Origin of the sequence: Vibrio sp. CDRSL-10 TSBA (assembly GCA_039696685.1) — a bacterium.
Classification (GTDB): domain Bacteria; phylum Pseudomonadota; class Gammaproteobacteria; order Enterobacterales; family Vibrionaceae; genus Vibrio.
Map to the genome: position 1 here is coordinate 1,325,661 of CP155565.1, position 56,317 is coordinate 1,381,977.

The following is a 56,317-nucleotide window of genomic DNA, read 5'->3' on the forward strand; positions in this document are numbered from 1 at the left end:
ACGATTTACCAATCTTCAGACGAGTTTACGTTGGTCAGCTGTGGTGGCTCTTGTTACCTGACTGGCAACCCGGATCTCAAAGCAGAAACGTCGAAAAGCTATGAGTTTGCAGCCAGTTATTCGGGCGATCAGTGGTTTGCTCAAGCAACCACTTTCTTCAATGAAGTTACGGATATGATTGACCGTGATACGTCAACTCGTTCCACGGGCTGGATTACCTATCAAAATATCGATAAAGCGCAAACCAAAGGCGTTGAGCTGGAGGGTGAAGTTGACTTGAGCGAAGAGTTTCGCGTTATCGGCTAATGCGACTTACACGCACGCCAAAGACAAGACCGACGATATTAGCCTGGAAAATGTGCCACGCTGGTTGTCGAATGTGACTTTGAACTGGTATGCCAGCGAACGTGTTTCTCTGTACACCTCGGCAAACTACACCGGTAAGCAGTGGGATGGCGATACCTGGTTGGATCCTTACGTTACTGCCAATATTGGTGGTAGCTATAAGTTCAATCAACAATGGACCATTAAAGCTGGGGTCACGAACCTGTTGGATGAAAATTTGGAATCGGATGATCAGGATTATTCCGAAAGCCTGGTTGGCCGCACTTACTTTGTCACGTTGGATATGGCACTGTAACGAGTATTAACCAAACTTGGTAAATAAAGGCGCACAGTGCTAACTGCTGCGCCTTTTGTTGCTTTTATGCCTATACAGATGTGGACAGAGTAATGCCAAACGTTATTAATCCTAATCCGCAAATCTGATTGATACGGTGGCCAAATTTTTGCAGCCACTCAACCATGCGCGCAGAGGTAATCAGATACGCCACTAAGGCGAACCACGCTGTGTGCAGCAGTGCCAGATAAGCGCCGTAAGCGATGACAAAGGACTGACTGACCGGCGGTTTAGTAATCAGCTGGCCGAATACACTGAGAAAAAACAGCATGGTTTTCGGATTAAGCGCATTGCACAAAAAACCTTGTAATAGGTAGCCACCTGGGTGGTTTTGGCGACGTTGAGCGGGCTCAGAAGGCAATCTTAGTCTGGTACTCATCAGCCCTGATACGCCAAGGTAGATCAGATATGCGGCGCCAGCGTATTTCACAATGCTTAACACCAGTGGATTGTGTGAGACCAGGTGACTGATCCCTATCATCGAGTACGTGATGTGGACACACACTCCCAGCCCGATACCTAATGCGGTTAACAGGCCGGCTTTTCTGCCGGACAGACTGCTGTTTTTAAAGACCAGCACAAAGTCGGCACCAGGGCTGACCACAATTAACAGCCCGAAAATGGCAAGACTGAACCACTCCATGTTTTCTCCTTGAAGGTTGAATAAGACCCGGCAATTGTATCGATCTGACGGCAGGTTATAATCGAAATAAAAGCAGCTAATATGTGAGGAAAATTCACACATGAGACATTTAAAAGCCTTCTATGTGTTCCACGTCGCCGCTGAGTCAGACAATTACAGCCAGGCCGCAGATAAGTTGCACATTACCCATGGCGCAGTGAGTAAACAGATTAAGTCGTTAGAGAGTCATTTAGCGCAAATGCTGTTTTACAAGCATGGGCGGAGTATGCGTCTGACCGCGGAAGGCAAGTTGCTCAAACAGTACACCGATATGGCATTTAGTGCCTTGAATGCCGGAGTGAACAAACTGGCGCGGGACAGTCATCGCTCACTGGAGATCTCATGTGAACCGACTTTAACTATGCGCTGGCTGATGCCGCGCCTGTCGGATTTTTACCAGCACAGCGGGATCGATGTACGGTTGTCTACCGCCGGAGGTCCGGTGATTTTGGAGCAATCGGGGTTGAGTCTGGCTATCCGGCGTAATGATTTTGTCATCAATCCTGATTATACAGGGCATGACTTGGTGGCTGAGTGGGTTGGGCCAGTATTTTCATCGCAATACTGGAGTAAAGTTCAGCATGCACTGGATGATGTCGTGTTGTTGCACAGTGAAACCCGGCCCGCTGCCTGGCAGGAGTGGCTTAGCCAAAGCACGTTGAGGATGGATTTAAGCCAGTCAAAATCGTTCGGGCATTTTTACTTTTGTCTGCAAGCTGCAACGGATGGTCTGGGCGCGGCAATAGGTTCTTATCCGTTGGTCGCTGATGATTTAAAGAGTGGTCGCCTGATAGCGCCGTTTGGTTTTGTCCCTTCAGGATATCGCTATATTTTGCTGAGTTACTCGGCACTGCTGACCCAAAATGAGCAGCAGTTTTTGCAGTGGCTGCATAAGAAAATGGTGGCTTGTCAGCCAGACATTTCAGTTCAGGCTGGTTAGCCAAGCACTGTGCCAGTATAGGTACAGTGCTTGTGAGAAACGTTTAAGTGGGCATTTATTTGGCCACGGTTAACGCTTGAGTATCCTGTTGTGACGCCACTTTAGAGGCTGGTTCATTCTGGCTTTGTGCTGGAGGCTGAGTTTCCCGTTGCTGGCGTGGATGAAGTGGTGGTAATCACTGTTTCTACCGTTTTGCTGTATGACTCGAGAAGTTTAGACAAGCGCTCGCTCAGCTCTTTCTCGTTTTTCAGCGCAGTCTGGCTTGTTTTCAGTTCTGCCTGGACGGTCTGCAGTTTATCCTTGAGTGATTGCAGCTCCTGATCGCGACTGCTGAGTTGCTGCGCCAGATCATCGCTTTGGCTCGAAGCTTCACTTTCACGCGTTTGCAAAGAGGTGAGGATAGCTTTGGCCTGCTTGCCTAGCGATTGATTACGGTAGTCCGCACCATCGATTTGCTGTGAAATCTCCAGCAAAGATTTCTCATAGTTCAGTACTACCGGCTCAAAACTGCGGTTTTTCACCAGAGAAAGTCGGGTTACTTCGTCCGCCACACTGACGGTATGATCCAACTCGAATTCAGCTGTTTGTACCGCTTGTTCGATGGCTTTGAAATCACGCGAATCGGTTTTGATGGTCAGCTCAACTTTAGCGACTTCCGCTTCTGCCCGTTTATAGGTTTGCGGCACCTGGAAATTCAGCTTAGTGGTGCGAAACTCCAGCAGCTTTGCCTTTAACGGTGTCACGTATTTTTTCAGGACGACTTTGATTTCCAGCTGCTTGGCCTTATCCAGAAATTTCACCTGAGCAAACTGAGCCTCGTTCAGCTCATTTTCGTCGATATATCTGAATAGTTTCAGGTAGCTGGCGTGGATTTGGCTGTAATCTGAGGCGTATGCTGTTTTGGCATCCAACTGGTCGAGATAATCCATTTGTGAGATGGAATCGGCAAGTAACTCATCGGCTTGTGCTTTCAGCTGAGTTAACTGTTGGTACAGAGTTTTCGTTTCTCCTAACAGCTCCATGTACTTTTCAGCATACGTCGCAGAGCCGAAGATGGAATAGTCTTCGGTGGTTTCACTCGGATCCTCAACAATGTCGTTGTAAACCTCAGTGGTCTCTTCCCAGGCATCCTGCAGATCACGAACTTTACCTGGTGAGTAAAGCTTAAAGGACTCTAGATCGGCCAGAGTCTCGTGCCACTTACTTTGCTCGGCTTTAATTTGCTCGAACAGCGTGAACGCATCTGTTTGAGTGGCGACTTGCTGATGGTTCGTCGTATCCGGCGCGGAACTCTGCGTATTACCTGTGCTTTGACAACCTGCCAGCGCAGAAACAATCACGCCAGCCACTGCTGCTGTTTTGAATAACTTCATATGAATAGCTCTATTATTGTTAAGTTTATCGGGATAGTAATTATTATTTGATTCATTTCTGAGTCCTTGAGTCTCTCATTTTTAAGACGATTGATCATCCATTTATCATGTTTTTGATGTATCGATGAGATTTTCGCAGCGTGTCTGTGTTTCAGGGGTATTGGTTAAGCGGGACACACGCTTATATCACTCACATTTTTAGGCGTGTGTCCTCGTTGTGAGTGCTTGCTATTAGTAGGGGCTGGAAAGTGTATGTCCTAAATAAATGTGTGCAAATAAATGCGGCTGACCGTTAACGGTTATGGATGCTTAACTCACGGAGATTCTTATTAACGTGACAGCTCAATAATTGACAATTATTCACCAGGTAAATATTATCGCCGCCTTGTATTAATAGTTATGTCATTTATCTGGGTATGGTGCGCGGTTTGAAAAGCATTCGCTTTGGTTTGTTGTCTGTATTGCTGGCGTTACATGCTGTGGGGTATGCCGATGAACCAAGCAAGCAGGAGCGCAGTTTTCGGGCTAAAGGCGAATGGCACAAAGACATTTTGTACAGCGACTCAGATTCAAGCCGTATCTGGCTGCAGTATGCTTATAAAGCCTGGTCATTGATGGGGGAACCGGTCGAGCATTGTATTGTGAAATGGTCCCTGAGTGAGTCTGCACGTTTCAACTTGTATAATCCGTATACTAAGCAGATTGAAACCGTTGCCCCGCCGCGCGATGTACTGATGAAAGCCCGCCTGCATTTTCGTGATATTGAAGTCAGTATCGATAGTGTTAATAAGGTTCGATGTGATGGCGGTGCAGTCGGCAGGCCTGGTTTACGCGGTCTGTTAGGCACAGAAATAACTCCGGCTCCGGCGAGTTTTAATAGCCCGGGCTCACCGAATTGGAACCAGTTTTTTCTTTCCTCTGCACTGATCGGCACCGAGCAGCGTGATGGTCGCCGCTATCTGGACGAATCGCAGGCCAAACAGCTATTTAAGCGCCTGATGGGACAGAACAGAAACCTGACGTTTTGGGACGTAAAGGTGATCGATGCACAGCTCGATATCAGCGGAATCAAACGCTGGTTTCTGGCCGAGGCTAAACAGCGGGCTGAGAAAAATCAATCCAAATCGCCAAGCAAGCCACCATTGAAAGCGGCCGTGCCGGGCAGCGAGAAGAGGCCAAGTCATCCTGCATCCGGCTCAAATACAGTGAGTACTCACTCTTCTGGTGCGGGCAATAATGCATCGCAACCTTCTGCTTTCAACCCGCTCTCTTCTGAGCCACCCGGGCGAGTAACCCATCAGGCCACGATCAGTGGTGCGTCTGTTCCGTCAGAGCCAAGCAGTGCGCAAGCGGCTGCCAGCATGTTACTGCTGATAGATACCTCGGGAAGTATGGGTGGTACGAGACTGAAAGAGGCTAAACACGCCGCCATCGAATTAATCAAAAAGTCAGTGCGCAGCAATACCGAAGTCTCTGTTTCTGGCATTCAGCGGCACCTGTGACGTACCAATAACCAACCATCACCCGTTTAGTGTGGACAGCGCGTCACTCAGCGCCTTTGTCGCCAGTCTGCAGGCGGGCGGGGGCACACCGATGAGCGCTGCGGTGGAATATGCCAACGTGTATCTGGCTAATAACCGCAGCCGGCAATCGGACAGCGAAATGATTCTGTTGCTCGCTGATGGCGATGACGGCTGCAAGATCTTGTCTCCGGTGGTCGATGAGCTGAAAAGCCGCGGCATTTTGTTTCGTCATCAGACGGTCGGGCTGGAGCTGAATAGTGGCTCCGGCGCGGCGCGTGATCTCAAACAGCTGGCAGAGCAAAGTGGTGGTGATTACGCAGCGGCAGCAAAGGCCAGCCAACTGTCACAGACATTTGAAAACGCGGCGATCGCGATGGGCATCCTGTCGTTAATCGGTTCGTATGACGTAACGCCGTCCGCTCCGTCGGCGAGCTCGAATTTGCAACACACAATATGGGATGGATTTGGTGAATAAAATCAGAACTTGGCTGCTGGTGGCAATGCTTTGCTCCGGCAGCAGTGCATGGGCATTAACGAAAGAGCAACAGGTTGATCAGTCTTTACTGGCGGCTCAGACCTTTTATAAAGACGGGCGTTACAGCAAAGCCTTTGAGGAATTTGCCACAGTTGAACAGGTCGGTTTGGCTCTGGACGACAGTTTTCACTTCTTTTATGCCATGTCGGGTTATCACAGCAATCAGTACAGCAAGGCCTGGAGCGAGATAAACCGTTACCTCGCATTGACCGGGCGCAGCGGTACTTACTATCAAAAAGCCCTCGAATTGCACCAGAAGCTGGAGCCTCAGGTCTCGAAAGCGGCCAAAGCAGCGCTGGAAAAATTTGAATCCAGCCGCAGTGACTGGCTTAAACACGAGAAAAAACAACGCCTGACTAACCAAGAGGTGTCGACATGGGCGGCGCAGCAAAGTACGGTCATGCAGCAGATGATCAAAAGCCAGCAGTTTGATGCCGCACAGGCGCGGGCACAAGAGGGTAAAGCTCGGCTGGAACGTTATTCCGGCGCTCTAATCTCGCGTTCAGAAAACTTGTACCGGCTTGAACACGACCTGGCCAGCGTGACCCAGTTATTGCGCTTTAAGTTGATTGAGCAAACGACTATTGATGCTCATCGCGCGCAGTTGGATAAATTGCAGCGCTGGTTCCGCGCGCTGGATTTTGAGCGTTTTGACGCTCTTTATTCCGTGGAAAAACAGCAGCTCGGTGCTGAAACCAAACGTGCTTTCGCTCAAAAGGCCGACATTGATAAAGCGGCTCAGCAGGAGGCTCGCAGCCTGCGGCGCAAAATGGAGTGCTTTAGCTCTAAGTCTCAATTGAAGGCATTTGAGCAATATGGCATTGACGATGTTAACGGGACGACTCGTTTACGCACCACCATCCGTGATAACTGTAACCAGGGCTAAGCAGTATGAAAACATCCGTTATTAAAGCGTCAGTGATCAGTTTGACATTGGCCAGCGTTTCTTGGTTGTAGTAGTCAGTATCGCAGGGTAGAGGAACCGGTTGAAGGGAAGTTCCAGCAGTCACTGGATCAGTATCAAGTCAATAAGCAGGGATGGGAAATCGTATTTCGTCAGCAGGGCCGCTACTACTCTCATCTGGGGATCGCCGAGAGCGTGTCTGCCAAAGTCATGGAACAACAAGGTGTGATGAATTACAGCTACCGTGGCAGTAATCCGGACGACTGTATCCTGTTTACGGTCAGCACGTTTGGCTTACTGTGGGCCATTGACACATTAATGTGGACCGCACAGTTCGGGACGTCGAATACTTCCTGCTGGTCTCAAGTGATAGATACTGATCCGTCTCCATCATGGAGCCGCAGTTACGCAACCGGTCAGTACGCCCATTATTACCGCCTGCAGCAATCTGTTGGCCCGAAAGTGACTTACAAGAATAAACCGTTAAGTGGCCGCTTTGTTGAACCTGGCGTCTGGCGCTTTGAGAATAACCAGTTACCGGCTGATTTCGATATCGCTGACGTTAAGCTACCTTAGCCGAAGTATCAGACGGGGTTTGGGTAGCTGCCCGGGATGTATCGCGGCTACCTTATTCTGTCGCATGGTAACAACGGACTCTTCTTCTGAAGCGTCCGTTTTTTGTATCTGCTTCCTAAGTCGCGCAGTGCAGTGTTTTAATATATTCGCGCGGCGTTAAACCAAATTTGGCTTTAAAGCGCTGACTAAAACGCCCCTCCGATTGATAACCGCATAACTGCGCCAGCAGGGCCACGTTGTGATCACCTTTCTGCATTAACCCCAGCGCATGATTAAGGCGCACTTCAGCCAGAATTTCCCGGTACTGTGTACCTTCCTGCTTTAGTTTGCGCATCAGGGTTGCCCGGCTGACAGCAAACCGCTCGGCCACATTTTCCAGTGGATGATCCTGACTCGGCGTCAGGGCCAGATAGCGGCTTAACTTCTGGCTGAATGACAACTCAGAATCGGGGAACAGACAATGTAGCGCTCCTCTTTCCGCCAGTTGCTGATAAAGCCCCATCAACCAAAAGGTCTGGGTTGCGAGGCTCATCTCGTCCAAATTAAACCCGGCCAGAGCGTGCAAGGTCTCCCGTAGTGCACTATCTAACCCTATAACTTCAGAGCACCCGGTGTCAGCTCGCTGCCTGCTCAGTTCCAGCATGCTGGGCTCAGGCAGGCAGTGAAAACTGAACATGCGTGATGAAAACGCGCCTTTGTGCGGCAGGTTTTCAAAACTCAGTGATGCTCCCGGCTCACAAATCAATAACTGCGCCGCTGATAACTCAACCGCCGTTTCGCGCCAGTAGAGCCGCTTACTGCCGGTCAGGATCTGCACCAGGCAAGGAGAGTGAATACGCACATTACGCAGTTTTTGTGATTGCCGGGCGCTAAATGGCGTCACTTGATAATGATGATTCATCGATCCCCCTGCAAGGAATGTTGCCTGCCGTAACCGTCTTGTGTCGGGGCTGGCTGCTATTTCGTGTAAGTTGCGGTCAGAGTGGCTTTGCCCAGAGCGATTTTGTTGAGGGTAAAGCCAATCGCTGCCGGCGGCGTGGTGGTGGTGACGTCCAGTTTGTCTGTTGGCAGGGCCCAGACGGTAAACTGGTAACGGTGCATGCCATCACCGGCCGGCGGACATGCGCCGCCAAAGCCAGCTTTACCATAATCGATGCGGGCCTCTTTGCCACCCAGTTTTGTAATATCGACGCCGCGTGGCAGCGAGGTGACAGACGCGTTCAGGTCATAAGCCATCCAGTGCCAGAAACCACTGCCGGTAGGCGCATCGGGATCATAAGCCGTGATAGCAAAACTTTTGGTGCCGGCAGGGACGTCTGTCCAGCTTAATTGCGGTGACAGGTTATCTCCATCGCAGCCCCAGCCGGAGAATTCAAACGTCTTAGCCATCGGGTGACCTTCTTGAATGTCCTGACTGGTGATTTGTAATGCCTGAGCGGAAGCGGTTGCCATAAGGCCTGCAACGAAAACGGATTTAGCGAATGAATTCATGATAATGCTCCTTTTGATTTGCAGTTAGTTTAGGAGCCTGATGAATTAGGTTCATGCCTTAAAGTATCACATTTAACGTCTGTGAGACTAAATTTGATACTTATTGGTTTTAGTATCGAAATAAAATGTATGGCGAGTAACGTTTAGTCGCTAAATATGGGTGTGTGTCCCGTTTAAATTTCCGCTAGATGAGGGCGTGTGTCCTCTTTACGCTCTCTTTACGGCCTAACCTGATTCTGATTTGGTAAATCATTCAGGAAATCGTCGCCTTCATGTTAGAATCGCGCGCTAAGGTAGAGTTTGGCTCTACATTTCGGTTACTAATTCAGAGTTCGTCCATGTCATTTTCCAAACTGGGGTTAAGTGATGCCCTGACACAAGCTGTGGCAGCACTTGGTTATCAAAAACCTACTACCATTCAAACCAAAGCCATTCCGGTCATTCTGCAAGGTCAGGATCTGATCGCGGCGGCGCAGACCGGTACTGGTAAAACCGCCAGCTTTGTTTTGCCGATCCTGCACAAACTGCAGGGCCGTCAGACTGAGCGCAAGAAACGCGTGCGCGCTTTAATTCTGGTTCCGACTCGGGAAACTGGCGATTCAGGTGGCGGAAAAAGTAGCCCAATACGGCCAACACACCGGTTTAACGTCGATGGCGATGTTTGGTGGCGTGGATGAAAAAGCGCAAAAACAACGCCTGATTGAAGGTGTGGATGTGCTGGTGGCGACGCCGGGTCGTCTGTTGGATATGTATGGGCAGCGTGCGGTCTATTTTGAAGAGATCGAAATGGTGGTGCTGGATGAAGCCGATCGCATGCTGGACATGGGGTTTATTGAACCGATCAATAAAATCATCGATCGTCTGCCCACTGAGGTACAGTTCCTGCTGTTTTCGGCCACTTTGTCGCACAAAGTGCGTGATCTGGCTAAGACGGCTGTTAATGATCCGTATGAGATTAGTATTGCTGCTAATCAGGCGTCTAAGGCCAATATTGAACAGTGGCTGGTGACGGTGGATAAAGACAAGAAATCCGCGCTGCTCAGCCATCTGATTCAGGAAAATGACTGGGATCAGGCGCTGATCTTTATCGAAACCAAGCATGGCGCAGCCAAGTTGGCATCACAGCTGGAAAAACGTGGTATTCATGCTGAAGCGTTTCACAGTGGCCGCAGCCAGGCGGTGCGTGTTCAGCTACTGGAAGATTTTAAAGCCGGCAAGATTAAATATATGATCGCAACTGGCGTTGGTGCGCGCGGTATCGATATCCATGAATTGTCGCGGGTAGTGAACTACGATTTGCCATTCCCGGCTGATGAATACGTGCACCGTATTGGTCGTACCGGACGGGCGAATGCCAGTGGTGAAGCGATCTCGTTTGTCTCCAAAGACAATTTTAAAAATCTGTGCATGATTGAAAGCCGTCTGGGCCATCTGATCGAGCGTAGAGTAGTGGAAGGCTTTGAACCGAAAAAGCCGGTGCCGATTTCGATTCTCAATTATGTACCAAAAAGTAAACGAGAGCCCAAAGAATAAGCGGCTTTTGCTGCTGAGCATTGAGTAACGGTTTCTATCGGGCCGCGCAGGCACAACTTGCGTGGCCCTTTTTTTTCAATGTTTTATCAGGATTTACTTAATCATCTGTTCAGGCTCCCGGCGATAGGATGCAGAATTACCGAGGGCTCAAACCCGTCAGTTGGCAAGGTAATAACCGGCGAATCGATGGAATCAACCGGTTTGATTCTCTGCTGTTCATGTTCAATACTTGCAGGGAATTCGCCATAAAAAATTGGTAATTTTACTCTAAAAGAGGCGAAATGGTCGTAAATCGTGTTTTAACTTTGATTTTACCTTTTTATACACATGCCCGAGGTTGATACGCTGCGCCGGCAGCAGGATAAATACAATAAACTGCGAGGACTCATCGCATGGACTGGCAACAACGCATTTTTGAGTATCTGTTTACAAAGCAGGTGAAACCATCACAGGCCGTGTTTTACTCCCCACGCTCGCCGCGTGAAGTATTGATCAGGCGGTTACGCGCTCAGATTTCGGCGGGTTATATCGAGAAAGATCTGCTGCAGAAAGTCTTGCCTGATTATCACTGTGAGGTGGGGCAAGATGTTAACGTCAGAAAAATCCTGCGCGCATTGGAAGCGCAAGAAGGCAAGCTGTGAGTCGGTCTGGAGAAACAAAAAGCCAGCGTTTAAGGCTGGCTTCTGAATCAGTTTTGCGCTGCTTTGACGCGAATTTTGCTCTTGGCGACACTGGTCATATTCAGTGCGGCGATGGCTGCTTTGGCTTCTGCCTGTTCAGGCATTTCAACGAACGCAAAGCCCTTCGACTGACCCGTTTCCTGATCAAGCACCAGAGTGCATTCTTTTACAGTACCGTGAACAGAGAAAAGCTGACGAATTTCGTGCTCGGTTGTGGTGCGAGCCAGGTTGCGGACTAGAAGTTTCATGTTGAACCATTAATTGGGTAAAAACGGTCTCCATTGTCGCAGTAATCGCCCGACGCACCAAGTGAATGTTGTCATTTCAGTGAAAATAATCGTGCGCAATAACCGGCGGCAACGCAGAGCAAGGTAGTATAAGCTGACCTTGCTCTGCGGCGCTGATTAAGCTGGCAGCAGGCGCGATAGAGTAGCGATCAGGCGCTCGACTTCGGCTGGCGAACTATTGTGAACCATGGAAAAGCGCACGACACCGGCGGCCGGATTGATATCCATCGCCTCTAGCAGGCGGCAGGAGTAAAAATGGCCGGCGCCACACAAGATACCTTCTTCACCCAACTGCTTCGCCAGGTCAGCCGGCAGAACACCATCAACCGTGATGGATACCGTTGGGGCACGCTGCGCTGCCGTGGCCGGACCGATAATACGGATCGCCGGATGCTGATTGAGAAACTCAAGCAGCGGCTGCAGAGTGGTCAGTTCGGCCTGATGCAGCAACTCGCGTACCGCCTCCGCTTTTTGCGTCGCACTGGCCTCTGGCTGATCGGGAAAGTGATGTTGGTAAATCGCTGCAAAATAATCGGCGACTCCTTTGGCGGCCGCGACTTGCGCGTGATCTGGTCCGGCCGGGTAGAGACGTTTTTCACGAAATTCACCATTAAAATAGTGGCCCTGATTCGCCAGTTTGGCCGCCATCTCTGCTTGAATCACCATCACGCCCAGGTGGGGACCGTACACCTTGTACAGAGAAAACAGATAGATGTCGCAGCCCAGCGCTTTGACATCCGGCAGACCGTGTCCGGCAAAGGAAACGCCATCGACTATGGTTCGAACATCATGCTGACGTGCCAGCGCGCAGATGTCCGCCACCGGATTAATATAACCCAGGATATTGGAGCAGTGCGGAAAGGTAAGTAACTTGGTGGCAGGGGTGAGCAGTGGCTGTAGACTGTCGAGTTCCAACATGCCCGTGGAGGGATTCACGCCCCACTCTTTAATCACAATGCCGCGTTTCTGCCAGTCGGCGCCATGCGCCGCTGTTGGCCTCGTGATCCTGATTGGTGACGATGATTTCATCGCCGGATTGCAGCCATCCCATGACCGCATTGGCCAGGACATAAGTGTTTTGTGAGGTTGACGGACCAAAATAGATCTCGTCTGCCGCTGAGTTTAACCACGGTGCAAGAGCCTGGTAGCTGGCATCCATCCATTGCCCGGCTTGAGCTGAAACCGGGTTGGGGTAATAAGGCTGTACTTTGAGCTGGTGGAAGTAGTGGTCAAATTTCTCCAGTACCTGACGGCATAAATAAGATCCCCCGGCATTTTCAAAGAAGGCTTTATCCAACAGAGAGGGCTCGGCAAACGCCGGAAATTGCTGGCGCACAAAATCCAAATCGAGTGTATTCATGGTTTCCATCCTTGGGTAGGGTAAGGGCACAGACTGTTTACTCACAGCTCAGCGGGCCAAAATTTATTACTATGCAGAGGTTAGTCATAACCAGCAGATAGTAGTAAGTATAAGCTTTGATGGATGCCGCTTTCTGAGCAACCTCAACTTGAAATAACCGGATCAATGCGATAAATCAGTCATATAATGGACTTTATAGGGAAATATCGTGCAATCTATCGCACTGGACCGCCAGGATGTGCGCATTCTGGAATTGTTACTGCAGGACAGCCGGATTCCGCGTCTTGAATTGGCCGAAGCGGTTAACCTTTCGGCATCGCAGTGTTTTCGTCGTCTGAAACGGCTGGAAGAATCGGGGATTATTGAGCGCTACTCTGTGGTGCTCAACGGCAGTAAAGCGGGGTTTGATATCAATGCATTAGTGATGGTGCAGTATCGAAAATCTGAGCCCGATGCCCGCCAGCAGCTACTCGATTTAATTGCCCGGACTGCGATTATTCATGAATGTTATTCTATTACCGGTGACAATGATTTTGCCCTGAAGGTCAGCTGCGCCACCATGACCGAGTTCAATCGTTTGATCAATGAAACGCTGCAAACTCGGTTTATTTCCGGCATGCACTCTTACATGCTGCTGGAATGTTTTAAGCATCAGGTGGCGCTGCCGCAAACGGTGAAAAAATAAAAAGCCCCTTGCGGGGCTTGGTCATCATTTGGCGTGCGGATTAGCGCGCTTCTTTCAGTACTTTTTTCGGCTCTTTGCTTTTCATCCACAGCATCAGAGCGGCCAGCACAACAAACGGTACCACAGGGTCAAGCAATGTACCCTGTTTACCAAAGATCAGGTTGAGGATCATCACGATGCTGGCACCGATTGCCCAGGCAATGGTTGAAGATACCGACCAGATTTTCAGTTGATCCGCCAGCTCGGTGATGCCCAGCGTACGGCTGATAATGTGGAAGTAGGAGTCATTGAGGTGCGAGAAACCTACCGGGCCGACTGCACACGCCAGTGCCACAAAGACCGGATCCAGACCTAAGGTCTCGACCAGTGGCAGAGTCATGGTTGCTGCCACCATCATAGAGGCGGTTGCAGAAACCCTGGATCAGACGCAGCATGGATGCAATCGCAAGTGGTACTAACAGTGGCGGAATACCACTGCTGGCAATTGCTTCTGCAACCTGAGGACCGGCACCAGATGCTTTCAGTACCGCGCCCATCGCGCCACCGCAACCGGTTACAACCAGAATAAGACCAGTGGTCGACAGTGCATCATCCATAGAGCCAATCATGTCAGTGCGTTCGATGTTACGGGTCAGACCGTACAATGCAAGCAGAACACCAATACCGACTGCAACGACAGGGTTACCCAGCAGCGAGATCACAGCGTAGAACAGCGAATCATCTTTCGTGACCAGAGTATTGACCAGGATCAGAACAATAGGCAGCAGAATCGGGCCAAATGACAGGAAGTTACCTGGCAGGTGACGGTCATCGGTTTCCTGTACTTTTTCCAGGTTAGCCCAGTCTGCCTGGCTGGTGATCCAGTTTTCACCGTTTGGTACACGATAGTACTCTTTGCCCACTTTACGGATGTAGATCAGGGACAGCAGCATCATAGGCACGGAAACAATCAGTCCCCACAGCATGTAAACACCCAGATCCACATTCAGGATACCCGCGACGGCGACCGGGCCCGGAGTTGGCGGCACCATAGCGTGGGTGATCAGCAGGCCCAGAGCCAGTGTCACACCAAGGCCAACTGCAGACTTGCCTGTATTGCGCGAAATCGCGCGAACAAGGGAATGAAGAATGATGTAGGCAGAGTCACAGAAAACCGGGATAGCAACCAGTACGCCGGTGAAACCCAGTGCGACATCCTCACGGCCTTTGCCGCACAGTTTCACAAAGGTTTTCGCCATGCGCACCGCCGCACCGGAGCGTTCAAAACAGGCGCCCATGATCACACCAAAGGCGATGATCAGGCCAATCCCTCCCAGCACGCCTCCGAAACCGGATTTGATCGCATTTACCAAATCAGTCGGCGCCATGCCAGCAAACAAGCCCATGATAATACTGGCGATGATCATTGCCAGTGCCACTGGGATACGAGTCTTGATGATCATGACCATCATGGCCAGGATCCCAAGGATAATGCCAATTAAAGCAGCGTCCATCTTTCTGTCCTTTTTATAATTTGTCCGTCTTACGGTTGTGTAGGGCCCTGCCTTTGCCGCCAGGGCAGGCATTAGCAGGGAAGTTGCTCACTAGTTACAGGTAAGGTTTAACCCAATCCAAACCTTGCTCTGTGGTGGTTTTCGGTTTGTACTCACAACCGATCCAGCCGTTATAGCCGGAGTCGTCGAGCACACCGAACAGGTATGGGTAATTGGTTTCGCCATCACACGGTTCGTTGCGGTGTGGCACGGAGGCAATCTGGATGTGGCCGGTAAACGGGGCCAGATCGCGGATCAGTACGTCCAGGTCCCCGTCCATGATTTGGGCATGGTAGAGATCCAGTTGCAGTTTGACGTTCGCACGGTCAACCACCTTGATGAGTTCCACCGCCTCGCGCTGATGGGCAACGAAGTAGTTCGGTACATCACGGCTGTTGAGCGGTTCAATCATCAGTTCAATACCATGCTCGGCGAAGATGTCGGCGGCATAGCGGATATTGGCAATAAACGTGTCGATATGCTGCTGCCTGCTGTAAGCCGGATCGATGATGCCGGACATGGCATGCACTTTCTTACACTGCAGCGCTTTGGCGTACATCAGGGCCGTGGCCACGCTCTGCTTAAACTCCTGCTCCCGTCCTGGCAGGGCTGCCAGACCTTTCTCGCCGCCATCCCAGTCACCCGGAGGCATGTTAAACAGTGCTTGTTCGAAACCATATTTAGCCAGTTCATCGGCCAGTACTTGTGGCTCAAACTGATACGGGAACAAAAATTCAACCGCTTTGAAGCCGGCCTGATGCGCTTTGGCAAAGCGCTCCAGGAACGGAACTTCGGTAAATAGCATGGTGAGGTTTGCTGCAAATTTAGCCATTATTTGCCTCTCCCTTTCAGGTCTTCCACTTCTGCGTCAGTCAGGTAGCGGATCGGGTGTTTATCAAGCAGGAACATCAGACGCGCGGTCTCTTCCAGTTCTTCGGCGTTATCGACGGCATCTTCCAGGTCGGAGCCGGTCACCACCGGCCCGTGGTTGGCCAGCAGAAACGCACGATAATCGGCGGCGCGTTTAGCCAGTTCCTCTGCGATACGTGGTTCACCAGGACGCAGATAAGGGATCACCGGCAGCTGACCGATGCGCATCACGTAGTACGGTGTGAACGGACGGATTGCATTGTCTGAATCCAGGTTATCGAGACACGACAGCGCGGTCAGATACGTGGAATGCAGGTGCACAATCGCATTGCAGTTCGGATTATTGCGGTAAATCGCGAGGTGAAACGCGACTTCTTTCGATGCGCGTTTGCCGGATATCAGGTTTCCTTCAATATCGACCACAGACAGCTCTTCAGCCACCAGGCGGCCAAACGATGAGCCGGTTGGTGTCGCAAGAAAATTGCCATCCGGCAGCTTCAGAGACAGGTTACCCGCCCCGCCGGTTGCGTAGCCGCGTTCAAACATCGAACGCGCAAGACGCACCATTTGTTCTCTCAGTTGTTGTTCGGTCATGAATAAAAATCCTGCGCTGTGGTAAAGAATTGCTCATCGCCAAAATTGCCTGACTTAAGTGCCAGAGACAGTGAGCCATCGATTGATTTCAGCCAAGGCACGCCAGGGGCAATTTGCGGCCCGATATGGAAGCCTTTGACGCCCAGGCTTTGAGTGACGGTGCCGGAGGTTTCTCCGCCCGCGACGATAAAATTGCGTACGCCGAATTCCTGTAGCTGATGGGCCAGGCGGCTGAAGAACAGCTCTACTGCCTCGCTGGATACGACTGAGCCATAGCGGGTCTGAATGGCCTGCAGTTTGTCCGCGTCTGCGGTGGCGTACACCATAGGAGCGCGTGCGCCGTTCAGGTTGGAGGTGACCCACTCAAACACCTGCTGAACGTAATTGTCATCGTTCAGACAAGCCTCAACGTCGACCGCCAATGAAGGGGCTATTGCTTGGTAATGACTGACCTGCTTGTTGGTCATCAGTGAGCAGGATCCGGATAGCACGACACTGGATGCGGCCTGCGGCAGGCCTGCCGCTTTGGCATCACTCTGATCGGCCAGATGTTGCGCCCAGTTCTGGGCAATGCCTGCCGCGAGGCCCGAGCCTCCGGTAATCAGTTTGAGTGATTTGGCTGCCTGACCCAGAGTGGTCAGGTGAGTACTGTTGAAGGCATCGACCACCGCGTAGCGCTTACCGCTCTGCTGCAATGTTGCGAACTGATCAACTACCGCCTGCGCGCCTTGCTCGATCACCTGATAGTTCACCAGGCCGGTTTGACCTTTAGACTGTCTGTCCATCAGGCGAACCACACTGGAGTCGGTCATCGGGGTTACCGGATGGTGACGCATGCCGGATTCATTGAGCGGTTTCGCCCAAGACAAACAGATGACCATTAAATACCGTGCGGCCATTGACCGGCAGAGCAGGACACACAATGGTGAAAGATTCATTAAGAGCGTCGAGCAAAGCATCGGTCACAGGACCAATGTTGCCTTGCTCGGTGCTGTCGAACGTCGAGCAGTATTTGAAGTAGAACTGCTGGCAGCCCTGATCCTGCAGCCAGCGTAGTGCAGTCAGTGACTGGCTGATGGCCTGCTCAGCCGGGCATGAACGGGACTTAAGGCTTACCACAACCGCATCGGCATCTACTTTGGTGTCTGCCGCCGGTACGCCGTTGAGCTGTACAGTGCGCATACCGTTTTCAACCAGAAAACCTGCGATATCAGTGGCGCCGGTAAAATCGTCTGCGATGACTCCGAGTAACATAATTACTTCTCCGTGCCTGGTAGGTTGATGCCATCAAAGATCTTGATCACGGCACTGTCATCCTGCTGGCCGTAACCTGCGTTGCTGGCCGAAGTAAACATGTTGAGTGCGGTGCTGGCCAGCGGCAGCGGGAAGCGCAGATCTTGCGCCGTGTCGGCGACCAGATTGAGATCTTTAACGAAAATATCGACCATGGATTTCGGTGAGTAGTCGCCGTCGACGACGTGTTTCATGCGGTTTTCAAACATCCAGGAATTGCCGGCTGCGTTGGTCACCACGTCGTACATCAGATCGAGTGGAATATTGGCACGCGCGGCCAGCGCCATCGCTTCAGCGCCTGCTGCAATATGCACGCCTGCCAGCAGTTGGTGGATGATCTTGACTGTGGCACCCAGGCCAATTTCAGTGCCGATGTTGTAAACTTTGCCCGCAGTGGCTTCCAGTACCGGTGCCAGTTTGGCAAACGCCTGCTCTGAGCCGGAGGCCATGATGGTCATCTCACCGGCTTCCGCTTTGACCGCACCGCCGGATACCGGCGCATCCAGCATCAACAGGTCGTAGGCATTCAGGCCTGCTTCGATCTCTTTCGCATCCTGGGCTGAGATGGTTGCTGAGACCATCACCGCGGTTTTCGGTTTCAGGTTGGCAGCCAGACCAGAATCAAACAGTACGGCTTTGACTTGTTTGGCGTTGATCACCAGCAGCAGTACCGCATCCAATTCTTGAGCGAACTGCTTGGCATCATTGGCGACGGCTTTGGCACCGTAGTTACCTAATGTTTCCAGTGCCGTCGGGTTGAGGTCGACACCGTATACATCCAGTCCGGCGCGCACACAGGATTTTGCTGCACCCATCCCCATCGAGCCTAAGCCGATAACAGCAACTGATTTAACTGTTTGATTATCCATGTGAATATCTCGCTCTAATCGTTTTAAAAATGTTAATTTGTGTTCTTTGGTGTGATTATATGTGAATTTGTGCGCTTTTTCCTGTGGTGCTACTCACAAAAATTACCATTCAGTAACAATAATGTGAAAACTAACACCTAAATCACAGCGATATGAGCAGAGTAGAGCATGTTTGGGGGGACTTTTTCACAATAGTTAACACAACTTCACAGATGTAAGCTTGGCTGATAAGATGGGGTTATCATTATTTGTCACGTAAGCCACTATGATTCCAGCAGAACGCCACAAAACCATTTTGTCACTCCTTTCACAGCAAGAAGTTATCAGCATCAATGAACTGGTAGAGCAGTTGGCTGTATCACACATGACCATTCGGCGTGATATCGCCAAGCTGGAAAAGCAGGGCAAGGTGCTGTCTGTGTCCGGCGGCGTGCAGTTAAGTACTGTGTTACATCATGAACCTTCCCATGATGCCAAGGCGACCCAGCACGCCGATGAAAAAGCTCAGATTGGTCAGATCGCCAGTCGGCTGGTGCCGCGCAATGCGACCGTCTATTTAGATGCCGGTACCACGACGCTGGAGATTGCGCATCACCTGGCGGCGCGGGATGATTTGTTGTTTATCACTAACGATTTTGTGATTGCGGCTTACCTGATGCACAACAGCGAAAGCAATCTGTATCACACCGGCGGACGAATCGACCGCGAAAACCAATCCTGCGTTGGCAGTAAAGTGGCGGATTTTCTGGCTGGCATGAACGTGGATGTCTCGTTTGTTTCGACCTCATCCTGGAACCTGCGCGGTATTTCCACCCCGAGTGAGCCAAAAGTGATTGTGAAAAAAGCGGTGGCCGCTGCCGGTCAGAAAGTGATTCTGGTCTCTGATTCGTCCAAATATGGCAAAGTCGCCACATTCCACGCACTCGATATCCAGATGTTTGATGTGATTGTGACTGATGCCTCTTTTCCCCTCAGCGTGCGTCAGGAACTGGAAGAAAAAGGTATTCAGGTGCTGATGGAACCAACCCCTGCTATCAGTAGTGCGCTTTCCGCTTAAATTTGTGCCATGCACAAGGTGCTGATTGCATCGCAACCCGATTAACGCTGCCAAAGGCCAGTCATTGCACTGGCCTTTGCTCTATCTGTACTGTCACCGATGCTGCCTCTTTTTGTATACCGATCTGATTTTCCGACATATTCTGCGGTGAATGGCGTGTGAAAATTGACCTCTGTCCATTTGCTATTAAGTTTAATTAAGAGAGCAATTTTAGTTTGGCGCTTGCAGTCGGGAGGCGTCTTTCGCTGGTTGGCTATAAGGAAGACAATATGCTGTTCGGCAGAAAAGTAAAACCACAGAGCAATGATCAACAACTGGCTATGCAAGCAATGCAGGCCGAACTTGCCAGTATCGCCAGTTCGTGTGCAACAATTTATTTTACTCCTGCAGGGGAAGTTTCTTGATGCCAGTGCCCGCTTTCTGAAAGTGGTGGGTTACAGTCTGGAGGAGGTCAAGGGCAAACATCACCGTCTCTTTTGTCCGCCGGAATTTGCCGACAGCCCGGAGTATCGCCAGTTCTGGAGTGAACTCGCAGCAGGGAAAGCCAAGCGGGGCCAGTTTTTGCGGCGTGATAAGCAGGGTCGGGATGTCTGGCTGGAAGCCACCTACATTCCGATTCAGCAGGATGGTAAAGTGGTGCGGGTGATGAAAATTGCCAACAATATCACCGAGATCTACGAAGAGTCAGTCGATGATAAGGCGTTGCTGCAGGCGATTCATCGCTCCAACGCGGTGGTCGAGTTTACCCCGGACGGTAAAGTGGTCGATGCGAATGAAAACTTTCTGCGCACCATGGGCTACCGTAGCTTGGATGAGATTAAGGGGCAGCATCACCAAATCTTTTGTCCGCCGGAGTTTTATCAGGAAAATCCGACATTCTGGCGCGATCTGGCCAGTGGCAAAGTGAAAAAAGGTTTGTTTCGCCGTCTGAGCCGCCATGGCGAAACGATCTGGATTGAAGCGACTTACAATCCGGTCTTTAATCACAATGGTAAAGTCATTAAGGTCACCAAAGTCGCCATCAATATCACCAAACGTATGGAGCGTCAGCTGGCGATCCAAAAGGCGGCCGAAATGGCGCACAGCACGTCGGTTGAAACCGCTCAGGTTTCAGAGCGCGGCGCTGAAATTTTGCAGCAGAACCTCACCAATTCAGAGAAAATCTCCGCAGATATTGAGCAGTCCTCGCGTCTGGTTGAGGAGCTAAATACTCAGTCGGAGGACATTGCGAAAATAGTCACCACCATCAAAGCCATTGCTGATCAGACCAACCTGCTGGCGCTCAATGCTGCAATAGAAGCGGCCCGGGCCGGTGAGCACGGCCGTGGTTTTGCTGTGGTCGCGGATGAAGTCCGCACGCTGGCATCGCGTACTACCAAGTCGACGGAAGAAATCAACAGTATGGTGGATCGCAACAGTCAGCTGGTGGAAGACGTACGTAAAAGTATGTTTGGGGTGACTGATCAGGCGGGGAAAAATGAGGATCTGATTGCGGAAGCATCGGAAATTATTGGTGAAATCCTCAAAGGTGCTGAATACGTTTCTCACACAGTGGGTGATTTGGTCAACAACACCAATGATTAACAGCGGGGCCACCGGAGGTCTTATTAAGCGCAGCAGCTGCCGAAATTACGTGTATTTGCCTCTGATTTTCGGCCGGAGTGCGTCAGTGAGGCAATTTTCATTACTCATCTTTCTCTTGGCACGATAAAGTATAAGGGATTAGCGGCACTGATAGAGAGTGGCCGCCTTGTTCTGTTAAGCGTCAAAGGAGAGGGATTTGAAATACGATGTCGTGGTAGTGGGTGCCGGTTCGATGGGAATGGCCGCAGGCTATTTCCTGGCCAGACAAGGTAAGAAAGTACTGCTGATGGATGCGTTTGATCCGCCACACCATCATGCCAGTCACCACGGAGAGACCCGTATCATTCGTTACGCTTACGGTGAAGGTAAAGAATACGTACCTTTGGCGCTGCGTGCGAAAGCATTGTGGGAAGAGCTGGAACAGCACAGTGGCCAGACACTGTTTTTGCAAACGGGTGTGCTCAATATGGGCGCTGAAAGCTCGCGCTTCATTCAGACTCTGATTGCCAGCGCTGAAAAATATCAATTGCCGCTGGAAATTCTCAATGCAGATCAGGTTCATGCCCGTTTCCCTGGCATCACACTGCCGGAAAATTATATCGGCTGCTTCGAATCGACTTCCGGCGTTTCTGCGCTGCGAGGATTGCATTGCCGCATATCGTGATCTTGCTCTGGCACACGGTGCTGAGCTGCTGACCTACCATCCGCTGCAGGATATCAAAGCAACGGATGAGGGTGTCACGCTGTACAGCGGCGATAAAGTGATTGAAGCCGATAAAGTCATTGTGTCTGCCGGCGCTTGGGCGACCAAACTGATTGCCAAACTTGATTTTGCGCTGCCGATGCAGCCAAACCGCAAAACCTTCGCCTGGTTTGAAGCAGAGGAAGCGGTATATGGCCAGGATGTATTTCCGGCCTTTTCGTTCGACTCGCCACAAGGGATTTACTACGGCTTCCCGAGCATTGATGGTGCCGGCCTGAAAATGGGACGTCATGACGGTGGTGAGCGGCAGGACCCGGACCAGGAGATTGCTGAATATGATACGCTGACCGACAGTGTTGATCTGGAGCGATTCCTGGCCACCGTGATGCCACAGACTCAAGGTCTCAAGTACGGCAAAACCTGTATGTACAGTATGACCGCAGATGAGCACTTCATTATCGACACTCATCCGCAGCACAGCAACGTGATTATCGCCGCCGGATTCTCAGGGCACGGTTTCAAGTTTGCCAGCGTGATTGGTGAGATTCTCAGTGATTTGGCCGCGAAAGGGACAACTGAGCACGATATCTCGCTGTTTTCACTGCAGCGTTTTCGCTGAGACTGAATGACCCACGACAGTACAGAATTGAGCACAAAGGAAGCGATCGCTTCCTTTTTTCATCTCTGAGTCCCGCTTATCCCGCCACTTTTATATCGTGCTGCCAGCTCTGGGCGAGAAAATCGATAAACTGGCGCACCAGCGGAGTCTGATAACTGCGTGACAGATACACCGCCCATAAACCACTGCTCGGGGAATGATACTGAGGTAATACTCTGACTAATTCGCCACTTGCCAAATAGGGATTGGCCAGGTCACAGGGCAGCCAGACCACACCTTTATGGCTGAGAGCCGCACGACGTAATATCGCCATATCATTGGCACTGATCGTGCCTGAAACTTTGACCGAAAAGTGCTGATTGTCACGCACAAAGTCCCAATGATGATTGGTGAGATGGACAAAGCAGTTGTGCTGCGCAAGATCGGCCGGTTCACTTATACGGTCATGATTGGCCAGATAGTGCGGAGTTGCGCAAACCACGGTATCAACGATGATTAAGCGGCGGGCAATCAGGCTGGCATCCGGTTGCTGGGTAAAGCGTAGCGCCACGTCAACCCGATCATCGACCAGTTGGGACAGGCGGTCTGAGGCCAGAATATCAATCCTTACCTGAGGATGCAGTTCGGTAAATGCCTGCACGGTATCGAGCAGCAGGTGCTGGGCGAGACCTATCGGCGCTGAGATCCGGATGCTGCCGCTCAGTGACTGCGCCTGTTCCAGCGCGCGAATCTCCAGTTCTGCCGTCTGATCGAGGATCTGTTCACAGTGTCTGAGCGCTTCTTCACCGGCAGCGGTCAGGCTGACTTTACGTGTGGTGCGGTGTAATAGACGCTGCCGCAGCCAGTCTTCAACTTCCTGTACATGGCGTGAAACCTGTAAACGGCTCAGATTCAGATTATCGGCGGCTTTGGTGAAACTGTTGGTATTGGCGACTTCAACAAAGCTGCGCATCGCGGTCAGTCGATCCATAGTGATGCCTGATTAGTAACTTAGTTAGATACAATCTACATCATTTATGCGCATTTATCACCGGATCTCGAGCGACTATACTGGTTTGCGTTGATTAAATCTAATTCGATTCCATTGAGGAGTATCAAGATGAAAGTAGCAGTATTCGGTGCAACAGGTTGGATTGGTAGCCACATCGTTGAAGAAGTGAAAGCACATGGTCATGACGTGGTTGCCATTGCCCGTGACCCGTCTAAAGTGACCGCACAAGGTGTCGAAGTGCGCCAATTTGATTTGACCGGTAATGCGCAACTGGCTTCGGTACTGGAAGGCGTGGATGCGGTGATTGCTTCTATCGGTGGCCGTGCGGCGGGTAACCACGAAATCGTTGCCAATACAGCGAAAAACATGCTTGAGCAATTGCCTGCAGCCGGTATTGAACGTCTGCTTTGGGTCGGCGGCGCCGGTTCACTGGAAGTGGCTCCTGGTGTTCAACTGTTCACCGTACCTGACTTCCCGGCTGAATATAAACCTGAATCTCTGGCTCAGGGTGAAGCTTTGCAAGTATTCAAAAACAGCGACAGTGCTGTGCAATGGACCTTCATCTGTCCGGCTGCAGAAATTTTCCCTGGCGATAAACAAGGCGCTTACCGCGTGACTGTCGACCAGTTTATGACTGACGCAGAAGGCAACAGCCGCATCTCTGTTGCTGATTACGCCGCGGCGCTGGTTGATGAGCTCGATAGTGGCGACCATCCACGTCAGCGTATTGGTTTCGCTTACTAATTGGTTAGCAAGTCACGTCGATCGCAAGTGACGCCGAACGCAAACAGTTCGTCAGTACAGATTCGTCCGCCCGTTTGGTAACCCGATTTGCCAACCAGGTGAGACGCAGCCAGCCGCAAGGCTGGCTTTTTTGTGTCTGCTTAACGTGTGTTGCAATTAAATCAGTAAGTGCTCACTTTTTGTCCTGGCTTTAAAATTCAGCGCCGTGTGGCATAAGCGGAAGATAGAGCAGGGGGCGATATTGCCACCGGTGGGCGCCTGAACAGGCAAACGAGTGTCTCAGACCATGAACAGCACTGAATAAATCTAAATGCGACACGTTTTTATTGCGAAAATCGATTAACCTGTTAACGTTCAAAAGTCATGCAACGGCATGACTTTTTTCATTTCTTTCCAGCGTTCGCGGCTTAACAGCAGTTTATTCTGATTATAAAAAGGCATCATCATGGACTATTTTAACAGCACGGTACTTCTTGCTATGTTTCTTATCTTTGTCGGTTCGTTTGTGCAAACGGCGATTGGATTTGGCCTGGCGATTGTTGCCGCACCGCTGCTGATCATGGTGTCGCCTGACTATGTACCAGCACCGATTTGTCTGGTGGCGCTGTTTATTTCGCTGTTGAGCGCCGTTAAACATCGCAGCAATATTTCGATTGGCGGCCTGAAAATGGCGTTGATTGGTCGCATTCCCGGCTCAATTGCCGGCGGCTTACTGCTGGTGTGGGTCTCAACGGAAGTATTAACGCTTTGGCTCGGTTTACTGGTGCTGTTTGCGGTGGCGGTGAGCCTGTTGCCGTTTCGGATTGAACCTACCCCGACCCGGATGGGCATTGCCGGTTTCTTCTCCGGCTTTTTTGGCACCAGCAGTGCGATTGGCGGTCCGCCGATGGCCTTGCTGCTGCAGCATCAGGAAGCCAATCAGTTGCGCGGCAATTTATCCGCTTTTTTTGTCTTCAGTTCAATTATCTCACTGTTGGTGCAGATCCCGACCGGCTTTCTGACCGTGTATCATTTACTGATCACGATTCCGCTTATCCCGTCTGCGTGGCTCGGTTACGCATTGGCGCGCAAAACGACTCAAACCCTGCCGAAAGAAAAAATCCGTTCCGGCGCACTGGTGCTGTGTTTACTGAGTGGCTTGACCGCACTGATTAAAGGTCTGATGTAAGCTATTGTTATGTTGATGAGAAAATATATTGTGCTAGTGAGAGAACAGGTTATCTCAGTAAGCAAACAGTCATTCATCCTGAGTTAATCCTGAGAATGGATAATGATCGGACGCTCCAATGAGCGGATGAGTTAATAACATCATGACAGAGAGGTAAACAGTCAGTGCTGAGAGCAATTGGTAATATTATCTGGTTTTTATGCGGCGGCGTTGTTATGGGCCTGGCGTGGTGGTTTTTTGGCTTGCTGGCGTTTATCAGCATTATCGGTATTCCTTGGGGACGGGCTTGTTTTGTGATCGGGACTTTTTCCTTCTTCCCGTTCGGGCAGGAGGCAATTTCACGGCGTGAACTGAGTGGCGAATATGATATCGGTACCAGCGAATTTGGTGTGATTGGTAATGTGATTTGGTTTCTGCTGGCGGGTATCTGGCTGGCGCTGGGCCATCTGGCTTCAGCGGTGGCGTGTTTTATTACCATCATCGGTATTCCGTTTGCGTTGCAACATCTCAAACTGGCGGTGATTTCTCTGGCGCCGATTGGTCAGACTGTGGTGCCGAAAGAAGTCGCGATGCGCGCCAGATATGGTCAGCGCCGTTAACCCTAAGCGAGCTGACCGCTCAATAAGCGTGAATACCGAAAGCACGCAGCCGTGCGGGCAGAATATCGTCTAACTGCTGCACTTCATCCGGTTCAATTTCAATCAGGTTGAATTGGTGCTCTGTATATAAAGCTCGGGTTTGCTGGCGGTGTTTCTCCTCAATGGGAGCGCCGTCGGTTCCCCAGTACTGGATGTATATTTTACCGCCCGGCAGATAAAAGTCACTCATCACGCTTTTCTCAATCGGCAACGGGCGTTGATAGGCGTGGACTAAGCCGGCTAGATATAACCAGTTGTCAATCAACAGCTCACCGACCGAACGCACGTAATGGCCATCCAGCGTGCGGTGTTTGGCAGCAAACTTATGACGAAAGCTGGTGAACGATTTATCCGTGGCATGCTCATCGGCATCCTGACCGAGAAATTCAATCACCGACTGGCGTAAATGCGGGTTGTGACGGATGGAGTCATGCCAGAAGACAAACTTCTGCTCCGAACCTTTATCTTCTCTCTGCCTGGCCCCGACTCGTAAACCTGATGGCGTGGCAACCCAGCCGGTATCTCCTTTCGTTATCCAGCCCAGTTCACTGAACAGCTGATTAATTTTCTTTGGATTGAGTTTGAAGTAGTCACCCACCTGTGTCGCGCTGAGAGTTTGTCCGCTGGTGGCGCTCAGATCGATGAGTAAATTGTTGGGCCAGACGATAAAAGGTCCGAATTTAGGGTGTTGGGCATACTCACCACCGAACTTGGCGCCGAGGTCGGTTAAGATCCACTGATCGTCAAAACGGTTGATGTAGCCGGCTTTTTTCAAATCGGCGAACAACTGCTTGGCATCGAGATTTCTCTGTTTGGCCAGCGCTGAAGTGGATAGTTTGGCTGAAGTCGAACGTTTGTCTGCCATAAGGCTTGCCTGATTTGCCCGTTTTTATCAGTGTAACCCGCGTGTCGCGCGATGGCAGGGATAATATGGGGAAATTGTGAGCCTGCTGAGTGATTTACAATGTAAACTCTCTCCGCTAGCGCTGAAGTGATTGTGGTTTTCTGCGCTTGATTGGTAGCATGGGCGTAGTTTGGTGCGAGGCAGGCAGAATGGTAAGACGAGCAGCAAAAGTCGCGATACTGGTATTGGCGCTGATGTCAGCTGTGGTGATGTGGCAGCGGGCTCAACTGGCGGTACTGGCCCTGACGCGTACCGATCCGCTGCCCTATACACAAGCATTGGTGACACAGCAGCGCTATGCTGAAGCCGCTGAATATCTCGGCTTTTTTATGCAATATGACTATGTCAGTTCTGATCCCAAAGCACAGGAATTAGCGCACAATATTGCCGCCGTGCGCAGCGAATGGAAGTATCAGTTTGCCAAGTTGCAGCAGGGATTACTGACCGGAACCAGCGATGAAAGCATCGGAATGACGGCCGCTGTGGTGACTGATTTTCTGGTTATCGGCGATTTGCGTGATTTAACCCGTCAAGGGCTTAACCTTGCGCAGGGCGAAGAGGTGGATGAAACTCTGGTCGCTCTGGCATCGCTCGGACTACTTGCCAGTGCCGCACAAATCGTTAGTGGTGCTGGTACGCTGGAAACCGCCGGCGCCGCGACTCCGGTGTTACTGGCCACTACGGCCGGTAAAAGTGCGCTGGTCACACTCAAAGCGGCCAGGAAAGTGGGTAAGCTACCGCCCTGGTTAGCGAAAACCTTAGTCAGTGAAACCAAACTGGCCCGCCAGTCAAAAAACCTGCACGGAGTGTCGGCACTGCTTGGTGATGTCAGCGTACTGGCCAGAAACCCGTGGCGGGTTGCGTCTGCTTAGTCGCAGCGGTAACCGGGCTGAACTGAGCGCTATGGCCAGATTTGCGCAAACCTTTGGCGAGCACAGCGCGACTTTGTACCGCCTCGGAGGGGATGTGGTGCTGCAGATGGCTCATCGCGCACCGCAACTGGGCAAAAGCACCCTGATGCTGGCGGCCACATTCGGCCAGCGCGGATTGAGAGTGCTGGATAACCTCGGGGCGGTCAGATTTACCAAGTATGTCAGCCGGGCAGCGAAGCTCTCCTATAAAGGCGATGTGTTACGTTTACTGGCCAAATGGTTGCTGCAGTTACCGCACTGGTTGCTCATGCTGTTTATCGTCCTGGCGGCTCTGATCTGGTTGCCGTGGCGTTGGATTAAACGTCTTTGGATGCGCAAAGCGTAATCTTGCTGAGTTTTCATTCTAGAACTGCGGGATGTAATGAACATCCCGCGTTACGTCTTATCATTCCTGCTTAACCCCATAAAATGCCAGTCAGGCATCGCAATGCACGTCGCTGTGATGCCCGATAACAACAGCAACAAGGGGAAAGTCATGAGTTTTCAATCCGCACGCCAGTCTTCTGAGCGTGACACCATACGCGAGATGATCGAGCAGTTCGGACAATGCTGGCTGGAAGGCGAAGCGGCTGCTATGCCGCTGCTAATGCAGCAGGAAGTGCAACTCATCAGCCATCAGCACGGTGAGCACAAGGGACGGGATGCTGTTTTACAGGCGCTGAGCCGAGATACGGCCGCTGCGGCTTTACTGGGACAGACGTCCAATCATTATATTGCTGTCGATGGCGATCAGGCTGCCGCGAGTATGTATCTGTTTGGCCTAAAACCAGGTCATAAACGCCAGTATTTCCTGTTTGGTGCCGCGCTGGTGATGCGCTTGCAGCGCCACGAAAACGGCTGGCTGTTTAGTGAAATTCGACTGCAGGTTAACTGGTCACATGGTGACCGAGGCCTGATGTCGCACTGGAAAAATGTACCGGGCGAGCATGGCTGGAAAATGGGTGATGAGCCACCGGTACTGGTGAGTGAGCTGCATTCGCCTTGGGCGCTTTTACCTGATGCTCCAGTGCCGGAATCATTGCCGGAGGCATTATCTGAGCTTTATGCGCGTTACTCATTTGCAGTGGACCAAAATGATATGAGTCTGCTGACGACCGCTTACAGCCAGGATATTTCCGGAGGATTTGCGCCGGTCGGGAATTTTTCCGGCCATGATAAGGTGATTAGCATTCTGAAAAACTTCCGCCATCTGGCTTCGGTCTGGCAGCATTTTGCACACGTGGTACGGGTGGAAGATGAAGGTGACGGTCGCCATGCCAAGATGATCATCGCGCGCATTATTCCTGAGCCCCGGTCGATGAACAAGGTCGCCAGGTGTACGGGGCGCACTATCAGTTGCGGGTACGACTGGAAGATGATCATCAGTGGCGTATCTGCTGGACCGATTATCGTACTGGTTGGTTTACCCAGGATGATGTGCCGGAATTTGATATTGGCCGGGCAACCGCCTGATAAACACCTGTTACAAGCTCATTCGATTGATATGTCGAGTGGGCTTTTGGGATTCTTGATGACAACGTCAGGAGTGAATATGGCTCAAGATTGGATTTAGGAGGGCCATGATATTTGGCGACTATTGGCAACTTTAGAGCGCGCAAGGCAATATATGAAATTTAGTAGTTAGGTATAATGCTCAAATGAATGTTGATATTGAGCATTGGATCACGTCAAGTTGGGTGGAACCGAATTTTCCGTTTGCCGACCATCCTTGATATAATGCTGGTTCAATGTGTATAGAGAGTGTATATGTCTGATCACGAGAAGATTTATAGCAAATTATTGCAAACCATTGTTGAGCATCGGTTGCCTCCGGGCGCACGTTTACCGGAAGACAAACTCTCTGAGGCATTTAATGTCAGTCGTACCGGGATTCGCAAGGTTTCTGCAGCGTCTGGAGATTGAGCGTTTTGTGATTATTCGTCCTAACAAAGGCGCGCAGGTGAACGTGCCGAGTGAGAAAGAAGCCAACGAAGTGTTTGACTCGCGTATTTTGGTGGAGTCAGAGCTGATTCCGGCGTTATTGAAACACTGGGACGGACAACAATCGAAGCGTTTCAGCACTATGGTCGAGCAGGAAAAGCAAGCGGACAGTAACAACGATCTTGCTACCTCTATTCAGTTAACGGCTAAATTTCATTACGAACTGGCTGCGCTGGCCGGCAATTCGATACTCGCCCAGCTGGTCGAGCAGCTCTGCTATCGCTCATCGCTGGTGATCGCCGCGTATGGCTCGCGCAACAGTGTCGGATGTGACTGTGGCGACCACAGTGATCTGATTCGTATTCTGGATGACGGCGAGGTGGCACAGGCGCAAGCCTGGATGCAGAATCATCTGCGCCATATCAAATCATCGCTGCATATTGAGGGTAAGAAAAACGAGGAAATTGATTTCCAGCGTTTGTTCTCCAGTTGACAAAGATGAGTGATACACCTGTATGGGTGGGCATCACGTCCGAATAGTCAGCCTCAACTCAAAATAAAGGGCCACTGTCGAACAAGACATCGGCCCTTTATTTTATTGTCTGGCGACCAGAGGCGCTTAACCAGCCTGATAACGCGGATAGTCGGTGTGCCCTTCGGCTCCGCCGCCATAAAAAGAGCGACGTTTGACTTCCGCCCAAGGCCAACCGAACGTAAGGCGAGGTTGAAAGTCTGGATGAACACCTGAAGTTGTTCAGTGATGATGTGCGCTTGGTGCATGCCGGGACGACACTTTTAGCGGAATATAAAGACGGAATGAAAGCCTGGTTTCAACGTCTGCCGCCGGAAAATGGTTCACACTTCATTGAGCGTTTTGAATTCAAAATGGTAAGCGACCGACTGGCGGTGGTCACCATGAAGGTCGCGTACCAGGCATTGCTGGAAGATGGCCACCTGATCGGTGCAATGATCGATTATTACACCGAAGTGGTGTTTGATGAGGGTGGCCGGGCTTGTTTCCGCTTTATTCAGAAAACGCCGGTAATGGCCAATCCTGCGACTACTTTTACGGCATCATTTGCTGCTAACCGCCGTGAATCTTTCAACGCCTGTTTCATGGGTCGGTTGCTGGCGTGCGATCATGCTGCGCTGCACGCTTTGACTGACGATCAATCGGTGGCTGATAAGCTCAATGCTGTGCTCGGGCATCTATCCTCCCGGCAGATGGCTGAGGCGGAAGTGCTGCCCGGCCAGGGCGAATTGGTGCGGCTGATTGTGCCTGATGATGCGAGCGAATGGTGTTTAACCCTGGCCGAGAAAGGCGGTGCCTATCTCCGTATTACCGACCTGCATCCGGCGTAGAAGCAGTTTACCGGTTGGTTGATAAGCCTGCGCTGCGTCTGAGCAGGGCAGGTATTGCCTGTTTGCTGGTGGTGGCAATGGTTTGCATCAGAGCAAAGCTGGGATTGTGTATTCCTTTCACATTCAGTTCGTTCAGCATCAGCATCCACAAGCGCGCTGTCATTTGCGAGTCCGCCAACGCACGGTGGAAGGTTCCGTCATTTTCAATCTGCTTAAAACGGACTAAATCGCCCAGTTTGTGGGTCGGAGCGTTTTGAATCAGGCGCCTGGCTATCAGCATTGAACAGGCAAACTGACCACCATAGCGGGCATCAATCCGTTCCAGTTTCTGCATCAAGAAAACGCTTATCAAAACTGGCGTTATGAGCCACTAGCGGACTGTCACCGATAAAGTCGGCGAATTCTGCCATCACTTCTGCTGCACTCTCTGCCTGACTCAGCATGGCATTACTGATGCCGGTATAGCTTTCAATAAAGCCGCTGACCCGAAAACCGGGATTCATCAGGCGCTGGAATGTTGCGCTGATTTCACCGTCCACGAGTTTTACCGCACCAATTTCAATGGCACGATCACCCATATTCGGTGAGAGGCCGGTGGTTTCAAAATCGAGCACGATAACGGAATGAGCAGGGTGTGACATGGTAAAGATCCGGTCAGTATAAAAGCTGAATTATACCGAATTACCAGCCCGTTGGCAGCAGGGCTGGATGAGCAACGATGTCTCTGTCACCGTGTGGCGTACGCTATGTATATATTTGATAAGTCGCATATGTCTAACTACACTCAAATCGAAAATGACGGCGAGTTTTTATACTAATTTCATTTCCTTGAAAGGGGCAGGCATGCGAATTCATTCAATTCGGTTGAAGATGATGATACCCATCTTAATTCTGGCGGTGCTGGTATTGGCGGCGGTCGGCTTTATGCAGATCATCACCAAAATAGAAGAACGTGCGATGGATAAGCAGGCTAAGTCTTATTTTGAAGCGATAGCCACTGTGTTGAATGCTGACCGGGATATTTATCAGGCGCGGCTGGCTCAGGCGGAAATGCTATCCAATTATGGCAATCGTGCCGAGCAGCAAAAAGTGTTTGATGAGAATGCGCAACAAGTGTTTGACCGCTTTCAGCTTTTTCGCAACTTACTTAAAGATGAGCCGCAATTAACAGCCCCTTTCAGCAATTTTGAATCCTTGTATCAGACCTGGCTGGCAAGCAGCCAAAGCCTCAACCAGATGTTTACCACCAAGCAGACTCTGGTTGCTCAAATGGAGTCCATCGATCAAGACTTTTACTCATTACGCAATTTACTCGATGTGGCTGAAAAAGAGCTCAGAGCGCACGCAGTTTCAACGGATGGTGCTGTCGTTGACCATGAGCTGATGAAGCGCTATCTGGAGGCCGTTGCTGAAGTGCTTAATGCTGACCGTGATCTTTATCAGGCGAGACTGGCTCAGCAGAAAGCGCTGACCAACATCGGAGATCAGGCGCAAAACCGTGAAGAATTTGAGCGGAATGCGTTAGAAGCAATGGGGCGGGTACAATCTTACATGACATTGATGTCCAATGAGCCCGATTATGTCAGGCCGTATGCCCGGTTTAACGAGATTTTTGCTGGCTGGCTTAAACGCAGTGAAGCTCTGTTTGACTCGAAAGTCTTGGCGTTATCGCCGGGGCATCAGGATATCCTGAGTCAGAGTGATGAGAGTTTTGCTGCCATTAGGGAGTTACTCGACAAGGGTGGTGAGGCTGTGCGTGATCATGCGCGTTTAATGGAACAGCAAACTGCTCAGGAAGTGGCGCAGTATCAGAAACTGGCTTTGATCGTAGTGGCGATTGGTTTTGTGATAGCGTTCGGGATTGGTTATTACATGCCTAAGCGCATCACCGAAAACGTCAACAGCGTGTCACGGCGGATCAAAGAGATCTCTGAAGGGGACGGCGATCTGACCGCGCGGATCAATTCGCAATCCAAAGACGAACTGGGCGATCTGTCACGGGAATTCGATCAGTTTGTTACCAAGCTGCAAGGGATCATGCGCATTATTCAGGAAAAAAGCGCGGCTGTGGGGGACTCGACCCATGAGCTGGAAAAAGTCGCTGATACAGTGAATCAGATTACCCCGGTGTTGGTTGACTCCAGTGATTCGATTGTCAGTGCGGCGAGCGAGATGTCGGCGTCTAATGAGCAGGTGGCGAATGTGGCGTCTGAGACGTCCAATGAATCAACCAATGCTGCCGATCATATTCAGCAGGGGCGGGGCGTGATCAGTTCATCGCATAAAAGTATTGATGAGCTGGTGCGTAATATCGACGTAACCATGAATAAAGCCCAGGATCTGGAGAACAATTCAGTATCGATTTCATCGGTACTGGAAGTGATTCGTGGTATTGCTGAGCAAACCAATCTGCTCGCTCTCAATGCTGCGATTGAAGCCGCACGTGCCGGTGAATACGGCCGGGGCTTTGCGGTGGTGGCGGATGAAGTTTCGCGCCCTGGCAACGCAAACCGGTGAGAGCACCAACAAGATTGAAGAGATGATCAGCCAGCTGACACACAGCGTTAATGAGGCTTTTACCAGCATTAAAATGAGTAAGGAAAATGCCAACCAGACCGTCGATAGCTTCAACCAGGTTGTTGAAGTCTTTGATGCACTGAGCCGGTCGATGAACAATGTACGGGAATTGTCGGAGCAGACTGCGCTGGCAACTCAGGAGCAGGCTACGGTATCGAATGACATCAACAAGAACATGATCGCAATGAAAGACCAGACCGATGGGGTTGATCAGGCGTCGAAACAGATTCATCGCCAGTTTAGTGCATTATCGAATTTGTACCGTGAACTGGATGAACAGGTGTCGAAATTCCGAGTGTAAACAGCATTTCGAGTGTAAACAGAAAACAACTTAGCCTATAAAAACGCCCGGACGCAAAACATAAGTCCGGGCGTTGTTGTCTCTTGTTCACGATAACGGGATATCAGGATGAACGTTTGTCCGAATTAGGTGGTGTCACTTCGCTGTCCGGTTTATCAAAGTAGGCGGCGAAACCACTGCGGGTCGGTTTATACGGCCAGTAATGATGACCCACTCGGATCACCAGGGTTGCCAGCGCCAGAATCAACGCAGCCAGAGACAGCCAGACAATAAATACCCCATCAATCTCTTTCATCCCCAGAGTGATGTAACGGGCAATAGCCATGATCGCGATATAGATAGGATAGCGAACCGGTATTTTTCCGTGCGAGACGAACTGGTGCACCATAGTGAGCACTTCCAGATAGATAAACATCAGCAGAATATCGGTCAACAGCACCGCCTGGGCAGTAAAGATATGCTTAAATTCATTGGCGATGGCGAATAACGTCGCCAGTGTTATCGCGACCAGTAATACGGCCTCGATAATATGGTAAACCTTCAGAAACAGTTGGGTGAATTTTTTGGATAGTGACGATTCCATTGCTTTACATCCATATCATTAACATTAATGCCATAGTAAGAGGTCTGGGTTGGATTGGCGAGATTTATTGATAATTCAGCCGATTGATGATGCTTTGGCCTGAGCAGACTAGCGAACGGATATTGCAGCTCAGTGACTGTGCCGGTTTTTCTTTTCCAGTGGATGGCTATTTTCATCAGTGGATGGCTATTTTCTCCGTGGATAAAATGGCAGCAGTTAGTAAATCTAATTTTGCATAGTTTCAAATTTAAATATTACTGTAAATCAAAAAATAGCCGCTAGAACAGGAGTAGGTTGGATGGGATTGGTTTATTTGAGGGAGTAAAGATGACCACATTCAAAGTATTTCTCAGAGACATGTTGGGTTTAGTTTTGATTCTTTCTGCGGTGCTGGCATTGTTTAGTCTGTTGTTGGATCTGACCGCGCTGTTTGCCTATCTTCATCATGATTCAGGCCATGCTTCACTGCTGTTGCATGAGTCTTATTATCTGTTGGTGTTTTTTATTCCGCCCTATTTCATCGGCAAATACATCAACCGGGCCGAGGTGGTGCAAGCGGTGGAAGATTTTCTGCTGATGAAAAGTAAGCAGTCATAATACCTCTCCTGCCGCGGACAATATGACCTTTGCTGTCGGGAGCAAAGGTCATCTCCAGAGGGCTTTATAGCCCGGGCAGATCTAACCGCAAATACTGGTACTGACCGGATTCAAGGTAGGCCAACTCTTCCTGATAGCCAGAACTGAGCAGAGGAAAACGCTTGTAGGTTTTCGGATCCAGGCTGTTGGCTTCAATATGAAACCCCGGTGCCTGTCTGTCGCGTTTCCACTGGTTACGAAACAGTAACTTGAAAAACTTCACGGTGTAATCAGCCATCAGCGATTTGTCTATCGCGGAAAATTCTTCGGTCATCGTTTCAAAAGTATCACGGGGCGGCATCCCGGCCTCGAGGGTGAGAAATACCATGCGATCCAATACATCAAACGGCATTAAGTCGTCCTCATCGCGCTGCTCCCCCGGACGAAGCTCAGCGGTCGGGCGCTGATTATTAATGTAGGACAGGGCACTGAGCTTCATGGTTTGACCATCCTGAGAGCAGAAACCGTGACGCTCAAGCCACAACAGTAACTTGAGAATACGCGTCTTGGTGACGCCGCAGATGGGCGCCAGCACGCCGGATGAATCGCCATCCATGGTGCAGTAACCGACCGCGCCTTCAGACATATTGCTGGTGGTGAGCAGCAGCTTGTTTTCGAGGTTGGCGATAAACCAGATGCTCGGAGAACGCACCCGGGCCTGAATATTTTGCAGGGCGATATCATGTTCCTGCCAGTTGAGATCGAGCGCAGTGGCTTTGGCCACCATGGCTTGGTAGTTATCAACCGCTGCACTGATATCCAGGCTGAGAAACTTTGCGCCAAAAGATTGTGCGACTTTTTGCGCCGCTTCGCGCGTAACCGGTCCGCTGTTCGCGCTGGCCTGGTAAGCGGTGGTGAGCATATTGGCCATGATGGCGCGCGCGGTTTTCAGTACTACTTGCTGGCAATCTGCGCCCGTTGACTGCTTGTCAAATTCGCTGATGCGCTGGCTGGTGAGAAATTTACTCAGATGTGCTGGCAACGTACATTGGCTGCCTGCTGCGGTTTTAGCGATGCGTTTCTCTTAGTTCAAATACCACGGAACAGTACACACTGCTGGCGACCAGAGCGGAATCGGCGCCGCCGCTGAGCGACAAGGCGTAACCGTCGGTGGCGGTTTTTTTCAGCCAGTCACGCAGGCCAAGGGCGATGGCACGCAACGCTTCTTCATGTTCCTCATGTTCGCTCTCCTCCCAGGGGTGGTTCAAGGGCATCGGCGTCAGTTTGTGCATCAATTCGCTGTCGTTTAATCCCACCTCAATGACCTGCTCGGAATCAAAATCATGCACCTCAAAGTAGCGCTGACTGTTACTGATCTGGCCGATACGGCTGCGTGACAGATCGACATCGGCACAGACCACTTCTACGTCACTCATGTGCAGTCGCTCTCCTTTGGCCACCAGAGCTCCGTCGACAGCGATCATGGCACCGGCATCATAGATAGCCCGACCTGATTCGCAGCCGGACAGATTCGACAGTACGTAGCAAGCGGAGTAGACGCGGCTGGACTCTTCAACCAGACGTTTACGGGTTCGAAACTTACCGATCGCGAAGTGACTGGCGCTGGGGTTGGCGATGACATCGACGCCCTGGTTAAAAAAGCGCTCTGAAGTGCGGTTGGCAACCCACGCATCTTCACAGATTTCAAACCCGACTTTTACCCCGTTGATTTGGTAAACCGGGTTGCCAATCGGGGTGGGTGTTTGCATCCCGTCTAGCTGCACGGCGCTGTTTTTACTGCCGGTCCAGGGCGTGAACCAGCGCTGCTCATAGTGCAGGCCGTTGGCCGCCAGATTGCGTTTTAACGACATACCGTGAATGCCTTTGCGGGTCACCAGGGCGACCGCGTTATAAATGCGGTTGTTGATCATAACAGGCAGGCCGACGGAGACCGCCATACTGCGCGGGATGAAACGTGCCAGATCGCCGACACTTTTGAGGGCACGCCGGGCGACATGCGGGCTGTGGAAAAAATCTTCACAGCCGTAACCGGATATCGACAGTTCAGGTGTGATCAGCAGCGTCGCACCGCTCTGGTGGGCGAGTTCAATTGCTCGTTTTATGTTGGCCAGATTACCACTCCAGTCCATTGGAGTTTGGTTGAGAGAACAGGAACTGATGCGCAGTGTGGTCATAGTGAATCCTTTCTTGTGTCGCAATAAGGGCTTAGCGATGCTTTACCTGATTAATTGTATATTATTTGCACGCTTCATGGGCGCCTATTCAGGCTCATCCTGAATTCTCGCCTTTCCCCCCGATTTAGTGGCTAAGCTGCCCGGACGATCATAGTTCGTTGCATAGCGAAGTGTTTGTTTTTGAGAGTCGCTATATTCAGCTCTGTCATAATATGAAGAGGATGCAACATGATCGCGGTTCTTTTTGAAGCGCAGGCAATGCCTGAGCAGCAACAGCGTTACTTTGAGGTGGCAGCACAGCTCAAACCTTTATTACAAGATGTTGAGGGCTTTATTTCGATCGAACGATTCAGATGTACCAGTAACCCGGATAAGTTTATTTCGTTGTCCTGGTGGCAAAATGAACAGGCCATACTGGACTGGAAACAAAACAGTGCGCATCAGCAGGCGCAGCATGAAGGCAAGGTAAGCATATTCAGCCATTACACGATACGGATTCTGACGCTGAGCAGAGAGTACGCTTGGCAACCGCAGGAGTAATCACTATGTATGATATTCATATTATTTTGGCTGATGTGCCCGGGGAACTTGCTCGTATGGGGGAAATTCTCGGTGAAAATGGCATCGGACTTGAGGGAGGCGGCGTTTTTTCTTCCCAGACGGGAAGCCATGCCCACTTTCTGGTCGAAGAGGGCGAAACGGGCCAGAGCTGTCCTGGAGAATCATGGCTTTATGGTGGTTGATGTCATCAAGCCCCTGATACGCAGACTGCGTCAGGAACGGCCGGGTCAGCGCTGCTGACCTTTCTGGAGCAGCAGCGCTGGATAGAAAGAGTGCCCGGATATCGTGAAGTGGTGATAAGCGCCAGAGGCCGTGCAGCCTTGGTACAGCAATTTGACGTTAGTTTCGATGCCGAGAGCCAACGCTGACCTTGCTTGTCAGTTACCGAGTAAAGGGCGCATGAAGCTGCGTTCATAGCTCAGTACGCAATCTGTCTGTTCGGCATACTCAAAAGCGGCTTGGCAGTCAGGATCGGTCACGGAGTCGTGACGATATTGTTCATAGGCGGCTAAGGACGAAAATGAGAACAGCGCCAGAGTAATATTGTTGGCGCCCTCGGCCGGCAGAAAGTAGCCATGGTGCGTGCCACCAAACTTCTCCATCAGCGGAATCCACATCCGCGCATAACGTTCAAATTCAGCGATTTTTTTCGGGTCGATAACGTATCTGACGTGACAGGTGATCACTGTGCCTCCCTGATAAGTGATTAGGAGCTTATCATCATAAGTTTGGGCGGCGGGTCGAAAAACCAAGCCGCGCCAGGTCAAGGATAAGTGTGTGTTCCGCTTAGTTTCCGCGCTTCGTTTCTTATTTTGGTTTACTTTGGCTTAGTTCCGCGTCGTTTTCACTGCAGCTAACGGATCAACCCTTGTTCAAGTAATTCAGGGAAGACGTAAGATTTGAAAATGGTCGAGATATTGGCTTGAGCGACATTGGTGCTGTTAACCCACTTTATTTCGGCGATTTCTGCACTGGCTTTTATCTCGCCCTGATAACGATGAACCGTAAACACGCTCATTTCCAGTTCTATCTGATCATGGCCGGATGCGTTGGCGGTGTAGACGTTATAAAACGCAATATCTGCTTCAGTCAGGGTAATACCAATTTCTTCATTGAGCTCGCGGATCAGCGCTTGCTGAGCCGATTCTCCTGCTTCTGGTTTGCCACCGGGAGCAAAAAAGACGTCTTTGCCTTTGGAGCGAACGACCAGCAGAGCGCCGTTCTGAATGATGATACCAGCTGATTTTTTCATGTGTCCTCATGGTTCAAATGTGTGGATGACGATTACCGCCCATCGGAAAGGGATAAAAAAACACCGCTTCAGTGAAGCGGTGTTTGATAAGGTTACTTGGCTTTACGACGTCTGCGCAGCCACAGCAGTGCGATCACGACCACTACAGCGCCGACGCCCATGCCCACTCGGGACAGCATCAGCAGTGGTGATGTCTCGCCACCGGCGCGCAGAGTTTTGACCCGCTCAGTGCTGATGGTGACATCACTCTGGCCAATCTCTGCCATCAGATAATTGGTCACCGCAGCGACTTGAGCATCAGTCATCTCGGATTCAAAACCCAGCATGCCCTGATCTTTCTCTGGCCACACTCCTTCCAGAATCACCATCGCCACGTTATCGGCGGTTGGTTTGTTGAGAATCGGATGACCTTGCAAAGGCGGTAAACCGTTCAGGCCACGGCCTGATAAGTTATGGCACGATGCACAGTTATTGACGTACAGGGTTTCGCCTTCACTCATGTTGGCCAGGGCCTGCGGTGTGTCATCACCTTCGACCTTGGTCAGAGTTGCAGGCTGAGCGGCCGCAGCGTGATACTCGCCGCCTTCCGGCAGCAGGTAAGTGGCAATGGCTGACAGATCATCAGACGTCATGCGTGAGAAGCTTTTATCAATCGCTTCCAGCATCGGACCTGCCGCGGTGGCACCATTACCTGCATGGCCGGTGGCCAGATACTGAGTCAGCATTTGGTGGGTCCAGTACGGCTTGCCTTGCAACGCTTCAGCGGTGATATCCGGTGCATACCAGGTGCCCAGTGACGTGCCCTGCAGGTATTTGTCCTGCTGCTCTGCCATCAGGAAGTTACGCGGAGTGTGACAGGTGCTACAGTGTGTCAGACCCTGCACCAGATAAGCGCCGCGGTTCCACTCGTCAGATTGAGTGCTATCCGGCTGGTATGCTTGGTCGTCCAAAAACAGCAGGTTCCACGCCGCCATGCTAAAGCGCAGGTTGAACGGGAAACGGCAGTTTGGTCTCTGCCGGTTTCACATCCACTGGCTCTACGCCGTGCATAAAGTACGCGTACAGAGCAGAGACATCTTCGTCGGTCAGTTTCGCGTAAGCAGTATAAGGCATTGCCGGGTAAAGCTGGCTGCCATCGCCGCGTACGCCTTCACGCAGGGCCGCTGCAAATTGCTCTTCGCTGTAGTTACCGATACCGGCCGTTTTAGACGGGGTAATGTTGGTACTGTAAATGGTGCCCAGCGGGCTGCCGATAGCATGGCCGCCGCTGAATTCAGCCTGACCTTCTTCGGTGTGGCAGGCGCCACAGTCGCCGGCGATCGCCAGGTATTCCCCCTGTTTAATCAGAGTATCCTGATCGGCTGCCTGGGCGTTACCCAGTGCCAGAGTCAGTGCGCCTGCGGTCAACAAACTTCTCCAGTATTTAGCCATGTTGAGTCTCCTGAAGAATTTTATCTGCTGTACGCAGAGCCAGCGCCATTGCAGTCAGCGTCACGTTACAGGTTCCGACGGTTGGCATTACACCAGTACCGACCATAAACAGGTTTTCGTGGTCGTGTGAACGACCCCACTGGTCGGTCACGCTGGTGGCCGGATCCAGACCCATCGACAGAGTACCTGTGATGTGCTGACGGTTTTTGAACTTGCCTTCTTTACTGTGTTTGATGTTGGTCGCACCCAGTTTGGCGGCGATTTCATCATAGTACTGGTAGGTTTTTTCTGTGCCGCGTTGCACGTAGCCATCGGCATCTTTCACGTTCCAGAACATGGACGGAGTCGGCAGACCAAGCGCATCTTTGTTGCTGCTCAGTGTGACGCGGTTGTTTGGATCCGGCAGTTGTTCCAGACAGTTTTTCAGGCTCATACGACGTGCTGCGCGGAAGCGGATTTCTTCCTGCAGTTTCTTGCCGAACAAGCCTTCAGCCAGTACTTCTTTGGTGACTGCTGCCAGCTTGGACGAGTTAGAAATATCGATACGGAACGGCGCATGTTCACTGCGGAACTCGCCGTCACGGAACTGACCGATAGAGCACGGGCTGACCGGACCACGACCAGGCCACACTTCTTCATCCACGTCGAAAGTAATACCAATTGCCGGGTGATCACACAGGTTACGACCCACGTTGTCCTGTGAGTTGGCGATACCCTGCGGGAACTTGTCACTGACAGACATCAGCAGCAGTTTTGGTGTTTCAATCGCGTTGGCTGCCAGGACGAAAGTTTCACCAGTCACGCGGTGACTGACTTTGTTCCAGTCATAGTAGTTTACTGCGACAATGTTGCCTTGCTCGTCATGTTCCAACTGATACACCACCGCTTCGGTAATCACTTCAACACCGCTGTTCACCGCTTCTTGCGCGGCTAGACCACCGTGATATTGCGCATCGATTGGACAAATCGGCATACAGTTGTTGTTACCACAACAAGCCGGACGGCCATCATAGCTGCGGCTGTTACGGCCGGTGCTGTCATCGATAACTTCAAACTCAGGCGCCAGGCGCTCGGTGACGCGGCGTTGCAGGTAAGAGGCCGGGACGGCTTCCATCGGGAATGGCTTACTGCGCGGCGAAACCGTTGTTCGGTGAACCACCGACACCGGCGATCACTTCCGCCTGGTAGTAGTAATCTTCCAGATCTTCATAGCCAATCGGCCAGTCTTTACCGACACCATATTGGCTGCGCTGGCGGAAATCGTTTGGCAGAAAACGCCACAGCTGTGCAGCCCAGTGCCAGCTGGTACCACCAAACATGCGGATATACTGTGCAGAGAAAGGGTTTGGACCCGCCTGGTGCAGATAGTCGTTCGGCTCCGGCGTGTAACGCGGATGCGGTGCCATTGGTGAGAATGGATAAGGTGACATAAAGTCAGATTTAAACGCGGATGTGCGGTAGCGCTCAACCAGCTCATCGCGGTCCAGTTTTGGGCCTGACTCCAGCACCAGGACAGATTTGCCTGCTTTGGCAAGACGGGTGGCAAGCAACGAGCCATTAATGCCCGCGCCGATAACCACAACGTCGGCGGAATTTTTATTATTCATAACGACATAACTCTTGTGAAAGATTTTAAGGCTGTTGTGCCCAGCTACCAACCGGACCGTACGAGAAGCTTGGCGGCACGACTTTGTCGCTCACCAACTGGTTGGCCAGATTGTTGATGTAAGTGACATACAGGGCATCAAAGCCGGTGCCGACAACGCCGTTGTACCAACCGCTGAGAATTTCTTTCGCTAACTGTTCGCTGTCGGCGTGCGCGTCACCAAAAGCCAGTCGCTCTTGTTGCAGTAGCTCAGGTTGGCTTTGTAACAAAGTTTTGAGTTGGGTCAGGCTGGTCGCGAAATCTTTCTGGGTCTTATCCAGCGCGATAACCAGTGCGTGTGCTACCGTTTCGTTGAGTGAGTCCAGGCCCGTCAGTGAGCGTGAAATCTGGATAAAATCATCCAGCCCAGGCAGCTTGGCCTCCGGTTGTGCTGCATGCAGGGGAGACAAAGGCAGCAGCTGTCCAGCCGCTCCGGCAATTGTCACTACCCCGACCATTTTCAGCACTCGACGGCGTGAATAGTTTGTCATAATAGTTTCCAGTGAAGGTGTGCCACCTACAGAAATGCGGGTGACTGAGTGAGCGTCATCTTATTGTAGTTGTATTTAGATTCTGTGGCGTTTTGATAGTTTTAACATGACTGGCTTCAGGCCATTTTGATGCCATTATTTGCATTTAAGGCCGGGTGGTTATTCTCAGCGCCTACTATCAAATCGGTGGCGATACTAGTAAACAGCTCTCAAAAATACAATACAAAACCAACAAAATAAGAACATTTAATCACCATGAATTTTCATTTATTATAATTGTTAATTTAATTTTATTAATTCATTATTTTTGTGAATGTTAATGAGGTTATTGCCTGATAAAACAGGCGGTGAGAGCCATTTAAAATGGACTAAAATACATCTTTTATTTTAATTAAACTTGCCGTTCGGATAGACAAAGGAAATGTGAAATTGTCTCAACTTGCTCGGTTTTGAACCCTGTGTTACCTATACATGACCTTTCACTGTTAATCCCAGAAAAATGCCACAACCAAAACTCGAATTTTCATTCCGTATCGAAATCCAGGTATCCAAACCCGTTGTCGTCAGTAACGATAAAGAATTAGGCAAACGCCAGCTGATCCCGATCGAATCCGGAGTGGTCAGCGGTGCGCTGAGCGGAAAAGTACTGCCTGGCGGTATCGACAGCCAGATCATCGATAAAGACGGCTTGTGCCGCTTATCGGCCCGTTATGCGATTGAAACCGATCAAGGGCAGACCTTTTATATTGAAAACAACGGCATTCGCCGTATTCCTCAAGAGTGGCGCGAGCAACTGTTTTCGGATGATATGAGTTTCTTCAATCAACTCGCGCCGGAGGAAATCTATTTTAAAACCACGCCAAACTTTGAAGTCTACAGCTCTGAGTTGAAGTGGCTGACGGAAAGTTTGTTCGTCTGCAGTGCTCAGCGCAGTGCCACGGGTGTCTTCCTGGATATGTACCAGGTTCAGTAACCTGGTCATTCTCAACAGCAGTCCGCTGATATTGATATAAAGGCAGACTGCTTCGCTTGTGCGATCAGGCTTTTTACACCGCAGCGCGCATCCCGCCATCAACGAAAATAAGCTGACCGTTGACAAAGTTGGAGGCATCAGAGGCGAGATATACCGCGGTGCCGATCAGCTCTTGCAGTTTCGCCCCAGCGTTTCGCCGGAGTTCGGTTGCACAGCCAGGCGGTAAACGCCGGGTCGTCGACCTGGCTTTGCGTCATGTCTGATTTAAAATAGCCCGGTGCAATGGCATTGACCTGGATATTATGTTTGGCCAGTTCGACACACGCACCGCGGGTGAGCATTTTCACCGCGCCTTTCGATGCCGCGTACGGAGTGATGGTTTCGCGGCCGAGTTCTGCCTGCATCGAAGCGATGTTGATGATTTTACCCGCCTGACGCGGAGCCATGGCTCTGGCAACGGCCTGAGTGCACAGGAAAACGCCTTTCTGATTCACCTCAATGACTCTGTCCCAGTCGGCTTCCGGAAAGTCCAGTAACGGGTGACGGCACTGAATGCCGGCATTATTGATTAATACGTCGATTGGCCCCAGTTCCGATTCGATAAATTCAACCGCTTGTACTATCTGTTCCGCCTGAGTGACATCAAAGGCAACGGCCTCAGCACGGTAGCCCTGGTCACGTAATTTCGCTGCCGCTTGCTGGGCGACAGCCAGTTCACGGTTGTTGACAAAAATTCTCGCGCCGTGGGCTGCCAGTCCTTCAGCCAGTGCGTAACCCATACCACGGTTAGCACCCGTGATTAGAATGTTTTTCGATGATAAGTCAAACAGGTTCATTGTTACTCTCCATAGATAAAGCGGCGAAACCTGGATTAAGCCGGTAAGTCCCGTGCTGAGAGATGCGCATGCGTGTTCTCATCCTGTAATCTCAGACGGATATTTTACAAAATACAACCGATTGTATTTTGGGTGTAAAGGTTGGTTCAATACCAGAGACAAGATAGGAAAATGTGACTTAGTGTGTTTTTTGTACAGGTTGTACTGCTCTTATTGCGCTTAGTTGCATAATAAGGTGATCTGATCCAGGAGAAACTTAGGTTGATCGGAGGGCGGATCGTGAGGATCCGCCGTTTAAGCACTGCTGCGCAGGATCAGTTCATAATCGAGTTTAATTCGCTGTGCTTGCAGTGGCGCGCCGTGCAAGATTTGGATCAGATTGCTAAACGCCAGTGCACCCATTTCGGCGCGCGGTGTTCTTACCGAACTGATATCCGGGATTAAATGACGTGCATATTCCAGATCATTGAAACCGAACAGATCGATATCTTTGCCCACCACTAAACCGCGCCGGGTAGCTTCCAGCGCTGCTCCGGCGGCCAGATCATCATTGATGTAGACCACAGCATCCGTATCCGGCCAGCGGCGGATAATCTCGATGATGCTTTCTGCGCCGTTGCTGAATGAGGTCAGGCCGGTCAACGTCAGAGTGCGGTCCGAGGGCAGATCATGCTGCTGCAGGGTTTCAGACCAGGCATGCCTGCGAATCGCCGCGCGGTTGTCCAAAAAGCAGGAGCAGAAGGCAATCTTAGTCCGGCCTTTTTGAATCAGATATTCGGTTACCTGACGCGCGGCCTGAGCATTATCGATGCCAATGGTCTGGTTGAAGTTAGCCGGTTGGCTGCAATCCATGATTTCAATCACCGGCAGTTTCCGCTTCCCGAAGCAAGCGCAGCGTATTGTCGCTGTGGGTGGTTTCAGTCAGCACAAAGCCGGCCACATTTTGCTGCAGATACTGGCGGACCAGAGATTCTTCCTCGAGCGGAGAGTAGGCGGTATCACCGATCAGCAGGGTATAACCCGCGGCGGCGCATTGCTGTTTGGCGCCGAGTACGATATCGGCAAAAATCTCGTTAGACAGGCTGGGAATAAGCAAAACCAGACTGTTGGAACGGCTGGAAGCCAGGGTTTTAGCCGTCTGGTTGGGGATATAATTTAATTGCTCGCAGGCCAGACGCACTTTTTTCAGCGTTTCCGGTTTGACTCGTGGCGAACCGGCCAGCGCTCTGGAAACGGTCGATTTATCAATGCCCAGATAATTGGCGATGTCCTGAATCGTAATTCTTTTTTTCATTTCTACCCCTGCAATTGATGGCAAAATATCAGAAAGCCGAACGCTTTGGTATGAATAAGCGTTTTGGTCTGCGTTGAATGAGAGCTTGCGCTTAACGCACAGGCGTAAGTTGCCGGATGGGCGCCGGAGAAAACGCCATGCTTCTCTGGCCTAAGGCGTAAACTCTGTTTGCCTGCGCAGGGAAAGTAATTTGCTGGTTAAAGCGTCACTGGAGTTCGTCTTGCGCATGCGGTAGTATCGCCGGCCTTTTTGGTACAAGAGTAGGAGTTAGCAGATGTTCATAGGGTTTGACTACGGTACGGCCAACTGTTCGGTCGCCAGAATGCAGGGGACAGAGCCGGAGCTGATTGCTGTGGAAGGTGACAGTCTCTATATCCCCTCAACTCTGGCGGCACCGACCCGGGATAGTGTCTCGGAACATCTGTTTCGCCATCGCCAGATTAAACCACTGGATACGCTGGGTGAGCAGTTGCTGCGTCGCTCGGTAGCGGCTAACCGCGATGAAGATATCGACCTGCAGCCGGATGACCTGGTATTTGGTCAGGCTGCGTTGGACCTTTATCTGTCTGATCCGCACGAGGTTTACTACGTTAAATCGCCGAAATCTTTTCTGGGGGCGATGGGCCTGCATGATATCCAGCTGCGCTTTTTCGAAGATCTGGTGTGCGCTATGATGGATAACATCAAGCGCCAGGCTGAAGCGCGCAGTGAGGCGGAAATCCGTGATGCGGTGATTGGCCGCCCGGTTAACTTCCATGGCCGCGGTGGAGAAGACTCTAACCGTCAGGCGGAAGAGATCCTGCGCCGTGCTGCCAAACGGGCAGGTTTCGGCAGTGTTGAATTCCAGTTTGAACCGGTGGCGGCAGGGCTGGAATATGAAGCGACTCTCAATGAAGACAAGACGGTCCTGGTGGTCGATATTGGCGGTGGTACCACCGACTGTTCATTGATTCAGATGGGACCAACCTGGCGCGGTAAAGCCGATCGCACCCAGAGCCTGATTGCCCACAGCGGGCAGCGGGTTGGCGGTAACGATCTGGATATCCACCTGACCTTCAAGCAACTGATGGCGCCGTTTGGCTACGGCAGCCAGACCCAATCCGGACTGGAAATGCCGATTACTCAGTTCTGGAATCCGATTGCGATTAATGATGTCAGCGCGCAGAGCAAATTCTTCGCACGTGAAAACCTGGCGGACCTGAAGCGCCTGCATAAAGAAGCACGCGAGCCGGAGAAACTGGCCCGTCTGCTGGCGGTGTATCATGACACTCTGGGTTACAGCCTGGTGAAAAAAGGTGAAGAGGTCAAAATTGCCTTGTCGGAGCAGGCGAGTGTGACAGCACAGCTCAAGGTTTCTTGCTGAGCAACTCGACATCGAGGTGCAGCGCGATGCGATGATCGAAGCGATTGAAGCGCCGAAAAGCAAGATGATTGAACTGGTTAGCGAGGCGGTACAGCAAGGCGGTGTCACGCCGGATGCCATCTTTATGACCGGGGGTTCTGCGCGTTCACCAATTCTGCGAGCCGGGGTTGAGCAAGTATTACCTAATGTGCCTGTGGTAAGTGGTAACTACTTTGGTTCGGTAACCGCAGGTTTAGCGCGCTGGGCGCAGGTATGTTTTGCCTGACCGTAAAGAAACCGTGTCCATATTAAGCCTTCTTCGGAAGGCTTTTTTGTGGTTCATCGCGGATTGGCGGGAACTTAAAACAAAAACGGTAGTAAGTGATAAGGTTACATCGCCAAACACAACCTTACACAAACTACCGTTTTCATGCCGAATCATACTTTCCTATCCTCGTTCTGGGAAGGCTTTCATGTCGTAAAGTCTGTACAAACGTCTTCTCTCATCACGATTACTCTCCAACCCAGCACGACTGCTCGATGTTCATGTGGGCAACATGTTCAAGCCATACATGATTATCAGTGGCGCACGATTAAGGAAGCGACGATTCTCGGCGTACCCGTCGAGCTATCCCTACAAACAAGGCGTATAAAGTGCCCTGACTGCGGTATCAAAACCGAATCTATTTCTTGGCTTGAACCTTTTGCTCGCCTGACTAACCGCTTAAGACGTTACATTGAGCAGTTGCTGCCTCTTCTTCCTATCAAACATATCGCCCAGATGACGGGGGTTCATTGGCATACGATTAAGGCGATAGATAAACGTCGGCTACAACATGCGGTGCCAGAGGTTAACTGGGCAGAGCTGAGACAGCTGGTCATGGATGAGTTTGCTCTCTTCAAGGGACATCGTTATGCCACTGTTATCGCGGATGCTAAGACGCATCAAGTGCTTTGGATAGGCGTTGGACGCAGCCGAAAAGATATCCGTCCCTTCTTTGAATTACTCGGTGAGCATGGCCAGAACATAGAAGCGGTTGCAATGGATATGAATACGGCTTTCGACCTCGAAGTGCAGCGACATTGTCCTAACGCCCGCATTGTGTACGATTTATTCCATGTGGTCGCAAAATTTGGTCGGGAAGTGATGGATAGAGTCAGAGTTGACCAAGCTAATCAACTCAAACAGGACAAGAAAGCGCGCCAATGGGTGAAACGTTCACGCTGGGTTCTCCTCAAAAACAGAGGTAATTTAGACAGTAAACAGGAGAGCTATCTGAGTGAGATACTGAGTATGAACAAAGACTTAATGGTGACGTATTTACTTGGCTCTCAGCTAAAAGAGTTATGGAGGTGCGAGTCAGAAAGCGAAGCGGAAGACTTATGGGACGTATGGTGGGAGCAAGTTCAAGAAAGCGGGATCAAGCCGCTTATGGACTTCGCGAGAAAGCTCAAACCGTATCTTCATGGCATCGTTGCTTCTGCAAGCTACCCACTCAATACCTGTACGCTCGAAGGGATAAACAACAAGATAAAGTTAATCAAACGAATGGGCTACGGCTACCGAGATATCGATTACTTTTTTTTAAAGATAAAAGCGGCTTTCCCCGGAAAGCCGCGATGAACCTTTTTTGTATGCGGTGGTGTTCATATCTTATTGATCTGTCTCTGGCTGGCTGATGAAGTGTCAATATTTTGACCTGTCAAAAGCAAGGTCTTTTTCTATACTCAATACGGGGACAGGACATGCGGAGGTGAGTATGACTGTACATACCCGACTGGACCATTATTTAAAAGATCATCACATTCCGTACCGCAGGATTGTGCATCGCCACAGCAACAGTTTCTCTGCACAGCGCTCATGCTGCTGCGGTTCAACCGATGCATCTGGCGAAAGGTGTGGTACTGGAAGATCATGATGGCAAACACTTAATGGCGATATTACCGGCGAATGCTAAAGTCAGTTTGTCGGTGCTGAACGACGAGTTCCGGGCCAAGTACCATTTGGTCAAGGAACGCGATATCTATCAGATGTTTGACGACTGCGATCGCGGCGCAGTACCACCGCTGGGGAGCGCATATCACATGAATATGGTGTGTGATTCCTCACTGATGGAACTGGATCATGTCTATCTGGAGTCCGGAGACCATGAGACCTTAATTCGCCTCGACAGAGACGCTTTCAATCAACTGATGGAGTTTAGTCACAGCCGAAAACTGCGTTTTGGTACCGAGCTTTTCCACTAACGGCTAGTCAAAATCAAACCGGGTCCTGGACCCGGTTTTTCTTTATCGCTCAGTCTGATCCGTTGTGACGGCATCGCAGTGGACGGTGTGTCTTGTTTAGTCTCACTCTCTTCAGTTTCACTCAGATTTCTGGCTTATGCGTGTTCGAAAAAAGGTGTGTGTCCTTCTTAGGTTCGGTTTGTTCTTAGGTGCGGTTGAAGTGTGCGACTGATTTGGCGCTGTTCTCAATTATGGTGCCCGTGTGTACGGTAAAAATCGGGTATAATCGCGGGCTTGCACAGAGGAAGGGACAGCGACCGAATATGGACATCAGTTATCGTCAGCTCAAAGCGTTTATCGCACTTGCTGAAGAGCAGAATTTTACCTATGCCGCTGAAAAGGTGCATATTACCCAGTCGGCGTTGAGCCAGATGATGAAGAAACTGAGCCAGCAGTTGGCGAGCGAACTTTATCAGCGTAAGGGGCGTAAAATCGAGCTGACGGAAGCGGGAAACCACCTTTATCAGGAGGCGCGTTTTATTGTTAATCGTCTCGATAAACTGGTGCAGGAGAATCACGATCGTCAGCATGGCTACAACAAGTCTCTGGTGGTGTCATCACTCTATACTTTGTGTGCCTCACTGGCGCCGAAAACACTCAATGACCTCAAGCGTCGTTATCCGGATTTTACTTTTCGTCTTATCGAAGAGCGGGTCGACGATATCACCCACTCGGTGCTGGAAGGGCGGGCCGATATCGGCATTAATACCAATCCCAATCACCCTGATCTCAATTTTGATCTCCTGTTTCGTGATTATCTGTGCCTGGTGTGTCGTCAGGACCATCCGCTGGCTGAGCTCAATACCATCAGTTGGGAGCAGGCGCATCAGTTTGCCTCGATTGGCGTCAGTCCGGGCAACAGCCTGCGCACCCTGGCGGATGAAGCGTTTTCACGCATTGGTCTGACTTATGATCCGGAATTCAGTGCGTCGCATACGTCTACGCTGCTGGGCATGATCGCCAGCGGGCTGGGGTGTGCGATTTTGTCATCGACCATCGGCAGCTTAAATCACAGTGCTGATATTCGCTTTATTCCGATTGTTAAACCGGTTCAGTATCGACTGGTGGGGCTGATTACCCGTAAAGAGATGCAACGTGCGCTGGTGGATGAATTCACCCTGATCCTTAAACAGCACGTCGGCGATTCCAATTTACTGGCAGCAGATCCGCAAATGGGTACATCCGAAGATGCACCCATTTTATGCTAGTTGCGTTAATCTCATCCGGTCGCTTACATCGGACCGACCGGCAGACCTGAAACCATGTAGAGCAGGAAACACGCTCCCCAGACGGAGAACAGAAACCAGAGCATACGGCACCATCATGGCCAGGAAGGTGCCAAACTTGACCTCGGGGTTGTATTTGGCGATCAGCGCCAGCACCATAGGAATATACGGATTGGTCGGCGAGATAATATTGGTGGTGGAGTCGGCAATCCGGTAGCCCATCTGCGTCACTTGTGGCTCAACGCCCAACAGCATAAACAGCGGGATAAACACCGGTGCCATAATGGCCCATTGGGCTGAACCACTGAATACGATCAGGTTCATCAGCCCGGCCAGAATCATAAAGACGGCCATCATCAGCAGCTTAGGCATATCCACCGACGAGATCCATTCTGCGCCATTGACCGCGATGTAAATCGCCAGATTCGACCATTTGAACCAGGCGATGAACTGAGCAATCACGAATACCAGCACAATATAGCCACCGACTCCTTTCAGCGCTTTGCTCATCAAATCCGGCACATCACTGGCGCTTTTAATTGTGCCTGCTTTGTAGCCGTACACCACCGCATTCATTATGAAGAAGGCCATAATGACCGGAATAATTCCTTTCAGAAATGGTGAAGGCACCAGCCCGCCTTCAGCATTACGCAGCGCAGAGTCTGCCGGCCAAATCAGTGCCACTAAAACAGCGATAAAGATCAGCGAAGCGATACCGGACCAGCGCAGAGCGGTTTTCTGCTGCTCGGTGACGGTAAAGGAGAGCTCATCATTGTCGGCTTTGGCCGGCATTTTGTGGGCAAAACGTGGTTCGATATATTTGTCGGTTAGCAGGGTACCGGTCACCACCAGAATAGGCACTGAAATCAGCATGAAGTACCAGTTGGCCGCCGGGCTGACTTCTACCGCTTCAACAATTTTTGACGCCTCGGTTGAAATACCGGATAGCAGCACATCGGTGCCGGCGATGAACAGATTGGCGGTAAAGCCTGCTGCGACCGCAACAAAGCCAGCCGCAATCCCGACAATCGGGTTGCGGTTAGTTGCCGCAAAAATCAGCCCGGCCAACGGCGGGATAAGAATAAAAGCGGCATCGGACGCCAGGTTACCGATAATGCCGGTAATAAAAATGGAGGCGGTAACAAACTGACGCGGCGCGTTGAGCAGGGAGTGCTTAATGGCACTGTCCGCCAGTCCTACTTCCTGCAGTAGTCCGACGGCCAGCATCATGCACAGCACCAAGCCGAGAGGTTTGAATGAGACAAAGTTATTCACCGTGGACTGAAGGATATACACCAGTCCGTCGCCGCTGAGCAGATTTTTGACCTGCACTACTTCACCACTGGACGGGTGAATTACGCTGCCACCGCTGAGCGAGAGCAGCCAGGACAGCACCATTACGCCGAGACAGAGGAAAATAAACAGATAGAACGGGTGGGGAACCTTATCCCCGAATCGCTCGATGCGATCAATCATCGACGTCCGCGACGCCGTTTTTTGAGAAATTGCGGTCGACATTGTCAGTACACTCCTGTGTGAAAATGGGGGAATCATTCCCCCATGGTCCATTTGACTGCTTTTTGTATAATTGATTGATATTTCGATAATTGACTATGATTGAAGCCTTCTATTGCTGTTCGACTAATTGAATAAAATAGGCAGCGCCAATCGGCAATAAGTTATCGTTAAAATCGTAGCCTTTGTTGTGCAGGCCAACGAAACTGGCGCCGTGTTCGCCGCTACCATTGCCAAGGAAGCCATAACAGCCCGGAACTTTCTCGAGGAAAAAGGCAAAATCCTCGCTGGTGAGCTTGGCTTCGCAGCCAGGATTGACTTTATCGGCGCCGACCACGGCCTGAGCGGCCTTAATTGCCAGTGCGGTTTCGTCTGGCGTATTGACCGTCGGCGGATGAGAGATCGGGCCCAGTTTAAACTCGGCGCTCATTCCCTGTGCCTTGGCGCTGTATTCGACCAGCTGTGTCAGGTTGTCGACCAGACTATCACGCGTCTCCTGACGCAAGGTACGAAAGGTGCCATTCATATGCGCCTGATCGGCAATCGCGTTGGTGGTTTCACCGCAATGCAGCTGGGTGACAGAAACGACAATCGGATCGAACGGGTCATAACGGCGGCTGACCATGCCCTGGATGCCCTGATAAATATGGGTGGCAACCAGCAACGGATCCTGGGTGGTATGCGGCAGTCCGGCGTGCCCGCTTTGACCGTTAATGGTGACAAACAGACGATCGGAACTGGCCATGATCGGCCCGGTTTTAAAGGCGAAATGTCCTTCCGGCAGGCCCGGCATATTGTGCAGGGCGTAACAGGCATCGAGCGGGAAGCGTTGCAGCAAACCGTCTGCAATCATGGTTTCCGCACCGCCACGTCCTTCTTCCGCCGGTTGGAAAATCAGCACCACTTTACCGCGGAACTGGCGGGTGGAAGCCAGATAGCGTGCGGCCAGTAGCAGCATGCTGGTATGACCGTCGTGACCACAGGCGTGCATTTTACCGTGATGGCTGGAACGGTGTGCGAAGGTATTCTCTTCATGAATTGGCAGCGCATCCATGTCGGCACGCAGGCCGATAGTGCTGCCGTCGCCCAGTTGGCCATAAATCACGCCGACAACGCCGGTTTTGGCAAAATCGGTACAGATTTCATCCACGCCATATTTTTGCAGTTCAGACACCACCAGAGCCTGGGTGTGGTTTTCTTCAAACCCCAGCTCAGGATGCTGGTGGATAGTATGGCGAATACTAATAGTCTCAGCGATCCAAGGCTGTAAAACCTCAATAATGTTCATGCTTCTCCCCTTTCGTTAAGAAGGATTTAACACTATTGAAACATTGCAAACAAACCGGATTACTACTCAAACTATTAGCGTTGCTAATAGTGATTCAGCAAAGCAAAATCGCCATCAAACCAAACCGTCATACTGGGTGCAATAACAAGCCGGGTTGTGATACCCGGCTTGGTGAGCCCCGTGTTACGGTTGGCAGGTGGTCAGGATTCGTCTGGATAGTCTCTCTGACGACCTTGCGGGGTAGATTGAGTGCGCCAATGCTCCTCGCGATCATATGTTTCATCGCACAGGTCGATGGTAAACCCCATATCACGCACCTCTTTCAGGGTAAGGTTGTCAGCCAGATGAGTGACCTGACCGGCTTTATTACGTAGCTCCATACCGTCTCCTTGAGTGAGTGTTGGACATCAACAGCAACCTAAGTATAGGCGATACCTGTCTGTTGGGGCTGCACATATCAGCAGAGCCGTCTCTCTGAACAGGCTTAAAACATCACAATCGAGATCAGCGCATCTGGTTGAGTATTTTCTGGCATACCGCTTCGGCCAGTTGATGGCTGGCAATGTTGCGATTAACGACAGCGCTGTCGAGCTTGCCGCTTTGTACCACATTCAGCCAATCCTCAATCATAGTCGCGAAGCCTTTTGCGGTCAGCATCGGCGTCCAGTCCTTTAAAGCCAGTGTGGTCTGCTGGTTGGCCTGCCAGTGCTTACCGGCGACAAAAGAGTCAAACTCATAGCCTTGATTGACAAACTGCGCACTGACCCGTTCGCTGGTTTGACCAAACTGGCGGTTCATTGAAGCATGCAACAGGGTTTCGCCGTGTTGCCACTGGACATCTACCCGGGCCAGTTTCGTCGCATCGAGCTGGTGGGTGACGTACACATCCTCAATGTCCGCTTTGGCATACAGGTTGACGCTGTCGAGCGGGTGGATAAAGTCATCAAACAGAAACGTACGGACATCACCGCTATGATTGTAGCGATGCTTTTCCCAGCGCAGTGCCCGCAGATCCTCTCGGGCGGCGCTCTGCACGCCGGCAAGGTGCTGATTGAATAACGGGATATGACGGCGGTTAAAGCCGACATACAGAGGCTGGCGGTGCTGCGCGGCGACTTCATACAAGGTTTCACAGGCGTGAGCGCTGTCTGCCAGCGGTTTATCCACAAAGGTTGGGATGCCTTGGGCGAGGAAAAATGCCGCGATTTCGGGATGGACCGCTGTCGCGGCATGAATCATGACCGCATCGACCTGCATGTCTGGTAGCTGACGGTAGTCAGTGCAGCTTTGTGCCACATGATAGCGACTGGCCAGCTCGGCCAGGATCTGAGTGTTGCGGGTACAAAAAATGACTTCGACGCCAGGCCACTGGGCGATAACGGGTAAGTAAGCTTTCTGGGCGATATCCCCCAGACCGATCAGGCCGATTTTCATGATGAGCTCTCTGAGAATTGATAACAAAATCAAGGCTAACGCTTGAGAGAGCTCGATACAAGATGAAAAAATGTAGTGCTCAGCAGGCCGGAAGGTGTGAGGTCAACACCGACAGCTTAGGTCAATGCAAAGAGATTAAGTTAATGACCTACGGTAAGGTACGGATGCAATCCGGAATGGTGACCGCGAGAAACGGCCGGCTGACAAGCTGACCGCGATTCAGAATGGGCTGTCACGATTAAGCGTGTTACAGATTTCAATGATCGCCAGTGACATTCCTGACTTGATGATTTGCTGCTGACGTTGCAGATGCAGGTTATAGAAAGCCAGATCAATATCATCTTCCGGTTCGTCAAGCGGGCTGAGTTGGACCATGCCCATCTTTTTAACCAGATTGAGAGCCTGAATGGCAGCCACTATGTTGGGATCCGTAAAGCTGTACTCGGCACCGTCGCTGTTGAGCTGGTTGCGCAGTTTGATAACACTTTCAATATCATGGTAGACGTCGTCCGGAATTACGCCCAGGCCGTACAATAATTTGAGACGTACCGACAGGTTGCCCAGCGGGCCGGTGTCCTGCAGTAAAGGCCCGACGACTGACTGCACCGCAAAATTATCTTTGCGAAAGATGCGTTGCATCAGGGCGTCGATGGCTTCACTGAATACTTCGACGGTCTGGATGAAAAAACCCCGCACTGACGGTGCATCGTTCAGTCGTTCCAGGATCTCAGTTTCGTTAATTTTATCTACCATATATGATTCTAAGCTACGTCTCAGGAAGGAGGGCAAACTGCCCTCCAATCTAGCTGCATCATCAAAGCTGGTTGTATAACGACTCAACGGTCTCTACTTCCACGCTGTGTTCATCCAGACCAGTGTAATGTGCCACTGTTTTACGCACACCCTGATCACGGATAGATTGCTGCAACTCTACAGCTTGCGGGTCGCTGTCATTGGTGTATTTCAGCGCGGCCGCAATGCCTTTTAATAATGTTTGGTTATCCACGCCATACTCGATGGTGCCAAGCAGCGGCTTGACCAGGCGATCGTTGGCGCCCAGTTTACGGATTGGCTGGCGGCCTACACGATCAACTTCGTCCACCAGATAAGGGTTGGCAAAGCGACCGAGAATCTTCTCGATGTATGCAGCGTGTTTGTCTTTATCAAAGCCGTAACGACGAATCAGCACTTCGCCGCTTTCCTGCATTGCCTGTTTAACCTCGGCACGAATCTGCTGGTTTTCAATCGCTTCACGAATGGTTTTATGACCATTCAGACATCCAAGATAGGCGGTAACGCAGTGGCCGGTATTGAGCGTAAACAACTTACGTTCAACAAAGGCCATCAGGTTATCAGTGCGTTCCATGCCTGCGATAGCCGGAATCTCACCTTTAAACTGGGTTTCGTCGACAATCCATTCACTGAAGGTTTCAACGGTCACGGCCAGCGGATCGGTCTCACCGGCTTCTGCCGGAGGTACGAT

General features: G+C 51.0%; 61 protein-coding genes and 6 pseudogenes (2 of these 67 only partly in view). 33 read left to right on the forward strand and 34 right to left on the reverse strand.

Annotated elements, in window-relative coordinates:
- Both ABDK09_06440 and ABDK09_06445 read left to right on the forward strand, forming a co-directional pair.
- Positions 1-306, forward strand: partial view of a TonB-dependent receptor gene (locus ABDK09_06440; protein ID XAW87768.1) — the final stretch only. Its footprint begins 1,293 nt before the window's first position; only the last 306 of its 1,599 coding nucleotides appear in the window; its start codon lies off the left edge, out of view; the stop codon is at positions 304-306.
- 43 nt (positions 307-349) lie between these two features.
- Positions 350-640 (forward strand): TonB-dependent receptor, encoded by a 291-nt coding sequence (locus tag ABDK09_06445; protein XAW88481.1) that lies wholly within the window; start codon positions 350-352, stop codon positions 638-640.
- A 70-nt stretch (positions 641-710) separates the two neighbouring features.
- Here ABDK09_06445 and ABDK09_06450 read toward each other — a convergent pair whose 3' ends face one another.
- On the reverse strand, positions 711-1,322 hold the full coding sequence (locus ABDK09_06450; protein XAW87769.1) for a LysE family translocator: 612 nt from the start codon (positions 1,320-1,322) through the stop codon (positions 711-713).
- A gap of 100 nt (positions 1,323-1,422) precedes the next feature.
- On the opposite strand from ABDK09_06450, the gene ABDK09_06455 reads away from it, so the two are divergent.
- Positions 1,423-2,301, forward strand: coding sequence for a LysR family transcriptional regulator (locus tag ABDK09_06455; protein ID XAW87770.1), 879 nt, complete (start codon positions 1,423-1,425; stop codon positions 2,299-2,301).
- Positions 2,302-2,414: 113 nt separating this feature from the next.
- Here the strand turns inward: ABDK09_06455 and ABDK09_06460 are convergent, their stop codons facing one another.
- Positions 2,415-3,674, reverse strand: coding sequence for a hypothetical protein (locus ABDK09_06460; GenBank protein XAW87771.1), 1,260 nt, complete (start codon positions 3,672-3,674; stop codon positions 2,415-2,417).
- A gap of 428 nt (positions 3,675-4,102) precedes the next feature.
- Here ABDK09_06460 and ABDK09_06465 point away from each other — a divergent pair, with 428 nt between their 5' ends.
- From ABDK09_06465 to ABDK09_06480, 4 genes are all read left to right on the forward strand, one after another.
- A complete protein-coding gene (locus ABDK09_06465; protein XAW87772.1) occupies positions 4,103-5,176 on the forward strand; it encodes a vWA domain-containing protein in 1,074 nt (357 codons plus the stop codon).
- A 31-nt stretch (positions 5,177-5,207) separates the two neighbouring features.
- Positions 5,208-5,672: a vWA domain-containing protein gene (locus ABDK09_06470; GenBank protein ID XAW87773.1), complete on the forward strand. Its 465-nt coding sequence runs from the start codon at positions 5,208-5,210 to the stop codon at positions 5,670-5,672.
- The gene (locus tag ABDK09_06475) at positions 5,665-6,618 is read left to right on the forward strand and encodes a hypothetical protein (GenBank protein ID XAW87774.1); all 954 of its coding nucleotides are present in this window, start codon (positions 5,665-5,667) and stop codon (positions 6,616-6,618) included. Before ABDK09_06470 ends, ABDK09_06475 begins: the two co-directional genes overlap by 8 nt.
- Before the next feature lie 213 nt (positions 6,619-6,831).
- Positions 6,832-7,212 carry a hypothetical protein gene (locus ABDK09_06480; protein ID XAW87775.1) on the forward strand — a complete coding sequence of 127 codons (381 nt, stop codon included), beginning with the start codon at positions 6,832-6,834 and terminating at the stop codon, positions 7,210-7,212.
- A gap of 115 nt (positions 7,213-7,327) precedes the next feature.
- Here ABDK09_06480 and ABDK09_06485 read toward each other — a convergent pair whose 3' ends face one another.
- Positions 7,328-8,113: a helix-turn-helix transcriptional regulator gene (locus ABDK09_06485; protein XAW87776.1), complete on the reverse strand. Its 786-nt coding sequence runs from the start codon at positions 8,111-8,113 to the stop codon at positions 7,328-7,330.
- Positions 8,114-8,169: 56 nt separating this feature from the next.
- On the reverse strand, positions 8,170-8,703 hold the full coding sequence (locus tag ABDK09_06490) for a YbhB/YbcL family Raf kinase inhibitor-like protein (GenBank protein XAW87777.1): 534 nt from the start codon (positions 8,701-8,703) through the stop codon (positions 8,170-8,172).
- Between the two features lie 338 nt (positions 8,704-9,041).
- On the opposite strand from ABDK09_06490, the pseudogene ABDK09_06495 reads away from it, so the two are divergent.
- Together ABDK09_06495 and ABDK09_06500 are read left to right on the forward strand one after the other, a co-directional pair.
- Positions 9,042-10,236 (forward strand): annotated as a pseudogene (locus ABDK09_06495) (DEAD/DEAH box helicase).
- A gap of 392 nt (positions 10,237-10,628) precedes the next feature.
- Complete coding sequence (locus tag ABDK09_06500; protein XAW87778.1) at positions 10,629-10,877, forward strand: hypothetical protein; 249 nt, start codon at positions 10,629-10,631, stop codon at positions 10,875-10,877.
- 47 nt (positions 10,878-10,924) lie between these two features.
- On the opposite strand, the gene ABDK09_06505 is transcribed toward ABDK09_06500, so the two are convergent.
- From ABDK09_06505 to ABDK09_06515, 3 genes are all read right to left on the reverse strand, one after another.
- The gene (locus ABDK09_06505) at positions 10,925-11,164 is read right to left on the reverse strand and encodes an RNA-binding protein (GenBank protein ID XAW87779.1); all 240 of its coding nucleotides are present in this window, start codon (positions 11,162-11,164) and stop codon (positions 10,925-10,927) included.
- A 156-nt stretch (positions 11,165-11,320) separates the two neighbouring features.
- Positions 11,321-12,139, reverse strand: a complete 819-nt coding sequence (locus ABDK09_06510; protein XAW87780.1) for an aminotransferase class V-fold PLP-dependent enzyme — start codon at positions 12,137-12,139, stop codon at positions 11,321-11,323.
- 10 nt (positions 12,140-12,149) lie between these two features.
- Positions 12,150-12,563 (reverse strand): aminotransferase class V-fold PLP-dependent enzyme, encoded by a 414-nt coding sequence (locus tag ABDK09_06515; protein XAW87781.1) that lies wholly within the window; start codon positions 12,561-12,563, stop codon positions 12,150-12,152.
- A 208-nt stretch (positions 12,564-12,771) separates the two neighbouring features.
- On the opposite strand from ABDK09_06515, the gene ABDK09_06520 reads away from it, so the two are divergent.
- Positions 12,772-13,248 (forward strand): Lrp/AsnC family transcriptional regulator, encoded by a 477-nt coding sequence (locus tag ABDK09_06520; GenBank protein ID XAW87782.1) that lies wholly within the window; start codon positions 12,772-12,774, stop codon positions 13,246-13,248.
- A 40-nt stretch (positions 13,249-13,288) separates the two neighbouring features.
- On the opposite strand, the pseudogene ABDK09_06525 reads toward ABDK09_06520, so the two are convergent.
- The 5 genes and pseudogenes from ABDK09_06525 to ltnD all read right to left on the reverse strand — a co-directional run bounded on the left by ABDK09_06525 (position 13,289) and on the right by ltnD (position 18,406).
- A pseudogene (locus ABDK09_06525) lies at positions 13,289-14,741 on the reverse strand (SLC13 family permease).
- 94 nt (positions 14,742-14,835) lie between these two features.
- Positions 14,836-15,612 carry a 2-oxo-tetronate isomerase gene (otnI, locus tag ABDK09_06530; protein ID XAW87783.1) on the reverse strand — a complete coding sequence of 259 codons (777 nt, stop codon included), beginning with the start codon at positions 15,610-15,612 and terminating at the stop codon, positions 14,836-14,838.
- A complete protein-coding gene (locus tag ABDK09_06535; GenBank protein XAW87784.1) occupies positions 15,612-16,244 on the reverse strand; it encodes an aldolase in 633 nt (210 codons plus the stop codon). Before ABDK09_06535 ends, otnI begins: the two co-directional genes overlap by 1 nt.
- Positions 16,241-17,498: pseudogene (otnK, locus tag ABDK09_06540) on the reverse strand (3-oxo-tetronate kinase). Before otnK ends, ABDK09_06535 begins: the two are co-directional and overlap by 4 nt.
- A 2-nt stretch (positions 17,499-17,500) precedes the next feature.
- Positions 17,501-18,406: an L-threonate dehydrogenase gene (gene ltnD, locus ABDK09_06545; GenBank protein ID XAW87785.1), complete on the reverse strand. Its 906-nt coding sequence runs from the start codon at positions 18,404-18,406 to the stop codon at positions 17,501-17,503.
- 265 nt (positions 18,407-18,671) lie between these two features.
- Between ltnD and ABDK09_06550 the strand changes: the two genes are divergently transcribed.
- The 4 genes from ABDK09_06550 (at position 18,672) to solA (ending at position 22,369) form a co-directional block, all read left to right on the forward strand.
- On the forward strand, positions 18,672-19,463 hold the full coding sequence (locus ABDK09_06550; protein ID XAW87786.1) for a DeoR/GlpR family DNA-binding transcription regulator: 792 nt from the start codon (positions 18,672-18,674) through the stop codon (positions 19,461-19,463).
- Positions 19,464-19,805: 342 nt separating this feature from the next.
- Positions 19,806-21,047, forward strand: coding sequence for a PAS domain-containing methyl-accepting chemotaxis protein (locus ABDK09_06555; protein XAW87787.1), 1,242 nt, complete (start codon positions 19,806-19,808; stop codon positions 21,045-21,047).
- 196 nt (positions 21,048-21,243) lie between these two features.
- A complete protein-coding gene (locus ABDK09_06560; protein ID XAW87788.1) occupies positions 21,244-21,711 on the forward strand; it encodes an FAD-dependent oxidoreductase in 468 nt (155 codons plus the stop codon).
- Entirely contained in the window at positions 21,608-22,369 is a 762-nt protein-coding gene (gene solA / locus ABDK09_06565) for an N-methyl-L-tryptophan oxidase (protein ID XAW87789.1), read from the forward strand. The genes ABDK09_06560 and solA overlap by 104 nt, the downstream gene beginning before the upstream one ends.
- A gap of 76 nt (positions 22,370-22,445) precedes the next feature.
- On the opposite strand, the gene ABDK09_06570 is transcribed toward solA, so the two are convergent.
- Positions 22,446-23,339, reverse strand: coding sequence for a LysR family transcriptional regulator (locus tag ABDK09_06570; GenBank protein XAW87790.1), 894 nt, complete (start codon positions 23,337-23,339; stop codon positions 22,446-22,448).
- Between the two features lie 129 nt (positions 23,340-23,468).
- Here ABDK09_06570 and ABDK09_06575 point away from each other — a divergent pair, with 129 nt between their 5' ends.
- The 3 genes from ABDK09_06575 (at position 23,469) to ABDK09_06585 (ending at position 25,871) form a co-directional block, all read left to right on the forward strand.
- Complete coding sequence (locus tag ABDK09_06575; GenBank protein ID XAW87791.1) at positions 23,469-24,104, forward strand: NAD(P)-dependent oxidoreductase; 636 nt, start codon at positions 23,469-23,471, stop codon at positions 24,102-24,104.
- Between the two features lie 445 nt (positions 24,105-24,549).
- Positions 24,550-25,272, forward strand: coding sequence for a sulfite exporter TauE/SafE family protein (locus ABDK09_06580; GenBank protein ID XAW87792.1), 723 nt, complete (start codon positions 24,550-24,552; stop codon positions 25,270-25,272).
- A gap of 164 nt (positions 25,273-25,436) precedes the next feature.
- Positions 25,437-25,871, forward strand: a complete 435-nt coding sequence (locus ABDK09_06585; GenBank protein ID XAW87793.1) for a YccF domain-containing protein — start codon at positions 25,437-25,439, stop codon at positions 25,869-25,871.
- Between the two features lie 19 nt (positions 25,872-25,890).
- Here the strand turns inward: ABDK09_06585 and ABDK09_06590 are convergent, their stop codons facing one another.
- The gene (locus ABDK09_06590) at positions 25,891-26,775 is read right to left on the reverse strand and encodes a glycerol kinase (GenBank protein ID XAW87794.1); all 885 of its coding nucleotides are present in this window, start codon (positions 26,773-26,775) and stop codon (positions 25,891-25,893) included.
- A gap of 188 nt (positions 26,776-26,963) precedes the next feature.
- Between ABDK09_06590 and ABDK09_06595 the strand changes: the two genes are divergently transcribed.
- The 6 genes from ABDK09_06595 to ABDK09_06620 all read left to right on the forward strand — a co-directional run bounded on the left by ABDK09_06595 (position 26,964) and on the right by ABDK09_06620 (position 31,028).
- Positions 26,964-27,686, forward strand: a complete 723-nt coding sequence (locus ABDK09_06595; GenBank protein ID XAW87795.1) for a hypothetical protein — start codon at positions 26,964-26,966, stop codon at positions 27,684-27,686.
- Positions 27,640-28,071, forward strand: coding sequence for a hypothetical protein (locus ABDK09_06600; GenBank protein XAW87796.1), 432 nt, complete (start codon positions 27,640-27,642; stop codon positions 28,069-28,071). The genes ABDK09_06595 and ABDK09_06600 overlap by 47 nt, the downstream gene beginning before the upstream one ends.
- Positions 28,072-28,221: 150 nt before the next feature.
- Complete coding sequence (locus ABDK09_06605) at positions 28,222-29,298, forward strand: nuclear transport factor 2 family protein (protein XAW87797.1); 1,077 nt, start codon at positions 28,222-28,224, stop codon at positions 29,296-29,298.
- 194 nt (positions 29,299-29,492) lie between these two features.
- Positions 29,493-29,648 carry a GntR family transcriptional regulator gene (locus tag ABDK09_06610; protein XAW87798.1) on the forward strand — a complete coding sequence of 52 codons (156 nt, stop codon included), beginning with the start codon at positions 29,493-29,495 and terminating at the stop codon, positions 29,646-29,648.
- Positions 29,599-30,159, forward strand: a complete 561-nt coding sequence (locus ABDK09_06615; protein ID XAW87799.1) for a GntR family transcriptional regulator — start codon at positions 29,599-29,601, stop codon at positions 30,157-30,159. Before ABDK09_06610 ends, ABDK09_06615 begins: the two co-directional genes overlap by 50 nt.
- 257 nt (positions 30,160-30,416) lie before the next feature.
- The gene (locus tag ABDK09_06620; protein XAW87800.1) at positions 30,417-31,028 is read left to right on the forward strand and encodes a hypothetical protein; all 612 of its coding nucleotides are present in this window, start codon (positions 30,417-30,419) and stop codon (positions 31,026-31,028) included.
- A 7-nt stretch (positions 31,029-31,035) separates the two neighbouring features.
- Here ABDK09_06620 and ABDK09_06625 read toward each other — a convergent pair.
- Positions 31,036-31,669 (reverse strand): annotated as a pseudogene (locus ABDK09_06625) (3'-5' exonuclease).
- Positions 31,670-31,898: 229 nt separating this feature from the next.
- On the opposite strand from ABDK09_06625, the gene ABDK09_06630 reads away from it, so the two are divergent.
- Positions 31,899-33,545 carry a methyl-accepting chemotaxis protein gene (locus ABDK09_06630; GenBank protein ID XAW87801.1) on the forward strand — a complete coding sequence of 549 codons (1,647 nt, stop codon included), beginning with the start codon at positions 31,899-31,901 and terminating at the stop codon, positions 33,543-33,545.
- Positions 33,511-33,906, forward strand: coding sequence for a methyl-accepting chemotaxis protein (locus ABDK09_06635; GenBank protein ID XAW87802.1), 396 nt, complete (start codon positions 33,511-33,513; stop codon positions 33,904-33,906). The genes ABDK09_06630 and ABDK09_06635 overlap by 35 nt, the downstream gene beginning before the upstream one ends.
- Before the next feature lie 103 nt (positions 33,907-34,009).
- On the opposite strand, the gene ABDK09_06640 is transcribed toward ABDK09_06635, so the two are convergent.
- Positions 34,010-34,489 (reverse strand): phosphate-starvation-inducible PsiE family protein, encoded by a 480-nt coding sequence (locus tag ABDK09_06640; GenBank protein XAW87803.1) that lies wholly within the window; start codon positions 34,487-34,489, stop codon positions 34,010-34,012.
- Positions 34,490-34,816: 327 nt separating this feature from the next.
- On the opposite strand from ABDK09_06640, the gene ABDK09_06645 reads away from it, so the two are divergent.
- On the forward strand, positions 34,817-35,086 hold the full coding sequence (locus tag ABDK09_06645; protein XAW87804.1) for a D-fructose-6-phosphate amidotransferase: 270 nt from the start codon (positions 34,817-34,819) through the stop codon (positions 35,084-35,086).
- A gap of 64 nt (positions 35,087-35,150) precedes the next feature.
- Here the strand turns inward: ABDK09_06645 and nadE are convergent, their stop codons facing one another.
- Complete coding sequence (gene nadE / locus ABDK09_06650) at positions 35,151-36,107, reverse strand: NAD(+) synthase (protein XAW87805.1); 957 nt, start codon at positions 36,105-36,107, stop codon at positions 35,151-35,153.
- Between the two features lie 25 nt (positions 36,108-36,132).
- Positions 36,133-37,260, reverse strand: a complete 1,128-nt coding sequence (locus ABDK09_06655) for a nitrilase-related carbon-nitrogen hydrolase (GenBank protein ID XAW87806.1) — start codon at positions 37,258-37,260, stop codon at positions 36,133-36,135.
- Between the two features lie 228 nt (positions 37,261-37,488).
- Here ABDK09_06655 and ABDK09_06660 point away from each other — a divergent pair, with 228 nt between their 5' ends.
- Together ABDK09_06660 and ABDK09_06665 are read left to right on the forward strand one after the other, a co-directional pair.
- Positions 37,489-37,800, forward strand: coding sequence for an antibiotic biosynthesis monooxygenase (locus tag ABDK09_06660; GenBank protein XAW87807.1), 312 nt, complete (start codon positions 37,489-37,491; stop codon positions 37,798-37,800).
- 5 nt (positions 37,801-37,805) lie between these two features.
- The gene (locus tag ABDK09_06665) at positions 37,806-38,003 is read left to right on the forward strand and encodes a hypothetical protein (protein ID XAW87808.1); all 198 of its coding nucleotides are present in this window, start codon (positions 37,806-37,808) and stop codon (positions 38,001-38,003) included.
- A 195-nt stretch (positions 38,004-38,198) separates the two neighbouring features.
- Here the strand turns inward: ABDK09_06665 and ABDK09_06670 are convergent, their stop codons facing one another.
- The 7 genes from ABDK09_06670 to ABDK09_06700 form a co-directional block, all read right to left on the reverse strand.
- Complete coding sequence (locus ABDK09_06670) at positions 38,199-38,507, reverse strand: NIPSNAP family protein (protein ID XAW87809.1); 309 nt, start codon at positions 38,505-38,507, stop codon at positions 38,199-38,201.
- Positions 38,508-38,674: 167 nt separating this feature from the next.
- Positions 38,675-39,073, reverse strand: a complete 399-nt coding sequence (locus tag ABDK09_06675) for an NUDIX domain-containing protein (GenBank protein ID XAW87810.1) — start codon at positions 39,071-39,073, stop codon at positions 38,675-38,677.
- Between the two features lie 92 nt (positions 39,074-39,165).
- Positions 39,166-40,047: a cytochrome c gene (locus tag ABDK09_06680; protein XAW87811.1), complete on the reverse strand. Its 882-nt coding sequence runs from the start codon at positions 40,045-40,047 to the stop codon at positions 39,166-39,168.
- Position 40,048: 1 nt separating this feature from the next.
- Entirely contained in the window at positions 40,049-40,504 is a 456-nt protein-coding gene (locus ABDK09_06685; protein ID XAW87812.1) for a cytochrome c, read from the reverse strand.
- On the reverse strand, positions 40,497-41,669 hold the full coding sequence (locus ABDK09_06690; protein XAW87813.1) for a GMC family oxidoreductase: 1,173 nt from the start codon (positions 41,667-41,669) through the stop codon (positions 40,497-40,499). Before ABDK09_06690 ends, ABDK09_06685 begins: the two co-directional genes overlap by 8 nt.
- On the reverse strand, positions 41,629-42,111 hold the full coding sequence (locus ABDK09_06695; protein ID XAW87814.1) for an FAD-dependent oxidoreductase: 483 nt from the start codon (positions 42,109-42,111) through the stop codon (positions 41,629-41,631). The genes ABDK09_06690 and ABDK09_06695 overlap by 41 nt, the downstream gene beginning before the upstream one ends.
- A 25-nt stretch (positions 42,112-42,136) precedes the next feature.
- A complete protein-coding gene (locus ABDK09_06700; GenBank protein XAW87815.1) occupies positions 42,137-42,640 on the reverse strand; it encodes a sugar dehydrogenase complex small subunit in 504 nt (167 codons plus the stop codon).
- A 499-nt stretch (positions 42,641-43,139) separates the two neighbouring features.
- Here ABDK09_06700 and ABDK09_06705 point away from each other — a divergent pair, with 499 nt between their 5' ends.
- Positions 43,140-43,613, forward strand: a complete 474-nt coding sequence (locus tag ABDK09_06705; GenBank protein XAW87816.1) for a DUF3237 domain-containing protein — start codon at positions 43,140-43,142, stop codon at positions 43,611-43,613.
- Between the two features lie 137 nt (positions 43,614-43,750).
- Here the strand turns inward: ABDK09_06705 and ABDK09_06710 are convergent, their stop codons facing one another.
- From ABDK09_06710 to ABDK09_06720, 3 genes are all read right to left on the reverse strand, one after another.
- Entirely contained in the window at positions 43,751-44,449 is a 699-nt protein-coding gene (locus ABDK09_06710; GenBank protein ID XAW87817.1) for an SDR family NAD(P)-dependent oxidoreductase, read from the reverse strand.
- Between the two features lie 294 nt (positions 44,450-44,743).
- Positions 44,744-45,313 (reverse strand): substrate-binding domain-containing protein, encoded by a 570-nt coding sequence (locus ABDK09_06715; protein ID XAW87818.1) that lies wholly within the window; start codon positions 45,311-45,313, stop codon positions 44,744-44,746.
- Entirely contained in the window at positions 45,306-45,743 is a 438-nt protein-coding gene (locus tag ABDK09_06720; protein XAW87819.1) for a LacI family DNA-binding transcriptional regulator, read from the reverse strand. The genes ABDK09_06715 and ABDK09_06720 overlap by 8 nt, the downstream gene beginning before the upstream one ends.
- 274 nt (positions 45,744-46,017) lie before the next feature.
- Here ABDK09_06720 and yegD point away from each other — a divergent pair.
- The 4 genes and pseudogenes from yegD (at position 46,018) to ABDK09_06740 (ending at position 50,579) form a co-directional block, all read left to right on the forward strand.
- Positions 46,018-47,371: pseudogene (gene yegD, locus ABDK09_06725) on the forward strand (molecular chaperone).
- Between the two features lie 144 nt (positions 47,372-47,515).
- Positions 47,516-48,709 (forward strand): ISL3 family transposase, encoded by a 1,194-nt coding sequence (locus ABDK09_06730; GenBank protein ID XAW87820.1) that lies wholly within the window; start codon positions 47,516-47,518, stop codon positions 48,707-48,709.
- A 136-nt stretch (positions 48,710-48,845) separates the two neighbouring features.
- A pseudogene (locus ABDK09_06735) lies at positions 48,846-49,332 on the forward strand (YbaK/EbsC family protein).
- A gap of 302 nt (positions 49,333-49,634) precedes the next feature.
- On the forward strand, positions 49,635-50,579 hold the full coding sequence (locus ABDK09_06740; GenBank protein ID XAW87821.1) for a LysR family transcriptional regulator: 945 nt from the start codon (positions 49,635-49,637) through the stop codon (positions 50,577-50,579).
- Here ABDK09_06740 and ABDK09_06745 read toward each other — a convergent pair.
- The 6 genes from ABDK09_06745 to ABDK09_06770 all read right to left on the reverse strand — a co-directional run.
- Positions 50,571-52,115 carry an AbgT family transporter gene (locus tag ABDK09_06745; protein XAW87822.1) on the reverse strand — a complete coding sequence of 515 codons (1,545 nt, stop codon included), beginning with the start codon at positions 52,113-52,115 and terminating at the stop codon, positions 50,571-50,573. The two genes, ABDK09_06740 and ABDK09_06745, sit on opposite strands and share 9 nt — an antisense overlap.
- Positions 52,116-52,224: 109 nt before the next feature.
- Complete coding sequence (locus ABDK09_06750) at positions 52,225-53,400, reverse strand: M20 aminoacylase family protein (protein ID XAW87823.1); 1,176 nt, start codon at positions 53,398-53,400, stop codon at positions 52,225-52,227.
- Positions 53,401-53,600: 200 nt separating this feature from the next.
- On the reverse strand, positions 53,601-53,780 hold the full coding sequence (locus ABDK09_06755) for a hypothetical protein (GenBank protein ID XAW87824.1): 180 nt from the start codon (positions 53,778-53,780) through the stop codon (positions 53,601-53,603).
- A gap of 124 nt (positions 53,781-53,904) precedes the next feature.
- A complete protein-coding gene (locus tag ABDK09_06760) occupies positions 53,905-54,834 on the reverse strand; it encodes a Gfo/Idh/MocA family oxidoreductase (GenBank protein ID XAW87825.1) in 930 nt (309 codons plus the stop codon).
- 219 nt (positions 54,835-55,053) lie between these two features.
- The gene (locus ABDK09_06765; GenBank protein ID XAW87826.1) at positions 55,054-55,587 is read right to left on the reverse strand and encodes an MltR family transcriptional regulator; all 534 of its coding nucleotides are present in this window, start codon (positions 55,585-55,587) and stop codon (positions 55,054-55,056) included.
- Positions 55,588-55,648: 61 nt separating this feature from the next.
- Positions 55,649-56,317, reverse strand: the 3' portion of a protein-coding gene (locus tag ABDK09_06770) for a mannitol-1-phosphate 5-dehydrogenase (protein ID XAW87827.1). The gene runs 477 nt beyond the window's last position; the window shows 669 of its 1,146 coding nt (coding positions 478-1,146); its start codon lies off the right edge, out of view; it ends in the stop codon at positions 55,649-55,651.

Bases quoted from the DNA above. Each gene is read 5' to 3' on its own strand.
- ABDK09_06700 (XAW87815.1), bottom strand. From the start codon at position 42,640: ATGACAAACTATTCACGCCGTCGAGTGCTGAAAATGGTCGGGGTAGTG.
- ABDK09_06750 (XAW87823.1), bottom strand. From the start codon at position 53,400: ATGAACATTATTGAGGTTTTACAGCCTTGGATCGCTGAGACTATTAGT.
- ABDK09_06490 (XAW87777.1), bottom strand. From the start codon at position 8,703: ATGAATTCATTCGCTAAATCCGTTTTCGTTGCAGGCCTTATGGCAACC.
- ABDK09_06680 (XAW87811.1), bottom strand. From the start codon at position 40,047: ATGGCGGCGTGGAACCTGCTGTTTTTGGACGACCAAGCATACCAGCCG.
- otnI (XAW87783.1), bottom strand. From the start codon at position 15,612: ATGGCTAAATTTGCAGCAAACCTCACCATGCTATTTACCGAAGTTCCG.
- ABDK09_06675 (XAW87810.1), bottom strand. From the start codon at position 39,073: ATGAAAAAATCAGCTGGTATCATCATTCAGAACGGCGCTCTGCTGGTC.
- ABDK09_06550 (XAW87786.1), top strand. From the start codon at position 18,672: ATGATTCCAGCAGAACGCCACAAAACCATTTTGTCACTCCTTTCACAG.
- ABDK09_06610 (XAW87798.1), top strand. From the start codon at position 29,493: ATGTCTGATCACGAGAAGATTTATAGCAAATTATTGCAAACCATTGTT.
- ABDK09_06730 (XAW87820.1), top strand. From the start codon at position 47,516: ATGCCGAATCATACTTTCCTATCCTCGTTCTGGGAAGGCTTTCATGTC.
- ABDK09_06760 (XAW87825.1), bottom strand. From the start codon at position 54,834: ATGAAAATCGGCCTGATCGGTCTGGGGGATATCGCCCAGAAAGCTTAC.
- ABDK09_06640 (XAW87803.1), bottom strand. From the start codon at position 34,489: ATGGAATCGTCACTATCCAAAAAATTCACCCAACTGTTTCTGAAGGTT.
- ABDK09_06765 (XAW87826.1), bottom strand. From the start codon at position 55,587: ATGGTAGATAAAATTAACGAAACTGAGATCCTGGAACGACTGAACGAT.
- ABDK09_06710 (XAW87817.1), bottom strand. From the start codon at position 44,449: ATGAACCTGTTTGACTTATCATCGAAAAACATTCTAATCACGGGTGCT.
- ABDK09_06580 (XAW87792.1), top strand. From the start codon at position 24,550: ATGGACTATTTTAACAGCACGGTACTTCTTGCTATGTTTCTTATCTTT.
- ABDK09_06570 (XAW87790.1), bottom strand. From the start codon at position 23,339: ATGGATCGACTGACCGCGATGCGCAGCTTTGTTGAAGTCGCCAATACC.
- ABDK09_06575 (XAW87791.1), top strand. From the start codon at position 23,469: ATGAAAGTAGCAGTATTCGGTGCAACAGGTTGGATTGGTAGCCACATC.
- ABDK09_06685 (XAW87812.1), bottom strand. From the start codon at position 40,504: ATGGCTAAATACTGGAGAAGTTTGTTGACCGCAGGCGCACTGACTCTG.
- ABDK09_06635 (XAW87802.1), top strand. From the start codon at position 33,511: ATGAAGTTTCGCGCCCTGGCAACGCAAACCGGTGAGAGCACCAACAAG.
- ABDK09_06455 (XAW87770.1), top strand. From the start codon at position 1,423: ATGAGACATTTAAAAGCCTTCTATGTGTTCCACGTCGCCGCTGAGTCA.
- ABDK09_06615 (XAW87799.1), top strand. From the start codon at position 29,599: ATGTCAGTCGTACCGGGATTCGCAAGGTTTCTGCAGCGTCTGGAGATT.
- ABDK09_06745 (XAW87822.1), bottom strand. From the start codon at position 52,115: ATGTCGACCGCAATTTCTCAAAAAACGGCGTCGCGGACGTCGATGATT.
- ABDK09_06720 (XAW87819.1), bottom strand. From the start codon at position 45,743: ATGAAAAAAAGAATTACGATTCAGGACATCGCCAATTATCTGGGCATT.
- ABDK09_06460 (XAW87771.1), bottom strand. From the start codon at position 3,674: ATGAAGTTATTCAAAACAGCAGCAGTGGCTGGCGTGATTGTTTCTGCG.
- ABDK09_06665 (XAW87808.1), top strand. From the start codon at position 37,806: ATGTATGATATTCATATTATTTTGGCTGATGTGCCCGGGGAACTTGCT.
- ABDK09_06655 (XAW87806.1), bottom strand. From the start codon at position 37,260: ATGACCACACTGCGCATCAGTTCCTGTTCTCTCAACCAAACTCCAATG.
- ABDK09_06590 (XAW87794.1), bottom strand. From the start codon at position 26,775: ATGGCAGACAAACGTTCGACTTCAGCCAAACTATCCACTTCAGCGCTG.
- ABDK09_06450 (XAW87769.1), bottom strand. From the start codon at position 1,322: ATGGAGTGGTTCAGTCTTGCCATTTTCGGGCTGTTAATTGTGGTCAGC.
- ABDK09_06695 (XAW87814.1), bottom strand. From the start codon at position 42,111: ATGAATAATAAAAATTCCGCCGACGTTGTGGTTATCGGCGCGGGCATT.
- ABDK09_06740 (XAW87821.1), top strand. From the start codon at position 49,635: ATGGACATCAGTTATCGTCAGCTCAAAGCGTTTATCGCACTTGCTGAA.
- solA (XAW87789.1), top strand. From the start codon at position 21,608: ATGCCCGTTTCCCTGGCATCACACTGCCGGAAAATTATATCGGCTGCT.
- ABDK09_06630 (XAW87801.1), top strand. From the start codon at position 31,899: ATGATGATACCCATCTTAATTCTGGCGGTGCTGGTATTGGCGGCGGTC.
- ABDK09_06605 (XAW87797.1), top strand. From the start codon at position 28,222: ATGAGTTTTCAATCCGCACGCCAGTCTTCTGAGCGTGACACCATACGC.
- ABDK09_06505 (XAW87779.1), bottom strand. From the start codon at position 11,164: ATGAAACTTCTAGTCCGCAACCTGGCTCGCACCACAACCGAGCACGAA.
- ABDK09_06755 (XAW87824.1), bottom strand. From the start codon at position 53,780: ATGGAGCTACGTAATAAAGCCGGTCAGGTCACTCATCTGGCTGACAAC.
- ABDK09_06485 (XAW87776.1), bottom strand. From the start codon at position 8,113: ATGAATCATCATTATCAAGTGACGCCATTTAGCGCCCGGCAATCACAA.
- ABDK09_06535 (XAW87784.1), bottom strand. From the start codon at position 16,244: ATGACCGAACAACAACTGAGAGAACAAATGGTGCGTCTTGCGCGTTCG.
- ABDK09_06705 (XAW87816.1), top strand. From the start codon at position 43,140: ATGCCACAACCAAAACTCGAATTTTCATTCCGTATCGAAATCCAGGTA.
- ltnD (XAW87785.1), bottom strand. From the start codon at position 18,406: ATGGATAATCAAACAGTTAAATCAGTTGCTGTTATCGGCTTAGGCTCG.
- ABDK09_06500 (XAW87778.1), top strand. From the start codon at position 10,629: ATGGACTGGCAACAACGCATTTTTGAGTATCTGTTTACAAAGCAGGTG.
- ABDK09_06645 (XAW87804.1), top strand. From the start codon at position 34,817: ATGACCACATTCAAAGTATTTCTCAGAGACATGTTGGGTTTAGTTTTG.
- ABDK09_06515 (XAW87781.1), bottom strand. From the start codon at position 12,563: ATGAATACACTCGATTTGGATTTTGTGCGCCAGCAATTTCCGGCGTTT.
- ABDK09_06600 (XAW87796.1), top strand. From the start codon at position 27,640: ATGTCAGCGTACTGGCCAGAAACCCGTGGCGGGTTGCGTCTGCTTAGT.
- ABDK09_06660 (XAW87807.1), top strand. From the start codon at position 37,489: ATGATCGCGGTTCTTTTTGAAGCGCAGGCAATGCCTGAGCAGCAACAG.
- ABDK09_06595 (XAW87795.1), top strand. From the start codon at position 26,964: ATGGTAAGACGAGCAGCAAAAGTCGCGATACTGGTATTGGCGCTGATG.